Source organism: Mesobacillus sp., assembly GCF_057785455.1.
Genome location: NZ_JBYNSB010000055.1, coordinates 1 through 57,671 on the forward strand (window position 1 = coordinate 1; position 57,671 = coordinate 57,671).

Consider the following 57,671-nt stretch of genomic DNA (forward strand, 5'->3'; position numbering starts at 1 on the left):
CAAAAGCAAGCTAATGAAGATCCGCTCGACTTGCATGTATTAGGCACGCCGCCAGCGTTCGTCCTGAGCCAGGATCAAACTCTCCAAAAAAGAGTATGAGTTTAGCTCATAATTTAAAACGTTGGCTCATGATCTTCTATAAATAGAAGGCATGATAATTTATTGTTTGTTGACGCTTGTTTGTTTAGTTTTCAAAGAGCAATTTAGTTAGCGTGTCGTCCGAAGCGACTTTACTAATATAACATCTTGTGTTTTCCAAGTCAACACTTTTTTAAAAAAATGTTTTTGACTGAAAAATACTTTTAAGTTTTCAACCGTCTGCCGCGAAAGTGTTTTTGCTGTGTTCCGCAGCGACGGTTATTAATATACCAAGTATTTTTTAAAAGGTCAACAGCTTTTTTTGTTTTTTTACGATAGTTTTTCAGAAACCTGATAATAACGATGATAAATACCTTGGCCTTTTGTTTCGATATTCACTACAGAGATGATTTTCTTCTCTATCAAATATTCAACGAGTATGCCGAGATCAACAGAGTACGCGGCAAGCTCGGTATGTGCCATCATCTCATTGAAAGACCAGTATTCTTTCTCCTGAAGGATTTCAAGTAAGTGCTGCGTCCCTACTTTTGTCCTTTTATGGATCAAAAACTCAGAGGCAAGGAATAAAAGCTCCAGCCTTTTCTCAATGTCTTCCTCACTGCATATAAGCTCTTCATATAACTTGTATATCTCAGGCTCTATCTGCTTTACCTGGTGCCAGACTGTCACTTCCGGATGAAATCCATTTTCAATCACTGCAAGCCTCGCTAAATGATGCAAAGAATGGACAACATGGTTATAAGCATCAAGATAATGGAAATGGTCAAAGAACGCTTTTCCATCTATATATCTTCTAATCAGCTTTGCAAATTCAATGCCCATCTTTATTTTTCTGCCAAAGAACGGAAACTCCCTCAATTCATGTTTCAAATTGGCAAGCCGCTCATTTCGGTCAAAGACGATTTTGCCATTGTAAAGCCAGTCGAATATTTTTCGGTTATTGCCAATCAATAGCCAATCGTTAATTTGCTTTTCTGTAACAATGTGCATGGCTGCCTTCTTATCATTGTATGAATAATGTTTAACAAATACAGGGTCGTCGTTCTCTTTGACAATTATGAGTAAAATGGCATCAAATGTATCGGTTGTCGGGAATGCCTTTTCCCTTTTCTCGACCATCACCACTCCAACTGTATTAGGATGGCTTGCGCGTTCTTGATATATAGAACGAAGGATATCCTCCATAATAAAACTCCTCCATTTGTTTGTTAGCATATATGTTCGACAATTATACAAAATCTCCTGCATTTCCTCTAGACAATTTTCGACACGGCCCAATGACTTATTATGATTTATTCTGCCGCAAATGGTATGATATAGTTAGTTTTTAGGGAGGGAAACACATGGCTAAATATTCTAGTAAAATAAATAAAATCAGAACTTTTGCCCTAAGCCTGATTTTCATCGGCTTTGTTGTTATGTATGGAGGGATCTTTTTCAGGAATTCCCCTGTGATCATGACCATTTTTATGCTAATAGGCCTGCTGTTCATCATTGCCAGCACGGTCGTATACTTTTGGATTGGAATGCTGTCGACTAAAACTGTCCAGGTTATCTGTCCTAATTGCGGCAAACAGACTAAGATTCTTGGCCGGGTTGATATTTGTATGTACTGCAACGAACCTTTAACCCTTGACCGGAATCTTGAGGGCAAGGATTTTGATGAAAAATATAATAAGAAAACAGAGAAGCAATAGCTCTCTCTATAAAACAAAGTAAAAAACTCGGCCATAACGCGCCGAGTTTTTTGCTTTAAGAAACAAAAAAACTGATAGCTTTCGCCACCAGCGGTTATGTTTAATGCGCTTCTTTTGCCGAACAATCCGGACAAGTTCCGTAGATTTCCATTCTATGGTTGCCTACCTTAAAGCCTGTAACATGGGAAGCCAAATGTTCAACTTCATCAAGACCTGGATAATGAAAGTCAACAATCTTGCCGCAGTTTTCACAAATAACATGATAATGGTGTGTCGTTACAAAATCAAAACGGCTTGAGGCGTCCCCATAGGTCAGTTCCTTGACTAAGCCAACTTCACGGAATACTCTCAAATTGTTATAAACTGTCGCTACGCTCATATTCGGGAACTTACCTTCAAGCGCCTTATAGATGTCATCTGCTGTAGGGTGCGACATTGAGTTTATTAAAAATTCGAGTATCGCATGACGCTGCGGAGTAATACGGACTCCTGTATCCTTCAAGGTATCCAAGGCTTCTTTTAACTGGCTCTGTACCACCGCCATGCACCTCACTTTTCTAAAAATTATTATTCTTACTTTATAATGTTTATAAATAGTGTACTAAGTAATTTCCACTTTTGTCAATATAACAACCTCACAAACATTTACAGCACAGCTTCAAGATTGCTGATGCAATGTTAGTTCCTTTGAGCCAAGATGCATATTGACATACCTGGCCGCGACAAATAAAAAGTCAGAAAGTCGATTCAAATAGGATAGGACCAGCGGATTTACTTCCCCAATCTCGACTGCCTGGCGTTCAGCTCTTCTTGCTACTGTCCGGGCTACATGAAGGGCCGCGCCTGCCTGATGACCCCCCGGAAGGATGAAGTTGGTCAATTGCGGAAGTGCTGAGTCCCATGAATCAATTATTTTTTCCAATTCAGCTATATCATTTGCATCCAGCGTCCATTTAACCTCTTTGCCTGCTGGCGTTGCCAATTCAGCACCAACATGGAATAACACCGTCTGGATTTTATGAAAAATCTCAAACAATTCTTCTTTTCCTGTAAAATATTCGCCCTGCAAATAACTGAGCGCAAGACCGATCATTGAATTAGTTTCATCACATGTACCATATGCTTCTACCCGTGCGTCATTCTTGCTGACTCTTGTGCCGTAAATTAGTGAAGTTGTTCCTTTGTCGCCTGTCTTTGTATAAATTTTCATTTCTAGTACCCCCTGTCCATGTCGATTAAATTGATATAGTCCGCGCCTTTTTTTATATATGTATGCAGATTATGTTTAAAAATTTCAAAAGATCTCGGCATATAATTCCTTGTCAGGCTGGAGATATGCGGAGTCACTGTCACATTTCCCATGCTCCAGAATGGATGTTCTTTTTCCAGAGGTTCATTGTAAAATACATCTAAATATGCATGAGCAATTGTATTTTCCTTCAGCGCCTGAAGCAGAACATCTTCTTTTACCAGATCCCCGCGGCCAATATTGATAAATACGGCTGTATCCTTCATCAGATCGAAATGTCGTTTCTCCAGTAAATGCTTGGTCTCTTCAGTACTCGGCAGCACAGATACGATGAAATCCGCTTTCGGCAGTGCCTTTTCAAAATCTTTCAAAGTGTAAATTTCATCCGCCCATTGGACATCTTCCCCGCTGCGGTTAACTCCTATCGTCTTCATTTGGAAAGCTTTTGCGAGCCTCGCAACTTCACCGCCAATAGCCCCTATACCTAGAATGAGCAAACACTTGCCGTACAATTCGCCCATAGGAAGTTTACGTTCCCACAGCTCTTCTTTTTCATTTTCCAGCAATGTTCTCATCTGCTTAACATGCTGAAGCATCATGCCAATTGTGAATTCGGCCATAGGCACTTTATGGATTCCCCGGGCGTTTGTAACTAGGATTCCTTTTTGCTTGCATGCTTCGAATGGCATCTTTTCAAGGCCTGCGGACATAACCATGATCCATTTCAGTTTATCCGTTTTTAAAACGAGCTCCTCCTGCAAATCCTCACCGTATGTCACAAAAACTTCTGCATCCAGGAAAAGCTCTTCTTTAATACCTTTATGAAATTGAAAATGTAATTCCGGAAAGATTTCCTTGATTTCATCCTGAAGCTCCTTTGCAGGAAGCAACGAAGAATAAATGTTCACCTGGTCCAACCCCTTGAGTAAAAATTAGTAGTATTTCTTAATTGTATTAATTTTCAATCTTCCTAACAACTTCTAAGGCTTGCTTGGGGAACGTTTTGATAAAAAAAAGGCGGGCTGTTCAGCCCGCTAAAATTGTTTGAGGAGGTATGCCCTAATACAATGATATTCAGTTTGAGGGGAAATGAATGGACAATAGCCTGTATTGAGAAAAATAGGCTATTTTTTTATGATTTGGCTATGTTATACAAAACTGTTGATTTCCGTTCCAGGCGCTTCGCTTCCCTCGGGGCGTGCGGTGAGCCTCCTCATCGCTTCGCTCCTGGGGGGAAAAATGGTCCCTTCTTTTTGGACCATTTTTTCCGGGGTCTCACCTGCCCGCTTCATCCCGAAGGAGTCTGCGCGCCTGGAACGAAGAGCAACAGGGTTTAAGAATCAACTATCAGCTATAACAAAAACCTATAATTTAATTGAATAAACATTCGCAATTTCTTCCCGGTATGAAGCAAGCTGCTCGTGGTCTTTAAAATTGAAGAGCATACCCTGGATTACCGGCAGCCTCGGTGATTCCTTGCTTATTTCCGCCTCAAGAACCTCCAGTGAAACCAATAAATCTTCATTGCGCTCGATATTCTCGATGACCTGCTTCATTTTTTCAAGTATATTCTTTATGCCATTTGAATTGGCAATAAAGAAGGCTTTAGCCTCCCTGAATAGATCCTCAATCTTTTTTTGGTTCGTAATCGGCTCTTCACCAGCCAGTCCCTCGACAATCGTATCCATCCGACGAAGTATATATTGAACCACGTCTTCAATCACAAACCCGTTTGGATTGAACAATAATAACCTCATATAAGAATTAAACAGTCCTTCAAGCATCAATGAGAGATCCCAAAGATGATGGTCTGCTTTTGGGCCATAGATTGCTTTAAGGCTTGCCTGATAAAACATCATCGCCTCATAATGTTTGCGGAACATTAGCTCCTTTACTTCTTCATTCAAGGGAATGGCCTGCTCTCTTGATTGCATGATGATAAATTCTTTATGGTCCACCATTGTCTTATACAATGTACTCAATTGCTTAGCGAATTTTTCTCTCACAGGAAGGTCTTCCTGCTCGATTACCCTTACCTTATTGTCTATATGGTTAAAATAATATTCCAGGATGGCAATCAGCAATGCGTCCTTGGACTTGAAATACAGATAGAACGCCCCTTTTGAGATTCCGCTTTCCGTCACAATTTCCTGAATGGAAGTGGATGAGAATCCTTTGGCGGCATAGAGCTTAATAGCCGCTTCAATGATCGCTTTTTCTTTTTCCTTCACCTAAAAGCCCCCGATAGATTAAAATGTAATGACTGACTGGTCACTGTTTCGTTTTTGACTGATTAGTCATATCGTAATACAGTTTCCCTGCATGGTCAAATCCCGCGAAATACCTTTTTATAATAGGCTCTGTTAAACCAGGCTGTTGATTTTCGTTCCAGGCGCTTCGCTTTCCTCTAAAAAATATGAAAAGCCCAATTGCCGGCTTTTTCAAGAGCAAATTTTTCTTGGGGAGTGCGCTGAGCCTCCTAGTTGCTTTGCTCCTGCGGGGTCTCACCTGCCCGCTTCATCCCGAAGGAGTCTGCGCGCCTTCCTCTACAAGCAACAGTGTTAAAAAATCAACATTCGGCATTAACAGAGCTTTATAATAAAAAGGACAGCCTGCTTATCGGCTGTCCTTAAATGCTAAAGGTTTTCTTTAATGAATTCGAGTGCTTCTTCTACATGACCCTTTACTTTTACTTTGCGCCATTCCTTAGCAAGGTTGCCATCTTTGTCAATGATGAAGGTGGAACGCTCAATGCCCATATATTCCTTGCCAAAATTCTTCTTCAGTGTCCAGACACCGTAATCTTCGGCTGTTTTATGGTCCTCATCCGCTAATAGCAGGAAAGGCAGGCCATACTTATCAATGAACTTTTCATGCTTATTGATTGGGTCCGGACTCACCCCAAGAATAACTGCATTCAGTCCTTCAAAGCTTTCATGGTGATCCCTGAAATCACACGCTTCCGTTGTGCAGCCAGGAGTCATATCCTTCGGGTAAAAGTAGAGCACAACATTTTTCCCTAGAAAATTAGCCAGTTTGACACTTTCTCCATTACTAGCAGGCAATTCAAACTGCGGTGCCGCCTTGCCTATCGCCAATGCCATCATGCATCCCTCCAAAAAGTAGCTTGTATCCATAGCCTATCTAATTTTGTACCGGAATACAAATGGAGAGCATAAGCAGGGCTATGACTTTTTATGGTCGAAAACGGCTCTTGTCACGAAGGCAGCAGGAATTGTGTATCCAATCAGGGCCTCAAGCACGGCAATGATCCTTCCAACCCCAATCGGCGAAATATCGCCGTACCCTACAGAAAAGAGGGTGATTGCACTGAAATACATGCTAGTCGCCATCCGCTCATAAGAAGAAACACTGAGGCGCATGCTGCTGTCTGCCAGCACAAACAATCCTCTTAAATCAAGCAGATAATACAGCAAACCGAACCCTGCCATCACCGTGGCATAAATCAGGGCCAGGGTGATGAAATTTTCCAGCGAGACTTGCTTTCCTATGATTTTATGAGGCGCAAACAATGTTTTTAAACTCATGGTAATTGCTAGTGCGATAATTACAATTGATAAATAAAAATGCATAGCTACAGCCTCTTTTCTTGCATCTCTCATTGAAACTATACGCTTATGGATATAGGAGTATGACTGCAAGTCCTGTAACTGCAAATATAAGAAAAACCGCAGCGATTATGCTGCGGAATAATGTTGACAAACAATCTATAAGTTTATTCTTTTTTTTAGGATTGAACTAAATGGGGCTGTTGATTTTCGTTCAAGGCGCTTCGCTTTCCTCTGAAAAATTATGAAAAAGCCAAATTGCCGGCTTTTTCAAGAGCGAATTTTTCTTGGGGCGGGCGGTGAGCCTCCTCGTCGCTTTGCTCCTGCGGGATAAAATGTCCCCTTCTTCTCAGGCCATTTCTACCTAGGTCTCACCTGTCCGCTAAATCCCGAAGGAGTCTGCGCGCCTTCCACTACAACCATCAGGACTTTTAACAAGGTATCTATACTCTTGTACAACTCTTTCTGTCAGCAAATCGGCCTAGCAATGTCCGTTTTCTTATCAGTTTCCTGCCCCTCTATATCTCTTAACACCTTCATTCCAGATCACGACTGATGAACCGAAGAAAATCAGCCCGATCACAGGGGTGAAGAAGGAATAGCCGTACCACTCAACTTTTTCAAGGAAATAGGCAGCAGGATATACTCCAACAAAGGCGAATGGCAGAATCCAGGTAAGTACAAACCGAATGGCTTTATTGTAGATATCAACCGGGTAGCGGCCATAGTTGCCGATATTGTACATCATTGGCATGATCGAGGTTCTCGCGTCAGCCCAGAAGCTGATGCAGGCGATCATAACAAAAATGCCTGCATAGACGAGCACTCCCCCCAGGACGAGAATGACGAACAGCAGCGGATCGTACCAGTGGAACTCGAGGTTCAGCCTCCCGCCTGCGTAAAACATGACAGCCAGTCCGGTCAGAGCGCCAAACAATGACTCAAGTTCCATCCGTTCGAGAATGACCTGGAACAGGCTATGGATCGGCCTGGTCAGAATGCGGTCCAGTTCTCCTTTTACGATATATCGCTCGTTAAAATCCCAGATATTAAAGAATGACGAAAAAAGTGCATAGGGTACGAGGAAGAAACCATAAATAAAAATGATTTCATCCTGACTCCAGCCGTTCAAGAATTCAGTATGGTCAAATACGACCAGGATGAAAATCAGGTTAACAGCCTGAAACAGCAAATCCGAAAAAATCTCCACAAACAAATCTGCCCTGTATTCAAGCCTTGTTTTCATATACTGGGCGACGTATTGAAAAAACATCCTTACATAAAACACTTGTCACCCTCCTTGTATAATCAGCTGTTTTTTGGCGATGATCCATAGGATTTGCACCGGAACAATCAGGATCAACACCCAGACGGCCTGAAGCATCAGTCCTTCGACTGCCTGGCTCCCAGTAAATCCGTTTGTAAAGATCATACTGGGAACATAGCTGATTCCCTGGAAGGGCAAATACTTCATGATTTCCTGAGACCAGCCGGGAAAAAAACTGATCGGAAGCAGCAATCCGGAAAACAGATCAATCAATACCCGTTTTGCCCGGATCAGGCCTGTATTGTTATATAAGAAGAAAGTGGTGATTCCGGTAAGCAGATTCAGCTGGGTATTAATAAAGAAGCTTAATACTATTGAAAGCGAGAATAGTAACCACGTACTCAAGTTTGCTGAGAATTCCAGCGGGAATATCAGCGCGACGATCAGCATCCCTGGAACCGAGAAAAAGAAAAGCCGGAAAATCCCTTCGCCAAGTCCCTGCATCGTTTTCATCACCAGGTAGCTGTATGGCCTGATCAGTTCAACCGCGACCTTGCCTTCCTTGATTTCTGTCGCCATTTCCCTGTCGATATTGTTAAAATAAAAAGCACGCGCCATCCAGGCGACCGCAACATATGTCGTCATCTGAACAGCGGACAATCCTTCTATCTCGCCTCTGCCGCCATAAATCGCGTTCCATAAAAAGTAATAAGCGCCAATATTGATGCTGTATATCAGGATGCCAGTATAGTAATTGGTCCTGTAAGCCAGCATCATCAAAAATCGGATGCGAATCATCTCAATATACTTATCCATTCTCCGCCATTCCTTTTTCATAAATATTGCGGATGATCTCTTCGGTGGAAGGCTCATTGATCTTAACATCCCTGACCTTATATGCAGCAACCGTCCTTGCAATGATCTGGGAGACCGCCTCTTCATCGTCACCCGTGAATGCCGTGAAAACTTGATCCTTTTCATCAAGCTCCCATTTAGCATCGAGATCGGCTGTCAGTTCCTCCAAATGCTGCATGTCCGCCTTTTCAATGAATTCAAAGCTAATTTCTTTCCCCTCGCCCCACTTTTCCTTCAGGCTTTTCAATGCGCCATCATAAATGATATTCCCTTCGTCAAGCATAATCACCCGTTCGCACAGCGCCTCGATATCGGATAAATCATGGGTAGTCAGCAGGATGGTTGTATTGTATTTTTCATTGATTTCCTTCAAAAACTCCCTGATTCTAAGCTTGACGAGCACATCAAGTCCGATTGTCGGCTCATCAAGAAAGAGCAGCGGCGGATTATGGATCAGCGCAGCAGCAAGTTCACAGCGCATCCTTTGCCCAAGCGACAGCTTCCTGACAGGCTTGTCGAGAAGCGGCGCAATATCAAGAGTCCTGATGACATGGTCCATATGGTCGTTATAATCAGCATCGGAAACTTTATAGACTTTTTTCAGCAGACGGAAAGATTCCTGAACAGCTATATCAAACCAAAGCTGCGATCTCTGTCCAAATACGACTCCGATTGTCTGGACGAATTTTTCCCGTTCCTTGTGGGGATTCATCCCGTTGACGATGATATTTCCGGACGTAGGTGTCAGGATCCCGGTAAGCATTTTAATGGTTGTTGATTTTCCTGCACCATTTTCACCGATATACCCAACCATTTCTCCCTGCCTGACGTTAAAATTAATGTCATTAACCGCCGGTAAAATCTTATAATTGCGTGTAAAAAGGTCGCGGAAAGCCCCGGACAATCCGGATCGGCTTGAATAGGCCTTAAAATCCTTCCGCAGCCCCTTCACTTCAATGGCATTCATGATAATTCCTCCTTTAATCCCTCAAACAGTTTAGCCAATCTGCAGAACTAAAACAAATGCTAAGGCTTATTGCCTGATTCTATTGATTACTTCTTTCTGAGGCGGGTATGTTAACTTCCAAAAGGAGGTATTCCAATGGAAAAAGATCTTTTGGTTCAGAGCCACCGCCCTTTTCCTCTCGAGGACCTGAATTGGATGATGACCCAGGAATGGCATCATACCCTTTTTGCTCATTGGCCTGTACCTGCTTCAATACTGCAAGGCCATGTTCCCCCTGAGCTTGAAATCGACACATTTGATGGAAATGCCTGGATCGGGATCGTTCCTTTCAAAGTAAAAAACATGCGCGGCCGCTTCACTCCACCTATTCCTCTCTTAAGTTCTTATATTGAGCTAAATGTTAGGACTTATGTGAAATATGGCGGCAAGTCAGGTGTTTATTTCTTTTCGCTGGATGCGAACCATCTCCTGGCGGTCATCGGGGCTAAAATAACCTTTGGCCTCGCATACAAGCTGGCAATAATGAAATTCCGGATCAGCAGCAGCATTGAACTTTCTTCTTCCAGAAGTTCAGGTGCAGAATGTTCAGCCAGCTATAAACCATCATCAGGGATATTTTTTGCTGATGAAGGAACACTCGAGCACTGGCTGACAGAAAGATACTGTCTATGGACAAAACGCGGCGGCAAATTGTTCCGCGGAGATATCCATCATACAAAATGGGAGCTCCAAAGGGCAGAGGCTGTGATTTGCCAGAAAGATCTGTTTCCTGTTGTAGATAACAAATTTTCCGATGCAGAACCACTGCTTCACTATAGCAAGTTCAAAAAAGCTTATTTTTGGCCTCCTAAGATCGAACACAGCTGACACCCCAGTTTTTTGACAAGTGAAACAATCTGTAAAAATAATAATTAATGATAAAATAAAGGGGCAGTTACATATAGGAGGTTTTACCATGCAAAGAACCAATTCGGAGAAATTACATAAAGAGGCCCTGGAGCATATCGTCGGCGGCGTCAATAGCCCTTCCCGATCCTTCAAGGCTGTAGGCGGAGGAGCGCCTGTCGTGATGGAACGCGCCCAGGGTGCTTATTTCTGGGATGTTGACGGGAACCAATACATTGATTATTTGGCTGCCTATGGCCCAATCATTACTGGACATGCCCATCCGCATATCACTGAAGCAATTAAAAAGGCAGCCGAAACTGGTGTATTATACGGAACTCCAACTCCACATGAAGTTAAATTCGCTAAAATGCTGAAGGAAGCAATGCCTGCCCTTGATAAGGTCCGTTTTGTGAACTCCGGGACAGAAGCGGTCATGACAACGATTAGAGTTGCCCGCGCTTATACAGGCAGAGATAAAATCATCAAGTTTGCCGGCTGCTACCATGGACATTCAGATCTTGTGCTTGTTGCCGCTGGTTCAGGTCCTTCCACTCTTGGAACTCCTGATTCTGCAGGCGTGCCAAAGAGCATTGCCCAAGAAGTCATCACCGTGCCTTTCAATGATATCGAACCGTTCAAGGAAGCGCTCGAAAAATGGGGAGATCAGATTGCTGCTGTACTGGTGGAGCCGATTGTCGGCAATTTCGGGATCGTCGAACCAATGCCCGGATTTTTGGAGGAAGTAAAAGAGCTTACCCACAAAGCAGGCGCGCTGATTATTTTTGATGAAGTCATTACTGCTTTCCGTTTTATGTACGGCGGTGCCCAGGACCTGCTGGGCATCACACCTGACTTGACCGCCATGGGTAAAATAATTGGCGGCGGGCTCCCTATCGGCGCTTATGGCGGCCGTGCTGAAGTCATGGAAAAAGTAGCTCCGCTCGGACCTGCGTACCAGGCAGGAACAATGGCGGGCAATCCGGCTTCCATCCTTTCAGGAATAGCCTGTCTCGAGGTACTTCAGCAAAATGGCGTGTATGAATATCTGGACCAGCTTGGGGCCATGCTTGAAGAGGGTATAACGGAAGCTGCAGCCAAGCACGGAATACCAATTACGATCAACCGCCTGAAGGGTGCCTTGACGATTTACTTTACCAAGGAAAAAATCGTGAACTATGAGCAGGCAGAGAATACGGATGGTGAAATGTTCGCACGCTTCTTCAATTTGATGCTGGAACAAGGGATCAACCTTGCGCCATCAAAATATGAAGCTTGGTTTGTAACGATTGCACATACCCAGGAAGACATCGAAGCAACACTCCATGCGGTTGACCAAGCATTTTATACAATGGCAAATGAATAAATATACAGAATTTTATACATAACAGGAACCAAGTTGGTTCCTGTTATTTTTTTACTTTTAGGATGAAAACGTTTACATTACAAGTTGTTTTATTACAACTTCTTTACAAACCAAATTACACTCTATCCAAACTTTTGCATAAAAAATTGATTTCTGAAAATTCTTATGATATGATTGTTTCTAACTATTCGTAAAACCGCCATATTTATGGCCGCTTTATCCCTATCTTAAAATCCCATCAATCAAGAGTTACCCTCGAAAACAGCTATCAATCTATAGAATAAATTAATATTTTTTCAGGAGGTGAACCGGCTTTTAAGGATCCCCTTTTACAAGCCGAATATTATGACTTTACAATGGACCCCTTCATTATTTAAGGATTTTTCACGAAATGAACACGATGCCTGCGGAATTGTAGCAAGTATAGAAAAAAAGAAAGTTCCAACACGCGAAAACATTTTCCACTGTATTGATGGCCTGGTGACGATGAATCATCGTGCAGGTTTCATCAATGGAGAAGGAGATGGAGTTGGAATCCATATCGATATTCCACGGACATTGTGGAAGGAAAAGCTTTCTGCCGCCGGTATGAAGCCGGAATTGGCAGATGATGAGAACTTTGTCGTCGGACATGTATTTATTTCCCGTACTGAACAGGCGAAAACAATCCAGCAGGAGCTTGAAGCAAAGCTGGCAGAGCAAAATCTGAATCTGGTATTCTCCTCTGTCGACGTTACAAATTCTGAAGCCCTAGGCCCGATTGCTATTCAGGAGAACCCTGTATTCTGGCAGTTCGCCTTCCTTGCGGACCAAACAGGCGGCGAGCTATCAAGCAGATTGTTCAATATAATTGTAGATTTTGAGAAAAATGAACAAGTACATGTTGCTTCACTGAGCCAATACCATGCTGTGTACAAGGTTATGGGAGCAGGGGATATCCTGCCAAAATACTATTTTGACCTGGCAAGCCCGCTTGTGGAATCCACAATGACTCTTGGACACAACCGCTATTCAACTAATACTCTATCAAGCTTTTTCCGTGTCCAGCCTTTCAGCATCCTCGGCCATAACGGGGAGATCAATACAATTGCCAGACTCCGTGATGAAGCTCGCATGGTCAACGTACCGCTTGTCAAGGATGGCAGTGACTCACAGGATTTGAGCCGTACACTGGAAACGTTTATTTGCCGTGACGGTTATTCATTATTTGAAGCAATGGACATGATGTTCCCGCCGATCATCAATGAAATCAAATCATATCCAGAACACTTGCAGGATTTATATACGTATATTCGCGAGGCATGGGGGCATTTTGCCCAAGGCCCTGCCGGCATTATCTCCCGGTTTGGTGATGAAGCAGTCTTCAGTGTCGATGCACTAGGCCTTCGTCCGTTGTGGATGGTTGATACTGAAAGCTCTTATCTCTTTTCTTCTGAGCCAGGCATCATCCCATCGACCGAATATACCGGCGATCCGAAACCACTGGCTCCAGGGGAAAAGGTAGGCTTGAAGTGGAACGGAGACACGATCGAAGTATTTGAGCATGACCAATTCCAGAATGAGGTTTACAAGCGTTTTTCTCAGCGCCTTGCATTTGAGGAGGCTCGCCAGCGTCTATCTGCGCCAGCGCTGTCAAAAACTGTAACGATGACTTACCCAGATAAAATTCATAATGGCCAGTATAAAGCATTCGGCTGGGAACGTGACCACGTTCAGCTAGTCGAGCAGATGGCAGAAAAAGGCGCGGAACCGATTCGTTCCTTAGGTCATGATGCGCCGCTGGCTGCGATGAATCCAGAGCGAAGAAACATTGCCGATTTCATCAAGGAAAGCGTTGCTGTCGTCACGAACCCGGCAATCGACCGCGACCGCGAAGCCGAACATTTTTCAACAAGGACAGTTCTTGGAAAAAGGCCTTCCCTATTCGGCAAGACAGAAACTGGCAAAGTCGTCGAACTGCTGACTCCCCTTCTTATCGAAGGAAAAGCTGGTTATGATGCTTCGCTGAAAACCGGCCAGCCAAGCATGGATCAGGTAATCCAATGCTATCAAGATGAAAAGCTGGTGGCTTATCTCGAAACAGTTTTCAGGACTGACGAGAATGTCAAGGATGCGATCGAACGGCTCGCTGGAGATGCTGTTGCGGCAGTAAAAGGCGGTAAATCACTTATCGTCCTTGATGATGCAATCGCTCACCAGGAAAATGCCCTCTGGCTAGATCCGCATCTTGTCGTTTCAGCCATCGACCAGGCTTTAGTTAAGGAAGGCGTAAGACGTGACTGCTCGCTCCTGCTCCGTTCAGCCTCCCTCCGCTCACTGCATGATATTGTTGTAGCACTCGGACTTGGAGCGGACGCGATCAGCCCTTACTATATGTTCATGACCGTGCTTGATGAATCCATCACGCCGCTCGTCAACTTATACGGAGCATTGACGAAAGGTCTTGAAAAAGTAATTTCGACTATTGGTATCCATGAGCTGCGCGGATACGGCAGATTGTTCTCAGCGATTGGGCTGAACGATGAAGTAGCTGATTATCTGATGGTTGTGAACTTCTTTGGCTCCAATGAACTTGCCTACAGTTTCTCAGCAATGAAGGAGGATGCGATCGCAAGGGCTGCCGATTTCCAGAATGAAAAAGAACGGATCGGAAAGACGTTCCATCTCTTCCCCCGTATCTGGAAAGCAATCGGCGAGGTCGCTTCTACAGGAGATTACAGCGTCTATCGCGATAAGATTTCCGAACAGGAAGAAGCGAACCCGACAACCATCCGTCATTTAACTGCTTTAAAACAGACTGATTCCACTATTTCACCGGATGAAGTCGAGATTGGCGTTGGCGATCATAGCCTGCCATTCGTCATCGCATCAATGTCCTTCGGATCACAAAACGAAATTGCCTTCCGTGCTTATGCAGAAGGTGCAGACAGACTGAATATGATCAGCATGAACGGTGAAGGCGGAGAAATAAAGGATATGCTTGGCAAGTACCCACGCACACGCGGACAGCAGGTAGCATCGGGGCGCTTTGGGGTAAACGCTGAACTCCTTAACTCATCAAACCTTCTTGAGATTAAAATTGGCCAGGGTGCTAAGCCTGGTGAAGGCGGACATCTCCCTGGCTCAAAGGTTACGGCTAAAATCGCTGAAGCAAGGAATGCGACAATTGGCTCTGATTTGATTTCACCATCAAACAACCATGATATTTATTCAATCGAAGACCTTGCCCAGATGATCCACGAGCTGAAAACTGCTAATGACCAGGCACGTGTAGCCGTCAAGGTGCCGGTCGTTCCAAATATCGGGACAATTGCGGTCGGAATTGCCAAGGCAGGAGCAGACATCATTACACTGAGCGGCTTCGACGGAGGCACAGGCGCGGCCCGTATCCACGCACTTCAATATGTCGGATTGCCGGCAGAAATAGGCATCAAGGCTGCTCATAACGCTCTACTGGAAGCAGGCTTGCGTGACAATGTTGAGCTTTGGGCAGACGGCGGAGTGAAAAGCGCTCAGGATGTTATCAAATATATGCTTCTTGGTGCAAACCGCGTCGGCTTTGGAACATTATCGATGCTTGCCATCGGCTGTACAACTTGCCGCGGCTGCCACCTTGATACTTGCCATGTCGGGATTGCTACGCAAATTGATTCAGAAGCTCAGGCTAAGGAACATGGATTGCGCCGCTTCGTACCTCGACAATTCGATCTTGCTGTCCAGGGCATCATGAATCTGTTTACTGCTTTTGGCAGCGAATTAAAAGCTCTAGCGGCTTCCGCGGGGATAAAAAACCTGCAGGAAGCAGTTGGCCGCTCTGATCTATTGGAGCAGGTCAAGGGCAAGGAACTGCTGGATCTGACCTACCTTCTGAAGCCATTGGAGATTGGTCAATTGGTACAACAGAAGGAAGCCGCTGCTGCGCTTACTGCAGCTAAGCTTCAGGTAGCAGCCGGCGCCGAGTACCTGGATGCCATTGACGAGGAATTGCACCAGTCACGTGAGTTCCAGGCAGTAACAGCAGAACAGAGGGTACTTGCAAGCAGGGTTTCCTGCCACCGTGTCCGCGGACGCCTGGATGGCTCTTATCGCAAGCTGCAGCCAGTATCACTTCGATACAAGGGCTCCATTCTTGGAAACGGACTCGGAGCATACAACACTGAAGGCATTGACATCGAAATTGATGGAGGTAGCCAGGATGGGGTCGGCAAGACATCCTTCGGCGGTTCAATCCTGATTGCGAAGTCTCCTGGCAAGGATGGACGTTTCTACAATGGCTCTGTCGGCAAAGGCTTTGGATACGGAGCCCAAAAAGGCCTTCTAGTTGCCCAGGGCAGTGCGGATGCACGTGCTGGAATCCGTCTGTCAGGTGCTGATATGATCATCGGCGGACTTGTCAAAAAGCCAATCCCTGAAAAGGAACACGGCAACATCGGGGCGAATGCAAACATTAAAGGCTTTGCCTTCGAATATATGACAAATGGCCGCGGACTTGTTCTTGGGGATCCGGGACCATGGATTTGTGCAGGCATGACCGGCGGTGTCGTTTACCTGAGACATCAGCCAGAAATGGGCTTGACTAAGGACGCCATTTCCCGCCGTATCGCCAAAGGCGCTAAGGTATCAATCCAGACTCTCTCCGCCAAAGGTGTCGAGGATGTCAAGGAACTGCTGAGCCAATACGTTAGTATGCTGGAAAGGCATGGACAAAAGGACGAAGCAAAGGAACTCGGACTGCTGCTCAAGCACCCAGAAGACCACTTCGTACAGGTTGTCCCAGTTAAAGAACAGGCAGACCCTGCAGTTTCTACAGAGTGATATAGATTTAATGAAAAAACGGCCATTTGGCCGTTTTTTTGTGTAATAATATCTTATTACCTGCTGTTATGAATTCCATACTCCTTGAATAAGCATGTCAATAATTTAACCAGCTGCCTCCCTTTCTCTTACGTAGCTACTAGGAACCCCCCTTCCTCTCATGCACTCCAAGTCATCAATTATCACAAAATGTTCAATGTAACCACTTACATGAAAAAAAGGCTTGGTTTTCGTAAAATTGCCGCTTGAACTTCTGCTCCATCCATTGTATAGTACATAATTGTTTAGTTTTTAACAAAATGGTTTAAAGTATAAAATGAATATAGGATTTTCTTTTTTAAAGGCTGTTTTCACAAAGATTGTTGCTTACACCTATGTTGAATTAAGATCCTGTTGATTGTCACCGCACGCCCCGAGGAAAGCAAAGCGCCTGGAACGGAAATCAACAGCCTTTTATTGCAAAGCCTTCTTTAAAAAACCATTTAGAAGGAGATTTCAAAAGCATAAATAGAATAGCAACAAAGTATTAGAAAAGAGCCTTATTAAAAGAGCCTAATGAAAGGAATACACTATCGATGAAACTTGGTGCCCGCATTTTAAAAACGGGAATTGCCATCATACTCGCTTTATTTTTAGCACAGATTTTCGAACTCCCGTCACCTGTTTTCGCAGGTATCGCAGCGATATTTGCCCTGCAGCCTACCGTTTATCGTTCTTATCTATCTATCATTGAACACGTGCAAGGCAACCTGATTGGTGCAATGACAGCTGTGGTTTTCGTTATGGCGTTCGGTAACAGCCATTTTATCATTGGCCTGGCAGCAGTTCTGGTCATCACACTTAACCTTAAGCTCAGGCTCGAAAACACAATCTCGCTTGCGCTTGTGACGCTGATCGTCATAATGGAATCGCCTGGCGACGATTTTATCCAGTTTGCCCTGATCCGTTTTTCAACGATCATGCTTGGGGTCGTCTCAGCTTTTATTGTCAATCTTGTTTTCCTGCCGCCTAGATATGAAAGTAAACTTTACTACAAAATTACAACCTTATCAGAAGAAATAACAAAATGGATCAGGCTGAGCACCCGCCATGCCTCCGAGCACCAGCTCCTGAAAGCGGATATTGAAAAAATGCGTGAGGGAATCATCAAGCTTGATCAGCTTTATATGATGTATAAAGAAGAGCGAGATTATTTTAAAAATAACAAACTTGCAAAATCCCGCAAGCTGGTGATTTACAGGCAAATGATCAGTACGACGAAAAAATCGATGGATACGCTTAAGAGGCTCCATCGCTATGAAAATGAATTTAATCAGATGCCTCTGGAGTTTCAGGAAGTCGTTCAGCATCAGCTCGATTGCCTTATAAATCACCATGAACAGGTGATGATGAAGTTCGCCGGAAAAATCAGGCCTGAGGCTTCATACATCGACGGTGAGTATTGTCTTAACAAAAAGCAGCTATTTGAACTGTTTTTAGCGCAAAAAAAAGACCTGGCTGAATCGAACAGCCAGATGTTCTATCATGTCATGCAGCTTGTCTCCATCATCATGGAATACGGGGAGCAAGTCGAGCATCTCGACACACTGATCACAAGCTTCCAGTCCTATCATAAAGATGATAATAATGTGAATATCGATCCTAGTCCGGAAATTTAAAAGCAGCTGGTTTTTCAGCTGCTTTTTCGTTTGCTCTTATTCGTTAATTTTTCATCCGCGGATCGAGTGCATCTCTGAGTCCATCGCCCATCAGGTTAAAGCCCAGAACTGTGAGCATGATGGCCAGGCCAGGGAAAATCATTGTCCATGGAGCCTGGAGCATATAGTTTTTCGCATCAGCCAGCATCTTGCCCCACTCAGGATTCGGTGCTTCTGCACCAAGACCAAGAAATCCAAGTGCTGCCGCTTCGATAATTGCTGTCGCAATCGCAAGTGTCCCCTGAACGATGATCGGCGCCATACTGTTGGGAAGGATATGGTGGAATAAGATCCTGCTGTCCTTCATGCCTACTGCCTTTGCAGCCATGATATATTCCTCTTCTTTTACGCTGAGCACCCGTGAACGGATCAGCCTTCCGAAGGTTGGAATATTGATGATCGCAATCGCAATCAGCGCGTTGCGAAGAGACGGTCCCAATACTGCTACAATCGCAATTGCGAGCAGGATGCTAGGAAAGGCAAGCATGATATCGAAAAACCTTGAGATCAAAGAGTCAACCCATCTTCCATAGTAACCGGCAAGGATACCGAGAAGGCAGCCGACTACAATCGAACCTATTACAGAAAAAGTCCCTACCCATAGAGAAATCCTCGCTCCGAAAACAACACGGGAAAAAATATCGCGGCCAAAGTCGTCTGTGCCAAACCAGTGCTGTGCGGATGGTGCCTGAAGCCGTTCTCCCATTTTTTGCTCATTGATGCCTTCTGGAGCAATAAGCGGAGCTAAAATAGCCAGTAAGATAAACAATAAGACAATAATCGATCCTGCCAGAGCCAACTTGTTCTTCTTAAAGCTATACCATGCTTCTGTCCAGGGAGATGCTACTTTTTCTTCCGCTTTGACGGCGGGCGGCTGCATTTGTTTTTGAGTTGTAATTTCCATCTATATCTCCCCTTTCATCAACGATATTTAATTCTCGGATCAATTGCGGCATACAGCAGGTCAACTACCAGGTTAATCATGACAAAGATGAAGGCAATCAGCAGGATGCCTGACTGAATGACTGGGTAATCACGGTAATTGATCGCTTCATACACATAGCGCCCGATGCCCGGCCAGCTGAAGATCGTTTCAGTCAAGATCGCCCCGCCAAGCAGCAATCCCATCTGCAATCCGATAACAGTAAGTACAGGAATGACCGCATTTTTCAATGAGTGCTTATAGACAACCCAGAACATGCGAAGTCCCTTCGCTCTTGCTGTCCTGATAAAGTCTGAACGCATGACCTCAAGCATTGTGGAACGGGTAATCCTCGCAATGATCGCCATCGGGATTGTCGCCAGGGCAATCGATGGCAGCACCAGGTGCTTGAGTACATCCACAAGTTGGTCTGTACGACCCTGGATCAATGTATCAATGAGATAGAAATTCGTAATCGCATTCACCGGATTACGGACTTCCTCACGGCCTGAAGTTGGAAGCCAGTCCAAATTGATTGCAAATACCCATTGTTCCATCAAGCCAAGCCAGAAAATCGGCATGGAAACACCAATCAAAGCCAATACCATAGCAACATAGTCGAACCATGAATTTTGAAACCATGCACTGATGATTCCAGCATTCACGCCAATCACAATCGCAATCAGCATCGCTGTGAAGGATAATTCCATTGTAGCTGCCAGATACGGCCAGATTTCACTGCTTATTTCTGATTTCGTCCTGAGAGATTGTCCCAAATCTCCGGTCACCAAGCCGCCAAGATACTTAAAATATTGAACATACCATGCCTGGTCGAGGCCAAGCTGTTTCGTCAGATCCGCAATTGCTTCTTTTGTCGCGAGCTGCCCGAGAATGACTTGGGCGGGATCGCCAGGGATTGCCCGGATCATGAAAAATACAATAAGAGAAAGGCCTAATAGTACAGGAACCAATGATAAAATTCGTCTGACTGAATAAGCAAACACCTTCCCACCTCTTTTCCTGTTGCTAAAAATTTTTCAAGTTGATTTCTGCGCGAGGCACCTGCAATCCAAAAGAGTCTAGAACCTTACAGCCCAAATCAACCTGGAGGTAAAATAGCTTTATTTATCAAAAGAAAAGGGAGAAAGCACATGTTCTCCCTTTCCAGCTGCTTTATTTTTTGAATCCTACTTCTGATAACAGATCGGAACCTGTTGGATGCGGCTTGTAGCCTACGATATCAGCCTTGCCTGCGATCGCCGGCTGGGAGTGCACAAGCGGAACCCAAGGAGCATCTTCCTTAATTAGCACTTGAGCTTCTTTATAAAGTTTTTCACGTTCAGCCTGGTCATTTGTAGATTGAGCTTTAATGAACAGGTCGTGTACCTGCTGGTTTTTGTAGTAAGAATAGTTATTGCTTCCGATGTTATCCTGATCTAGAAGAACATACAGGAAGTTGTCAGCATCACCATTGTCACCTGTCCAGCCAAGCAAGAATGCGTCTGCTTCACCATTACGTGCTTTTTCAAGATATGTTGCCCACTCAAAAGATACAATCTTTGACTTCACGCCAATTTTTTCGAAGTTCGCCTGAAGTGCTTCTGCTACCTTCTTACCATCTGGCATGTATGGTCTTGCTACAGGCATAGCCCATAGCTCCATTTCAAATCCATCTTCATATCCAGCTTCCTTCAATAGAGCCTTAGCCTTATCAAGGTCAAACTCGTAGTCTTTTACATCTTCGTTGTAGCCTGCAATCATTTTTGGCATCGGATTGATTGCTGGCTCAGCAGCTCCAGCATAGAAAGCATCAATTAGAGCTTTCTTATCAACAGCATAGTTTAACGCCTGGCGAACCTTCTTATCTTTTAACGGACCGCGAGTGCTGTTCAATCCAAGGTAAGCAACGTTCATGGATGGACGGAAGAATGTCTGAAGATCAGGGTTAGCTTCGATTGACTCAACATCACTGAAGTTAACGCCGTCGATCAAATCAACTTCGCCAGTATTCAATGCATTCAAACGTGCAGAGTTTTCAGGGATGACACGGAAGATGACTCCATCAAGCTTTGGAAGCCCTTCCTGCCAGTAATCTTCGTTCTTGACGATTTCAACCTTGTCGTTGCGCTTCCACTCCTTGAATTTGAATGGACCTGTTCCAACTGGGTTATCAGTGAACTTGTCGCCATGCTTCTTGACAGCTTCTGGGCTGGCAATTCCGAATGGAGACATTGCAAGGTTTTTGTAGAATGGAGCAAGTACACGATTCATCGTGAATTCTACTGTATACTCATCAACAGCTTTAACTTCCTTGATTGTGTCGCCAAATTGAGAGTTGTAGTAATAAAAACGCTCTTTATTTCCGGCTTTCCAGCGATTAAAGTTGAAGACTACAGCCTCTGCGTTAAAGTCAGTTCCATCATGGAACTTCACGCCCTGGCGAAGCTTCAATGTATGCTTTAAGCCGCCATCAGACTCTTCCCAGCTTTCCGCCAGGCCTGGTTCGATTTCTGTATCCTGCTCACCAAAATTGATAAGAGTTTCAAAGATATTTTCTGTTACTTTAAAAGATTCCCCTTCAGTAGTGATTGCAGGGTCAAGTGCTTCTGAGTCACCGCCGCGGCCGAATACAAGTACTCCGCCCTCAGCTGCTTCTCCATCACCATTTTGTTCTGTTTTTGTGTCACTGCCAGATTTACCGCCTGAATCCTTCGTGCCGCCAGACGACTGATTATTGCTGCAGCCGGCAAGGCCTAAGCTCAGGATCAGGATGAAAGCAAAGAACATCAATCCAAAACGCCTTTTCATAATTTTCCCCCTTATTTTTTCGGACCAGTATATGAATCTAGTCCATGATATATATCATCTATGCTGGATTCCCTGCCTTCATTCCTGTTTTAGGAATAGAGGTGGCATGCAGCAAAATGACCAGGTTCAACTTCCTTCAATTCAGGTCTATCTGTTTTGCAAATCTCCATGCACTCCTTACATCTTGTATGGAATGCACACCCCTTAGGCGGGTTGGCCGGGCTCGGAATATCTCCGGTCAGCAATTCCCTGTTCCGTTTTACATCCGGATCAGGAATCGGGACAGCATCCAGCAGTGCCTTTGTATAAGGATGGAGCGGCTTCTCATAAAGCTTATCAGCATCGGTGATTTCTACCAGTCTGCCTAGATACATGACTCCGACTCTATCACTTATATGCTTTACGACACCAAGGTCATGAGCGATGAATATATACGTCAGCTGAAATTCCTTTTGCAGGTCCTCCAGAAGATTCAATACCTGTGACTGGATTGATACATCCAGTGCGGATACTGGTTCATCAGCAATGATCAGCTTTGGCCTTGTCATCAAGGCCCGGGCAATTCCAATCCTCTGGCGCTGCCCTCCGCTGAACTGGTGAGGATACCTTTTCGCATGGTAGCTGCTGAGACCGACAACCTCAAGCATCTCTTTCACCATTTGCTTTCTTTCCTTTTTGCTGCCGATGCCATGGACAATTAATGGCTCCTCAAGGATTTTTTCAACTGTATGCCTTGGATTCAAGGAAGCGAATGGATCCTGGAATACCATCTGCATGTCCTTGCGTGTCTTGCGCATTTCACCATCCGAGAGTGTGACCAGATCCTTCCCTTCGAAAATGACCTGCCCTTCTGTCGGGTCGGTCAGGCGCATCAGCATCCTGCCGGTTGTGGATTTCCCGCACCCGGATTCACCAACAAGTCCAAGCGTCTCCCCTTTGTTGACCCAAAAACTGATATCATCAACAGCTTTTACGCTTCCGGTCTGCTTTCCGAGCATCCCGCCGGTGATAGGAAAATATTTTTTTAGATTATCAACTTTTAACAGTACTTCTGCCAAGGCTTACTCCCTCCTTCTCATGTAAAAGGCAGCGCACAGAATGTCCCGGCCTTTCAGTCTGATAGAGTTCGGGATTCTCGCTCAGGCAACGTTCCATGACAAATTCACATCTGGCCGCAAACCGGCATCCCGTCTTAATGGAACCAGGTTTGGGCACATTTCCTGGAATCGAATACAAACGTTCTTGTTTCTCGCGGATATCAGGAATCGATTTAAGCAGGCCCAATGTGTATGGATGCTTTGGATTCTTGAAAATATCCGCAACATAGCCTTCTTCAACAATTTTCCCGGCATACATGACGACGACACGCTCGCATACTTCTGCTACCACACCAAGGTCATGGGTGATCATGATGATCGCTGTATCCAGCTTTTCATTAAGGTCCTTCATCAAGGATAAAATTTGTGCCTGGATGGTAACATCAAGTGCGGTTGTTGGTTCATCCGCAATCAGGACCCTTGGATGGCAGCTCAGCGCCATGGCGATCATGACCCTCTGTCTCATCCCTCCTGACAGCTGATGCGGATATTCCTTTATGATTTGCTCTGCTCTTGGGAGCCCGACAAGCTTCAGCATTTCTACCGCCTGCTGAGTGGCTTCCTTTTTTCCTAGCTTCTTATGTATTTTCAATGCTTCTGTCAGCTGTTCGCCAATCGTGAACAGAGGATTTAATGATGTCATAGGCTCCTGGAAAATCATTGCGATTTCATTTCCGCGGATTTCCCGCATCCGTTTTTCCGATGCGTGAACGAGATCTTCCCCATTAAGGAGAATTTCACCGCCTGCTATTTTCCCGGGCGGCTGTGGGATCAGCTTCATAATTGATAAAGATGTGACGCTTTTGCCGCAGCCGGATTCGCCGACGATCCCGAGGACTTCTCCCTTGTTTACAGAAAAGCTGACATCATCAACAGCCGGAATCTCGCCATCTGATGTGATAAAAGATGTTCTCAAGTTTTTTACATCCAAAACCGGAGCATGTACCACTTTACTACTCCTTTCTATAACCGAAATATTATTGCTGAATAAAATTCATACCTGTCTGTGTAAAACATTTTATATTAAAAGACTCATATAAGTCTACTTATTTATCAAAATTATTTAAATATAATAACAATTTAGAATAGTATTATGAAAATGGGACTTTTTGGTTTTTTATTTAGACGCAGGTAATTTACGAATAGTTACACAGGCATAAAAAAAGAAGCACTTTATAGTGCTTCCTGCCTAAATATATCAGCTTTCCAGCTGCTGGACCTGGAAGAGCCGGTAATAGCCGCCCTGCTTTGCCATTAGTTCATCATGCCGTCCGATTTCTTTTATTTCTCCATGCTCTATGAGGACAATCCGGTCAGCATGGGTAATCGTTGATAAACGGTGGGCAACGATGAAAGTCGTCCTGTCCTTGGCAAGCTTTTCAATAGCTTCCTGGATCAAATGTTCACTTTCAAGATCGAGTGCGGAGGTAGCTTCATCAAGAATCAGGATCGGTGGATTTTTCAAGAACACTCGGGCAATTGCAACACGCTGTTTTTGTCCTCCTGAAAGCTTGACTCCTCTTTCTCCGACTTTGGTATCATAGCCCTCGGGCAAATTCATAATGAACTCGTGGGCATTCGCAGCCTTTGCTGCCTCGAATACCTCGTCATCTCCAGCTCCCGGTTTACCTAGAAGGATATTTGATTTGACCGATTCGCTGAATAAAATATTATCCTGTGCTACCATCCCGATTTTATCCCGAAGCGAACGGACCTTAAAGCTGCGGATATCCTGGCCATCCAGCAGTATAGCCCCCTCGGTTACGTCAAAAAACCTCGGAATCAAACTGACAAAAGAGGATTTGCCTCCTCCGCTCATTCCTACGAGAGCAATTGTTTCTCCTTTTTGCACATCGATCGTAATGTTTTTGAGGACATTCTCCTCGCCTTCATCATAAGCAAAGCTGACGTCCTTAAAGGATATATCTCCATGAACCTTTTTCAGCTCAACTGCAGCCTCGTCATCCTGGATATCATATTTTTCATCCATGAATTCGAATACCCTGTCCATTGAGGCAATTGACTGTGTCAGGGTGGTAGATGAGTTAACCAGCCTTCTCAGCGGATTATACAGCCTGTCAATATATGCAATGAACGCGGCCATTTCCCCGATACTTAGAGTGCCCTGAAGCACCTGGTAACCGGAAAACCCAATAACAAGAAGCGGAGCGATATCTGTAATCGTATTGACCACTGCGAAGGCTTTCGCATTCCAGCTTGTGTGGTCCAATGCCTTCTTTAAGAAGTTTTTATTCTGGCTGTCAAATTGGGTCTGTTCATAGTCCTCAATTGCGAAGCTTTTAATGACAGATATCCCCGCCACCCGTTCGTGCAGATAGCTTTGCACTTCAGCGAGAGCCTGCGAACGCTTCCGAGTGAGGTTCCGAAGGTTTCCGAAGAAGTATTTTACCGAGAAAGCGTAAAAAGGAAACAGGATCAGCGAAACAAAAGTAAGCTGAACATCCATAGTGAACATGATAGCAGCCGCTATCAGTATGGTAGCAACATCCAGCCAGAGATTCATCAATCCGGTAACAACGAAGGTTTTCGTCTGTTCCACATCATTGATCATCCTGGAGATGACCTCTCCCGCCCTCGTATTCGAATAATATTTAAAGCTGAGGCGCTGCATATGGGTAAACAGCCTGTCCCTTATATCATAGAGAATCTTGCTCGCTGTCCACTGGGCAAAATACTGGCGGTAATATTCAATTGGCGGACGAACCACAACGAAAACAACGATCATGATACCCATCACCCAAAACAGCTTATCCGTTTTCTCAGCTTTGCTTAAAGTATCATTATCGATGACATCATCAAGCACGAACTTTATCAGTAATGGAATTAATAGCGGGATTGCGAACTTGATGATCCCGATTAGGATCGTGCCGATAATCTGAAGCCGGTATGGTTTTACAAATTTTAAATATCTGCGGATGCTTCCCAATTTAGTTCCCCCTTATGAAGCCTGTCTAGCTTAACACGAAACAAAAACCTGTTGATTCGAATCAACAGGCTAACTTTGTTTCATCCTGGAAATTACCGGCGATAAGTTAAATACCGCTCATAATAAATATCGATGAAATCAGGTGCGAAAGGGCCTTTACGCTGCCTGATCCAGCGCTTCAGCTTTTCCACATTGTATTTCAGGATTTTATCGATCACTTCAGGATATTGCATTTCTTTTCGGTGGCGCTCATATTCATCTTCATCAAGCAAGTTAAATGTCATATCTGGAAAAACCTTAATATCGAGATCATAATCAATATATTTCAGCGCTTCTCCGTCAAAAATGAACGGAGAACTAAGATTGCAATAATAGTACACGCCGTCTTCCCGTATCATGCCTATAACGTTGAACCACAATTGAGAGTGGAAGTAACAGATTGCAGGCTCTCTTGTGATCCAGGTTCTTCCGTCTGATTCCGTCACGACTGTCCGGTCATTGCCGCCGATCACAAGATTTTGTGTTCCCTTTAAGACGGTTGTTTCTTCCCAGACTCGATGGATGTGCCCATTGTGCTTATAACTATGGATTTGGACAGTTTCACCTTCGATGGGTACGCCCATGTTCTTCTCCCCTACTTTCCTTTCCCGGAAGCTTTGCAACCTATCAATGTATATTTATCTAGATCAATTGAAAAACGACAAAAGGCAACAAAGAACGATTCCTATTTTTTATTATTATAACGGTTAATGGAAGAATTTAAAACAAAAGAGCCACCGAATTACAGCGATGGCTCCTGAAAATTGATATATTTTTATAAAAATTCACTATTTTAAGGTCATTGTATACGATTTAGCGGAAAGTGACGGCCAGCTGCTGATAGGTACTGATTACCTCTTCGGTCTGTTTTTCAAACATCTGATGAATTTCCTTAAGCTCCATCTTTTTGCGATCAATCTCGCCGCGCAGCTCTTCAAGCTCCGCATTTTGCTTCAGCACATCCAGCTGTTTTTCAATCTCCTGGCACCGTTCCAATTCAGACTGCAGATAAAGAAGCTTTTCCATTGTTTGCATTTGTGTTGAAACCAATTCGTTAAATTTGTCCATGCTTTTCCACCGCCTGTAAAATTTATCTCCCTATTGTATTCGTTCAGGGTGATCCTTTTCCTTTGACTAGTTATGTAAAGTATTTAGAAGATTTGTCGAATGGGTTTTGTGAAGATTTCTTTTCTGATCTGACGAGTTCCTTTTCTGATTCCCTGTCTGATTTCCTGTCTGATTTCCTTGTTGCGGGATTTCGACAAAAATCCGCGGAATCACGTGCAAAGTTGCGGAATAACGGGAGAAATTTGCAGGATTTCTACAAAAAGCCTCGGAATCACCACTGGATCTGCAGAATTAATAGGCAAAGTCGAAGAGTACGCAGGTAAAATGGATGATTACCAAAAGGAAAGTTACCGGACCTCAACTATTTTTGAAAAATACTTTAGGGAAGTTGCAGGATTTCCTTTCAGCTTGCTTTTTAAATGCCAGGATATCTCGTTTTCGCTGCTAAACCATAGAAAAAGGCACTCTTCGGATAAAGAGTGCCTTTTGTGTTAAGTAAAATTAGCTCTGTTGGCCAGAGTTTTGACCTTTGCGAGCTTCTGCTTGCTGGTTTTGCTGACGCACTTCTTGTGCGTTAGTTTCGCTAGCGAATTCAGTGCCGTATTGGCCTTGTTGTCCGCCACGAGCAGCTTGAGCGTTTTGCTTGCGTACTTCTGCAGCGTTTGTTTCGCTAGCAAATTCAGTGCCGTATTGGCCTTGACCAGCAGATTGAGCGTTTTGCTGTCTTACTTCTTGAATGTTAGTTCCAGCTTGAGTTTGGTTAGGTTGTTTTGCCATTGTTATCACCTCCACGAATATTAATTTAACCAGCGTGGGGGTGAGCTATCCGACTTTTTTCTTCCAAAATCAACCATAACTGCTTGATTTATACGAGCAGGGAGATACCGCCATCCACGATGATCGTCTGGCCGCGAATCATGCTTGATTCGTCCTGCAAGAGGAACATAACCGCATTGATCATATCGTTAATTTCAACCATCCTGCCTGCCGGTGTCTTCTCTCTTGCTTCAGCCAGCAGCTCTTCGCGGTTTGGGAAGTGGGTCAGCGCCTCTGTATCGACAGCCCCGCCGGAAACGGCATTTACAACGATATTTTTCCTGGCAAGCTCTACTGCTAGATAGCGCGTCAATGCTTCAAGTGCCGCCTTGGACACCCCGACCGTTGTGTAATTTTCTAAATAACGGATCGAGCCGAGTGAACTGATGCTTACAATTTTTCCGCCGCCATTTCTCTCCATCAGTTTAGCTGCTTCCTGGGCACAGAACAGCAGAGCCTTGCTGTTGATATTCATCGTCCAATCCCAGTGTGACTCCTCCAGTTCCATCGCAGGACGAAGAACACCTGAAGCGGCATTGTTGACGAAAACATCCAGCCTGCCAAATGTTTCATCAATTTGCTCAAACATTGTTTTAATTTTGCTGACATCGCCGACATTTGCTTTGACGATAAGCACCTTTCTGCCGAGGGCTTCAATCTCTTCCGCTGTTTCCTGTGCAGATTTTTTGCTGCGAGCATAGTTGACGACAATGTCATAGCCTTCCTTTGCAAGCCTTATTGCTGCTGCTTTGCCGATACCACGGCTGCTTCCTGTTACCAATGCTACTTTCTGTGTCATATTTAAATTCCTTTCTTATACCTGATATTAGGACAAGGTTCTTGTTTTATTTTAGCCTTTTCCGGGATATATGACAATGAGGCAGAAATCCTTTTGATTGTCTTTGATAAAAACAGTACATGCTGAAAACAATAACAAGTAGGTTAATTAATCTTGAAAGGATGATTTAGATGTATGTGGGCCGTGACATGACCGAATTATCAATGATGTCCAAAACTGATTGGAAAGACAGTGAACTTGCGTTTTTCCATCACTCCCTGCAGCAAATGGTTCCTTACCTGAATGCCGAAGGCCAAACCATCCACCGGGAAATCGTGGAGGAAATCGAGCGCCGAGGCGGTCTCCAGCGCCACGAAGCAGATTATACTCATGGAACGAAGATTAGTTACGACTAATACTAAAGAAAGGCTGACCCTGGATCAGTCAGCCTTTCTAAATTCCAAATACTGTTTAAGCATTTTCTGGTAAGGTACCGGGAAAGCATACTCCTGGATCTCCTGCTCAGAAACCAATTTTAATTGCGGCGATTCCGGAACCTTCCCGTTAAAATTGCCGCTGAAAACCTGGATATTCCATATTAAATGAGAGAATACATGATCGATTTGCCCGAGTGCATCCTGAACATGCGGTTTGAATCCGTATTGCTCTTCAAAATGCTCCTCAAGCTGATCACGATGGCGCTGGAATTCTAGGCCCAGTTCTACAGTCGGAAATTCCCACAGGTTTGCCAGCAATCCTGATTCAGGTCTTTTGCGTATGAGGATTTTTCCTTCTTCATTCGTAAAGATACCGGCTGCAAGCTGAACACTTCTCTGCTTTTTCTTTTTCGTTTTTACAGGCAGCTCATTCTGTACTCCTTCATGAAAGGCCTGGCAGTGATCCCTTACTGGGCATAACAGGCATGATGGCGAGGTAGGGGTACAAATCAGCGCACCCAGCTCCATCAAGGCCTGATTGAAAAACGAAGGATTCTCACGGGAAATGAGCTTTCTAACGGCTTCTTCGAATATTTTTCTCGAAGATGGCTTTGCAATGTCATCCCAGATCAGCAGGATCCTTGACAGCACCCTCATGACATTGCCATCGACCGCTGGCTCTGGCTTTCCATAGGCGATACTTAGAATGGCGCCAGCAGTGTATGGGCCGACTCCTTTTAATGAAGAAATTTTTTCAGGTGAATCTGGAACCTTCCCGCCATAATTTTCATGGACTTCCCGGACAGCTGATTGGAGATTTCGCACCCGGGAATAATAGCCAAGCCCTTCCCAGGCCTTGAGCACCTTCTCTTCATCCGCATTCGCCAGTGCTTCTATTGTTGGAAAGTTTTCCAGGAATGAATTAAAATAAGGGATGACGGTATCTACTCTCGTTTGCTGAAGCATGATTTCAGATACCCACACTTTATAAGGGTCTTGATCCTTTCTCCAGGGCAGTTCACGCTGTTCATCTGCAAACCATCCAATCAAATCATCCTGAAAGGATTTAATATCCATTTTATCTACACTTTTCTTGATGTCAGTTGCCACTTTTGTTCCTCCACGTGTTAAACATTCCGGAAATTTGGGAATATAATATTAACGTTTCTGCTTGATTGCCATAAAACCTATTCTTTCCAGGCCGCCTGGCACAAAGTCCTCAAGCCTGCCGAAAACAGAATGGGTCCTTGACTGGCGCAATTTTTTCAGAGCATGATAATGCGACTCAGTCGGAACATAGAATGATTCAATGAACATATTTCGCTGTTCTGACTGGCTGCAGGAAAACATGTCTGCCTCAAAATCCTGGAGCATGGCTGAAATCCCATCCATGGTCTCGCGGTATTGCTCAAGCAGGTTTTGTTTTACCTCATACTGAATAATCATTTGAATCATGCAATACAGCTCCTTTGTGAAAAATTTCATCATAAAGGGCAAACTGCTGATACAGCCCTTTAAAAGTAAACCATTATCGATGATGTGACAAGAACTTTTACTTAATAAAAATTATTGAAGGAGGCGGTATTATGGATACAGGAACCCATGTAGTCATGGGATTCGCACTGGGCGGTCTGGCTACACTTGATCCAGCTGTCAGCGAAAGCACCGCCACTGCAAGCAGTGTATTGATCGCTACCGTTATCGGATCACAAATACCTGATATAGACACAGTTTTAAAATTACGCAATAATGCTGTGTACATCCGGAACCATCGTGGAATCACCCATTCCATACCGGCAGTTCTTCTTTGGCCTCTGCTCATTACAGGAGCAATTTACGCCTTCCATCCAGAAGCCAATTTACTGCACTTATGGATTTGGACATTCATCGCTGTATTCCTTCATGTTTTCGTCGACATATTCAACGCTTATGGAACCCAGGCGCTGAGGCCTTTTTCGTCGAAATGGGTCGCATTGGGCATCATTAACACGTTTGACCCGATTATTTTCGCGATTCATGTTGTCGGACTGTTCATATGGGCTTTTGGGGCAGATCCAGGATATACCTTCCTGACGATTTACATTATTCTTGTCTTCTATTACATTTATCGCTTCATGAGCAAACGCAAGGTTATAACAGCAGTGAAGCAGATTGTTCCTGACGCAACCGAGATCATTGTTGCTCCAACAATGAAACTGAACCATTGGCGAGTGGCTGTCATGAACAAGCACCAATTTTTTGTCGGCCGTGCCCATAAAAGCCATGTCAGGATTCTTGACCAATTCAACAGGGTACCAGTTCCAGAGACCCCCGTGCTTGAAGCTGCCAAGAAAGACAAGAATCTCTCAGCATTCCTCTCCTTCTCCCCGGTCTATCGGTGGGAATGTGATGAATACGACGATTATTACGAAGTTAGGTTCATTGATTTGCGCTACCGAAGCAATGGCCACTATCCATTCGTCGCGGTCGTTAATCTGGGGAAAGATTTGAATATTTTAAGTTCCTATACCGGCTGGATTTACAGCGAGGAAAAATTGCGTAAAAAGCTTGAGTTTATCCCTGGAGAAGGGTAATGGCCTTGGAGCGGAAACTTTTTGGTTAAAATAGAACCCCCGGCAGACTTGGAGTTTGCCGGGGGTTTTTTGCCCTTTTGCCTTGAGGTTTTGAGAACCTTATTAAGACCTTCTAGTTTGAATTTCTTGAGTTGGATGGTCTTAAGAATCTTTATTAGGACCTTGCAGACCAGATTTCTTTGCGTGGAATGGCCTTGAGAGCCTTTATTAGGACCATCCGCAACAGAATTCTTGGGCTGGATGGCCTTAATAGCCTTTATTAGGACCTTCCATTACAAATTCCTTGGCCTGGATGGTCTTAATAGCCTTTATTAGGACCTTCCATTACAGAATTCTTGGGCTGGATGGCCTTAATAGCCTTTATTAGGACCATCCATTACAGATTTCTTTGCCTGGATGGTCTTAAGAATCTTTATTAGGACCATCCACTACAGATTTCTTTGCCTGGATGGTCTTAATAGCCTTTATTAGGACCATCCATTACAAATTCCTTGGCCTGGATGGCCTTAATAGCCTTTATTAGGACCTTCCATTACAGAATTCTTGGGCTGGATGGCCTTAATAGCCTTTATTAGGACCTTCCATTACAGATTTCTATGCACGGTTGGTCTTAAGAATCATTATTAGGACCATCCACTACAGATTTTTTGACCTAGGTGGTCTTAATAACCTTTAATAAAGACCATTCACACCAGGATTTCCGGCATGGATGGTCTTAAGAAGCTCAGCTCAATGTGGTTTCGACGGGTCATTCTCCTGCTCTAACAAATGCTTATACTTCGGATTCCTGGCGACGAATTCATGAAGCTGGGCTCCGTAATGCTCGATCCATTGGCGGACTACTTTTTCGGTCATTTCGCTGCCCATATAGTCATGGCCTGCTTTTGCGTAGGTAGCCTCGAAGTCACCCCAGAGCAATTCAACCCAGGTCAAGGCTTGTTCATATGTTATATCCTTGTTTTTTTCCAACAGCAGGTTGGCTAGTCGTTCGTGGTATTCATGCATGATTCTCACCCTTTGCCAAATTTTAATATAGGTTATGCCCCGTTTGGATTTATCCAATACTATTACTGCGTAGTGCTTTTTGCATCTACGTAATTATACCCGTCACGGAGGCCACTATGCGAAATAAAGAAACCAACTTCCCGAATCAGAACAACAACAAGCTCGAAGGCGAACCGAGGGCTAAAGCAGAATACGCCTCAAGAAGGGCTGACGGCACGATCAATACTCATCCGCAGGAACGTATGTATGCATCATCCCATCGTGAGGATGACACTTCCGCTGTCCTGAAGGATCATTAATTAGAAAAGCACAAGCACAGCAGCTAGGCATGCAAGGGCAAAATCGGGGTTACTCCTGGTTTTGCTCTTCCAATTTCACCAGCAGCGAAATCGGCAGCGCATCTTCCCTGCCATCGCCGTTTAAGCGTGATCCCCAGGCGAAAACTCCATTCATATAGTCGATTTTGAAATAGGAACCCGGATCCCCCTCTATTTGATAAATCTCGCCAGGCTTGAAATCATCCGGGTTTAGCATGTAGGATTTGGCCATAGCAATTTTTCGTTCATAAACAGCAAGCTCACTGCCCATGCCCATTTGTTCCGCTTTTCGGGCTTTATCGCGCAGCCCGGCGATTTCCTGGTTCAATTCATACTCGGTCATTTCACTGTAACGTTTTTCTCTCATCTTGTTCACTCCTGGATTGTTCTCGCTTTTAACATTTTATCATTTGAGATATAAATAAATTATAGCATGTAATCTTAAGGAGGCTATCATGAAGGCAATCATCGTGACTGGAGCAGGGTCAGGCCTTGGCAAGGAAGTATCGCTGCTTCTTGCAGCTCAGGGCTACCATCTGATTTTAACAGGAAGGAGCGGGGACAAGCTTAAGGAGGTACAGAACCAGATTGAACAGGCTGGCGGCAGTGCTTCCCCACTTGAACTCGACATCCGGAATCTTGAGGATATAAAAGAAAAAGCCATTATTATTAGTAAAAAGTTCAACCTATATGGACTTGTCAATAATGCTGGCTTGGGTCACTTCGGGCCTTTTACAGACATTTCTGACCAGGAAATTGAAGACATGTTTGCGACGAATGTATTTGGGACCATCCATATGACAAAAGCCATCCTTCCATATTTAGAGATGAACAAGGAAGGAATCGTCTTGAATATCGTTTCTACAGCTGGATTAAGAGGCAAGAAAAATGAAGCAGTGTACTGCGCAAGCAAATTCGCGGTAAGAGGCTTCACCGAGAGCCTTCAAAAGGAATATGAAGGTACCGGAATCCGTTTTATTGGTGCGTATATGGGTGGAATGGATACACCTTTCTGGGAAGGCAGCGACCATATTGCAGATACCTCCAGGCTTCGGTCTGCTTCTGAGGTGGCTCAATTGATCGTCAATGGCCTCGATCAGGATGAAATTGTGATAGAATCTAAAAAATCATGACACCCGTCATGATTTTTTCTTTATTCCTCCCTTTCCTTCTCGGCAATGAACTCATCGATTAAATCCATCGGGAAGCCTTTTCGGTAAAGGGCCATTTTCATTTTTTGCCTGTATTCTCTGCCGGACAGCCGCGCATGTTTATTGTGAAGCTTCTCTCCCTGGTAACGAAGGGCATCCATCTCACTATCCTCTTCCTTCTCCACCACTGTCTCTTCCAAAGTTGCCCGGATGATCGCAAAAGAGTAGCCCTTCCTTTGCAGCATCTGTTCGATTTTCTGTTTCAGGATCCGGGATGAATCCTTGTTGTTCTTCTGTGCGTATTTTTTACTGAGTTTGATCGCTTTTTCAAGCTGGTCATCAAAGCTTACTTCCTCAATAGCCCTGGAAATGATATCGGGTGAGATTCCTTTTTCCTTAAGCTCCTTTTTGATGACTTCTGGCCCTTTATCTGTTGTATTCAGCTGGGTGCGGACAAACGCAGCAGAAAATTCTTCGTCATTCAGGAATTTAAATTGTTTTAATTTTAGGATGGCTTCCTGAATAACAGGCTCAGCAATCTCTTTTTTCTTCAGATAATCCCTTACCTCACCCTCTGACCTCATTCGGTGGGCAAGGTAATTAATTGCGGAATTATAGGCCTTGCGGATGTCATCCTGATAAAGCATTTCCGTCACTGACAGGTCATCAAGTTCCATGCCTTTTTTCAGTTGATGTTTAATCAGGACGTCTTCATCAACACTGAACGCATATTCTTCGCCGCTTCCATTGTCGGTAAAAATACTGTACCGGTCCTTATTGTGCTTTTGAACGGATATTTTTGTGATTACTGCCATATGGCTCACCTCGTGGAAACGTCTTTTATTAAAATGTAACACATTCAAAGAAGGTTTATCATGCAAAAAGCAGTACTATAATAGGAAGAAAACTTAATATGGGGGGGATTTTTTTGAAAATCGCGATTGCTGGGGGGACGGGATTTGTCGGTAAAGCCTTAAGCGATGAACTGCTTTCAAACGGTCATGAAGTCCTAATTTTAACGCGCAAAAAAAGAAGCTCGAGCAATAGACTGAAATTTGTTCAGTGGCTAAATAATGGAGACTTGCCTGAGAAGGAGCTTAAAGGGATAGATGCTTTCGTCAACCTTGCTGGAGCCAGTATCAACAGCAGGTGGACCGATGAATATAAACAAAAAATATTAAATAGCCGCCTTTCTGCTGCTACTGAGGTGAACCGCATTCTTGAGCAGCTGGAAAAGAAACCGGAAGTACTTATTAATGCCAGCGCCGTTGGTTTTTATGGAACCTCTCCAGAAAAGGAATTTACAGAAGCATCTGAGGCGGGGAGCGATTTCCTTGCAGATACCGTGACTCGCTGGGAAGCCGCGGCAGCTGGGGCTGGCAAATCCGGGGTGAGAGTTGTCTTATGCCGCTTTGGAGTGATACTTGATCGAAATGAGGGTGCGCTGCCGAGGATGGTTTTGCCCTACAAACTCTATGGAGGAGGCAAAGTAGGTTCCGGGACGCAATGGCTTTCATGGATTCATATCAAGGATGTAGTAGCTGGCATCCTGTTTGCAATCGAGAATGAACAATTGGCCGGGCCAGTTAATTTTACAGCACCCGCACCGGTTAAAATGGACCAGTTTGGACGCACGCTCGCGGATGTGCTGCAAAAACCTCACTGGCTGCCTGTTCCCGTATTTATGTTAAAACTCTTGCTGGGGGAAATGAGCATGCTTGTTCTTGAAGGCCAGCATGCATTGCCGAAAAAGCTCCTTGAAGCTGGCTTTAGGTTCCACTTTCCGAACTTGAAGGAAGCGCTGATGGATATTTTTGGTCCATAATTCGGTTTAATCCTTTTCAAGAAGGAGATACTGCTAAAGTAAACTTTTTGAAAGGGTGGGTTAAATGGACAAGAAGAAACGTGAAAAGACGAAGAGTACACTATCGAGCATGCAGGAAGTAACCTACAGCCGCGAATTCAAAAAGGCTGACCGTGCAGGTGGCTACACGGCTGGAAAGAGATTTTAGGCATTAAAGAGCCCTATCAAGCAGACCATAAAAGTACGGAAATGATTTATTTCCGTACTTTTAAAATGGGAAGGGGTTTTTCCGAATGGGACGTTCCAGAGGACATAAAACACGCGACCGTAACAAAGCATCACTTCCACAGGTTCCACAAAATATGAAATCAGATGGAATCGATGTAGAGTTTAACCGTGAGCTTGCTGATCAGGCTGATCTTGAGGCATTGGCCCGTTCAAGAGCTGCTGATGGACGTGCGAAAAGAAGAAGGAAATAACCCAAAAAGAAAGCAGGATCCTCGGATCCTGCTTTCTTTCTTAAGGGGAAGGGGAAATATGTCATGAGCCAGTTTGCATGTGAATCTTTTCACTAACTCTTGATAACTGTAATATACACCTTGCCAAGCTAGCTATCAATAGACTTCACTAATTGTTCATAAATATAATTCCGCATATTATCCACAACAATGTGGATATTGTGTACTATTTTATTCACGCCCTTAATTCTTCAGGGATTTTGCAAGTAAGCTGATATCACCAATGATTTGTGGATAATGTGGATAAACCTGTGGAGTACTCGTAATTCAAGTAATTTAGCTGTTGATAAAGCTGAGGATAAATTTAACCCTTTAATTTACCCATATTCTCATAATTAAAAACACATATGATTAAATCTTGGCCATATAATAATTCACTTCATAACTACAAATAATAAATCAAAGCTACAAACATGGAGGGATTTTCACATGGCAAGAAGAAACAAAATTCTCGTTCCTGAAGCCAGAAGGGCATTGGACGATTTAAAGGCACAGGTTGCCGGAACAATGAAGGCCGAAGATGCGAAGTTCGAGACAGCTAAAGAAGTTGGTGTCGCTTTAAACAAAGGGTATAACGGCAGCCTGACAACACGCGAGGCTGGGAAAGTAGGCGGCAGGCTTGGCGGAAGTATGGTTCGTGAGCTTGTAAAAATGGCACAGCAAAATTTAACGAAAAAATAGGTACCAATTCTTTGCCAAAAAGATTATTGACAGCCCTTGGAAATTGTATTATAATAAATAAGCTTCGCCAATATTGAAGTAACTTGAAACACACTGACTAACAATATAAACATTTAAATGGCATTCTGCTTATTTTTTTGGTAATAACTTATTCACACTGGATCGGCTTCGGAGCCGTTAGGATGCAAGAGAGGTAGGGCTTGCGTCGTTTAGGTTTAATTGATCAAGTGGAATTTTTTACCGCGGCACAGTTTATAATTGACTAACCATATATATCTTGTGGGGTAGCAAGTTACTCAAAAGCGAACCGGGCCCGGTTCGCTTTTTCTATTGCCGAAAAAACAGAAAACAGCCCGTTTCCTCGGACTGTTTTTACATGATACTTATTTCGTCAACACGAGACGCTGGTTCTGAAAACGAAGGCAGGACAATTGTAACCACTGTCCCCTCGCCTACTTGACTTTTATAGGAGATGACCCCTCCCATCGCTTCAATTATTTTGATGGAAACCGATGTCCCTAGGCCAGTTCCTTTATCTTTTGTTGTGTAAAATAAGGTTCCCAGCCTGGCAACCTGGTCATTATCCATTCCTTTACCATGGTCTGTAATTGTTATGTATGATTTATCACCGATTGTTTCTTGCCGGATCAACACTTCCCCGCCTTCATGAGAGGCTTCAATCGCATTTTTAATGATATTCACCAAGGCCTGCTTAAGCTGGTTCGTGTCTGTCTTTACATACACATCCCACTGCAGCTGTACATTTACCTGGATATTCTCCTTGGAGGCAAAAGCTTCAAGCAGCAAGGATACTTCCGTGATGACCTTGGCAAGTTCAGCATCCTCAAGCTTTTCGAATTGTGGCTTTGCAAAGTTCAAATAATCATTGATGATCGCTTCAGCCCTTCCAAGTTCAGTCAGGACAAGGCTGAGGTAGTAATAATTATCGCCTTTTTCCTGCTTATGCATCATTTGGAGGAAGCCTTTTACAACTGTGAGCGGATTGCGGATTTCATGTGCAATTGAAGCAGCGAGCTCCCCAAGAGTATTCAGCTTTTCAGCCCGGAGGATTTCATTTCTCATTTGTGTTTTTTCGATCAGTGACTCATTCAGGAAGGCAGCAATCCATACAGCGAATATCTGAATCAGCCCGAAGATAGCCACATTGAGCATAACTTTATTCGTTTCAGCTGCTGCAGTTTCACTTGTAAAGATATGAATTACCAGAATAGTGAGCATGGCGAAGGCTGGCCAGAAACCAACCATTACTGCTCTCCTGATTCTTGCTTTAGGCTCCAGCTTCCAAAAGGTTTTCATGAAAATAACTGGCACGATGGCTGCCAGAAATCCGCTTGCATACCCGAGGAGCAATCCTTCACCAATAAATGTCCTGGTCAACAGGTAGGTAACCAATACCATCCCCCCTGCTAAAGGCCCTCCATATAAAAAAGACAGCACCAAGGGAACATAACGCAAATCCCAGAATAAGCCACCTTCTTCATAAGAAAAAACAAGGCAGAGGAATACGGATATACTTTGCAGAACGCCGCACAATAAAGGAGATTTCCCCGTATTTCTATTATCAAAAAAGACGCTATTAATGAATATTGGCGTGAGGATAATCAATACATCCAGAAGCAGTTTCTCGACCAGCATCTTATCTTCTCCATTCGAAGAGTCATTGTTATAGGAATACGACAATTTTTTTACGATTCCTCTATTCCCCGGGAAATTTGTCTAAAAATATCAATACAAAAAGGGCACAATGGCCCTTTAATGGTTTATTAATGCTTTCTTTTCAAGCTGACTCGTATATAAGTCATGGTAAAAACCTTTTTGTTCGAGCAGCTCATTATGGCTTCCCTTTTCGATGATCCTGCCGCTTTCAATGACTATGATTTGGTCAGCGCTTTTGATCGTATTCAATCGGTGGGCAATGATGAAGCTTGTTCTTCCTTTAAGTAAATGGCCCAGTGCGTCCTGGATTTTCAACTCGGTGATAGTATCAATGCTGCTCGTCGCTTCATCGAGAATCAGAATGGCCGGGTCAGCAAGAATAGCCCTGGCTATTGACAGGAGCTGTTTTTGCCCCTGGCTGATTCCTGCGTCATCCTGGCTGAGTACTGTATCATAGCCATCTGGCAATCTTTTAATGAAAGAATGCGCATTAGCCGCCTTAGCTGCTGCTGCCACTTCCTCTTCAGTTGCATCCAATCGACCATACCTGATATTTTCTCTGATTGTGCCCTGAAACAGGAACGAATCCTGAAGGACAAACGCCATTTGCCGGCGAAGGCTTTCTCTTGTTATGTTTGTGCTCTCATGTCCGTCAATCAATATTTTTCCACTGTTTGGTTCATAAAAGCGGGAAATCAAATTGATGATCGTAGACTTTCCTGCCCCAGTCGGCCCTACAAGCGCGACGCTTTCACCCGGATCGGCCTTAAAGGATAGCTCGGCCACCGTGTCGCCTCCTTTTTCATATGAAAAGGAGACCTCTTTGAACTCTACACTGCCATTGATTTTTGCAAGGGGTTCTGCCCCTTTCTCATCAATCGCTTCTTCTTCAGTATCCAGAATATCGAATACCCTGTCTGCTCCGGCTACTGCAGACAGCAGCGTATTGAACTGGTTTGATAAATCATTGAGCGGGCGGGTGAACTGCCGGGAATATTCAGTGAAAATCACGATTGTTCCAATTGTCACTGTTCCTTTCAGGGCAAAATAGCCCCCAACAGCGGCAACGATTGTAAAGCTCAGGTTATTCAGCATGTTCATTAGTTTAGGAATAAATCCAGTGAATGTCTGAGCCCAATACCCTGATTGCTTTAGTTGCTGATTCTTTACCTTAAACTCATCAATTACCTTGTTTTCCTGCGAAAAGGATTTAATGATTTTCTGGCCTGAAATTGTTTCTTCTATATAGCCATTCATCTCCCCGAGCCTGCGTTGCTGCTCTTTATACAGCTTTCCGGTGCGGCTGGTGATCCATTTCATCCCCCAGAACATCAATGGAACGATGAGCATTGTCACGAGTGTGAGCAGCGGACTCAGCCAAATCATCACGGCTAGAGTGCCAATAAGGGTAAGCACGCTCGAGAAGATCTGGATTACCGAGGAGTTCAGCGTTGAACTGACGTTTTCTATATCATTCGTCACCCTGCTCATCAGCTCGCCATGCTGGCGTTTATTGAAGAAATCAATTGGCAGCTTGTGAAAATGGGCGAAAAGCTGTTTCCTCATTGTATATACTGTCTGTTGGGCGATTCCAATCATCCAATAGGCTTGGAGCCAGAGGGACAGCGAGTGGAATATATACACAGCTCCCAGGCCAATCAACAGCCAGATGAAACCTTCAGCACTTTCTTTTGCCAAATATTCATCGATTCCCCAGCCAATCAAAAATGGTCCGAGCAGGCCGAGTCCGGAGCTTGCCAGTACCATCAACAGCACGAGGATCAGCAGGCTCCGATGCTCTGCAAGATAGCTCCAAATTCTTTTCACTGTTGAGCCAATGCCACCTATTTGCTTTGATTTCAAATCTCCTTCAGGTTTTTGTTTTCTTAGCACTCCGCCTTCACCTCCCCGAATTGCGAAGCATAAATTGCCTTGTAAAGCGGGGAATGCTTCAGCAAGTAATCATGGCTGCCAGCTGCTGTTAAAATTCCGTCTTCAAGCAAAAGGATTTTATCTGCTTCTCTTGCTGTACTGATTTTCTGCGTTATGACAAGCGTAGTGCATTTGTATTTAGTAATTGCGTCGAGCAGTTTTGCCTCTGTTTTAAGATCGAGGGCACTTGTACTGTCATCAAGCAGCAGGATTTTCGGGTTTTTGATCAGCGCCCTGGCAATGGAAAGGCGCTGCTTTTGTCCACCCGACAGATTGACCCCCTTCTGGCCCAGCAATGTTTCATATTTTTTTGGCAGCTTTTGGATCGTTTCATGGATTTGTGCATTTCTTGCCGCTTCAATCATCTCTTCTTCGGATGCATCCTCTTTTCCCCATGCGAGGTTCTCCTTAATGCTTCCTGTAAACAGCAAAGCTTCCTGTGGGACATAGCCGATTTGCTCTCTGAGGTTCTTCAGCTTGAGCTCTTTAATATTTTGTCCATCAATCGTGATCTCCCCGCCAGTCACATCATAGAGACGCGGGATGAGCTGGAACATCGCCGTTTTCCCTGCACCTGTTGCTCCCAAAACAGCCACTGTTTCTCCTGCTTCAATTGTGAATGTGAGATTTTGCAGGATTGGTATATTGGTATTCGGGAACTTGAACGAAACATTGCTGAATTCGATTTTGCCATTGGTGATGTTACGTTCAGCAGAGCTGGTCTTTGTATCCTGCAGGTCGATTTCTTCATTCAGGATATCCTCCACACGCTCAGCGGAAGCCTTTGACCGGGAAAAAACCATTATGATCCAGGAGAACATCGAGAATGCATTTGTAATTCGGGAAGCATAGTTCACAATCGCGACAACTTCGCCTACAGATACCGAACCATTTTGAACCTCGATTTTACCGAACCAAAGAACCGCAATGACGCTCATATTCATAAATAACAGCAGAATCGGAATCGTCATCTCTGTCACTCTTAGTGCAAAAACGGTTTTATCCCTGAGATTATTATTAGCTGTTCCAAACCTGGTTCCCTCATAATCCCCTCTATCGAAAGCCTTGATCAGCCTCATGCCAACAAGGTTTTCCCTCATGACACCATTAACCTTATCAAGGCGCTTCTGGACCTTTTTAAATAATCCTGCTGCCTTCGTCATAATCCAGATAAGGAAAATCAGCAGCGGCGGCATGATAACAGCGAATGCCAGCGCAAGTTTCACATTGACCAGCATTGCCAGAACAATGCCCCCGATGACCATGAGCGGAGCCCGCATCGCAATCCGCAGACTCATGAAAAGTGTATTTTGCAGCTGGGTTACGTCATTTGTGATCCTGGTGATCAGGGAAGACGCCGGAAAATTGCCAAAGTTCGTGAACGAAAAGGATTGCACCTTGGAGAACAGCCTTTCCCGCAAATCATAGCCAAAGCCCTGTCCTGCATAGGAAGCGATAAAAGAATTCGTGATTCCGGAGGCAAAGGCCAGCAGGGAAATCCCAAGCATGACCCCTCCCCATTTCAGGACTGTATCCAAATCCTTCTCGACAATACCCTCGTCAATTATTTTAGCCATCAGCAGCGGCTGCCAGAGTTCAACTGCCAGCTCGACAAGCATTAAGCTGAGCGCTGCCGCAATTGGAATCCGATATGGTTTAATAAAAGAAAAAACATTCATGAAGCAAAGCCCTCCAGTTGAAAGCACCATTAATTATTTCGACCTTCGAATTTTATATGTATTATCATACCTTGTTTGGTGAATTTTTTGAATTGAAAGATAAAAAAATCGGCCCTTTTTTATCAGGACCGAATACTTTTAATTTTTTCTAAAGAGTAAATAGGAGTATAGATATGGTGCAATCACGGTCACAGCGATGATCGCAATAAAGATTGCTTCCTCCCAGAATGACGGCAGAAAGATGGTTGCCATCATGATCAAGCCGCCAAAAAAGAAAATCCTCGCTGCAACCCTGTGTGTCTTCCTCCAGACTTCATCATTGCTCAGGGTCCAGGGAGTACGGATGCCTATGAAAAAATTCGAACGGACCTGAGGCATATAATTCCCAAGCACCATGAAGATAATACCGACCACAACTGGACCAATGCTGCCAATTGGCACTTCATAGCCCACAGCATTCAGCAGCATCATGATGTTAATGATGAATAAGACTCCAAGGATCGCGTTCAGCATGATGTTATAGCTTTTTGTAAAATATTTATAATTTGATTTTCTTGGGTCGACTTTTGGCAGGAACATCATAGTGACATAGAGCAGCACCATAATTCCGAGTGTGGAGAGCATGGCATTGAATGGTGTGGCAAATCCATCGGCTTCCCCATTTATATTCCAGTGGATTGGAACCTGGTCTGGCAGCTTTGGAAATGCAATAATCCATGCAATGACCAGCAGGCCAATCAGCGTCAACGGCAAAACATGTTTTTTCATCTTATCTTTCCCCTTCCCCATCCTTCTTTTTGTCTGTGAAACTGAAGGCCCAGCTAATGAGCTCCTGGAAGACTGTAATATTGAGAGAATAAATGATGAACTGGCCCTGTTTTTCATCCTGGATCAGCCCGGCATGCTTCAGCAATTTCAAGTGCTGAGAAATGCTTGGCTTCGACATATCAAACTGTTCGGCTATCTCTCCAGCTGTCATATCCCTCTCCTTCAATAAGTCGAGAATTTTTCTTCGAGTAGGATCCGATAAAGCCTTGAATGCTTCATTCAATTTATGAAGCCTCCTCTTTAAGCATTATATGTGCGAATTAAGTATTTAGTTATTTAACTAAATACTAAACTACACTTACAAAAAATGCAATATGACGAATCACTAAAATTTCAAGATTACCCCCACTTTAACACACTAACGCGCTGGGGGTCTGACCCCCAGCGCGTTAGTGTGTTAAAGCTTTCTATTTCTATTTCTATTTCTATTTCTATTTCTATTTCTATTTCTATTTCTATTTCTATTTCTATTTCTTATGACTTTTGTGCGAGATGTTCTTTTAGTTGGTCCCTGAGCGCCCGCTTGAGGAATTTCCCTACTGAGGTTTTCGGGATTTCAGCCATAAAGACGATATCATCTGGCAGCCACCATTTGGCGAATTGCGGTGCAAGGAAATCTAGCAGCTCCTGTTTATCAACTTTATCTTTATATTGCTCCTTCAGTACAACGCAGGCAATCGGCCGCTCCTGCCATTGCTGGTGCGGAACTGCGATAACGCTCGCTTCGAATACCGCTTCGTGTGCCATCAGAGCATTCTCAAGGTCAACAGAAGATATCCATTCTCCGCCGCTCTTGATCAGGTCCTTTGTCCGGTCGACAAGCTTGATGACACCCTCCTCATCAACAGTGGCAACATCTCCTGTATATAGCCAGCCATCCTTGAAGGCTTCGTTTGAACGCTCATCCTTGTAGTACTCATCGGCAATCCAAGGGCCGCGCAGCAGAAGCTCGCCCATTTCCTGGCCATCCCATTTTACTTCCCCGTTGCCGCCAATGATCTTCATTTCAAGTCCAGGCACCAGAAGTCCCTGCTTTGAGCGGATATCGAGAATCTCCTCTTGATCCAGTCCTTCCTGATAGCTCTTAAGTCGGGATACCGTCGCAAGAGGCGTAGTCTCTGTCATGCCGTAAGCGTGCAGGAACGGAATTTTGTATTTCGTTTCAAAGGCCTTGATCATTCCTCTAGGTGCAGCTGAACCTCCGCAAACAATTGACCTTAGCGAAGACGTGTCATAGCTTCCATTCTCTAGCTCATTGAGCAGGCCAAGCCAAATGGTTGGAACGCCGGCAGTGAAAGTGACCTTTTCCTGCTCAATCAGGTCGGCAAGCAGTTTCGGTGTAAACAGCGGCCCTGGCAAAACTTGAGTAGATCCGAACCAGGTCGCGGCAAACGGAAGTCCCCACGCATTCGCATGGAACATCGGAACAACAGGAAGAACCACATCGGTTTCTGACAGAGCGGCAGTGTCCGCCAATCCGAACGCAAAGCTGTGAAGGACAATTCCTCTATGGGAATAGACTACCCCCTTCGGCTTACCGGTTGTTGCGGAAGTATAGCACATTCCTGCAGGTTCATTCTCGTCGATATCCTTCACGAATTCAAAGTCGGGGCTCGCTTCACGGAGCAAGGCTTCGTAAGAGAAAACTGGCTCAAGCGTTGTTTCCGGAAGCTCATCCTTGTCGGTCATAACGATGTACGCCTCTACCGTTTTAAAATCATCCTTGCATCGTTCAATCAGCGGCAGCAAATCTTCATCTACTAAAAGCACCTTGTCTTCTGCATGATTGATAATATAAGAGACATGCTCCGGTGACAGGCGGATATTGATCGTGTGCAGCACTGCGCCCATCCCGGGTGCAGCGAAATAGACTTCCAGATGCCGGTGGTGGTTCCACGCAAACGTACCGACTCTGTCTCCTTTGCCGATACCCAGCTTCTCAAGGGCACTGGCCAGCCTGCGCGTCCTTTCACCAATCTCCTTATAAGTGAATCGATGGATACCGGACAATGTACGTGAAACAACCTGTTTTTTCGGGAAAAACTTTTCTGCTCTTTCCAATAGTGAACCTACTGTCAATGGAACATTCATCATACGACATTTCCCCTTCCGCTTCTCGTAAAATAGCAATCTTAAATGATACCCTTATTCTGCCACTCTCTGATTTGCTGTTCGCTTGCTCCGAGCAGCTCTCTTAAAACCTCTTCAGTTTGCCCCCCTTTTTCCGGCGGGTGGACATTGCCGCTCCATTTTAAATCAGAATGCATTTTAATCTGTCCCAGTTCTGAAGCAAATTCCTTATCCTTAAAATAAGGAAAAGAAGCCAGCTCGCCTGCCTCGAGTACAGGGGTCAAACAGCAATCCACCCTCATTCCGAAATCAGTCCACTCCGCTAAAGTCTTGCTTTTAAACAGAGTGACCAGCGCATCATAAACCGGATTCTCCTTGCCCGGTCTTGAATAGTGGGCATGCTGCCAATCCTCCCGGCCAATTCCATGGCAAAAATTCAGCCAAAACTTCGGTTCGAGTGCCGCCAGGCTAACGTAGCGGCTGTCCTTCGTCTCATATAAAGAATATGAAACCACTGTACCATTCAGGACAGACACGCCGTTTGGATAACCGGTTTCTTTTTCAATCAGTACGTGGTTTGCCATCAGTGAGGCCATCGAGTCGGCTATGGAAATGCAATGATAGCTGCCCTCACCGGTTTTTCCACGCGCGACAAGTCCTGCAAGAATCCGTTCACTGGATGCCATTCCGCCAATATAGTCCGCAAAGGTATTCGTTGGATGGATCGGCCTTCCGCTTCCATCCTTCAGCTGGGCAAGTGCCCCGCTTAAGCTCATATAATTCAAATCGTGGCTTCCCAGCGCGGCCATCGACCCTTCTGACCCGTATCCGGATACCGAACAGTAGACGATTCCCCGATTGATGCTTCGTACCGCCTCATAACCGAGGCCCAGCTTATCCATCACCCCAGGCCTAAAGCTTTCGATAGCCGCATCTGCTTGTGCAAGCAGAGCGAGCGCGATTTGCCGCCCCTCATCCTGCTTCAGGTTCAGGGCTATGCTCTTCTTCCCGCGGTTATGGGCTGTGAAGACAAATCCTTCTCCAGTATTCCTTGCAGGATCTCCTTCAGGGGCTTCTACCTTGATCACTTCTGCACCAAGGTCGGCCAGCCGCATAGTGGCAAATGGACCCGGTATATAATTGGTGAAGTCGATGATTTTAATGCCGTTCAGCATGCTAAAAAGTCCTTTCCGTCATTCAATTCGAAAACAGCTCTTCCATTTGCTTGCGAAGCATGAACTTCTGAATCTTTCCGCTCGCATTCCTAGGCAGTGCCTCTATGAAAATATATTTACGAGGCCGCTTGTAATTGGCGAGGCTGTCACTGTCCTTGCACCATTGATCCAGATCTTCTTCAGTGACCTGCGGATCTTTTTTTACAACAAAGGCAGTGACGCTCTCTCCCCAGCGGTCGTCCGGCTGCCCGATCACTGCCACATCCAAAACCCCTTCATGGGCATGCAGCACATCTTCGACCTCACGAGGGTAAATATTCTCGCCGCCGCTGATGATCATGTCGTCGACCCGGTCCTTCACCCACAGGTAGCCATCTTCATCCAGGTAGCCGATATCTCCTGAATGATACCAGCCCTTGTACATGGCTTTTTCCGAAGTTTCTTCCCGGTTAAAATAACCCAGCATCATGCATGGGCCCTGGACAATGATTTCACCGCTTTCACCTGGCGGCAGGATATCATCAGGATCTGATGGACCATCTTCATTCGGCCTGACAATCCTGATTTCATGGTTCAAGCATGCCTGGCCGGCTGCACCAGCCTTTGTCAGCTGATCATCCTCAGAAAGGAAGGTAATCGCAGGTCCCATCTCAGTCATTCCATAAGCCTGGACCAGCTGGATGCCCAGCTTGTCATGGCACGCATGGACGAGCGACGGAGCCATAGGCGCAGCACCATAAAGTCCCAGCTTCAGGCTTTCAATATTATAGTCCTCAAGCTTTTCCTGTAAAATCATATTCCACATTGTAGGGGCCGCAAAGAACTTGGACACTTTTTCCGAATCAATCAGCTCAAGCACCTTTTTTGGAGCAAATTGATGAAGGATGACATTGCTCCCGCCAACATGCACTCTAGGGAGGAAGGCACAATGGAGCTCGGCACAGTGGAACATTGGCGCGGTTACCAAACCGACATCCTTCGAATTCAATTTTGTCGCCCCGATCACGAGCAGGCTTTGTTCCGCCATGTTCCGGTGCTTATGCATCACACCCTTTGGCCTGCCCGTCGTACCGCTTGTGTACATGATTGCGTATAGATCATCTTCACGCACATCAATTTTCACAGCGTTCGCCTCTGCAGACTGTACTTTCTCATGATAGTTCGCTGCATATTCAGGCGTATCTTCATCAATGAACCAGAAAGCAATCTGGGGGAAACGGTTTTCAATCGAGGCAATGACTGGCTCAACTGCTTTTTCAAAAAGAACGACCTTCGGGGCTGCATCGCTCAGGATAAAAGCAACCTCCTCACCCTGCAGCCTGAAATTGATCGGGTTAAAAACAGCACCAATTTTGGCACACGCGAAAAATGCCGTGCCAAGCTCCTCTGTATTGAAAAGGAAGGTTGAGACTCGGTCCCCCTTCTTAACACCTTCATTTAAAAGAGCGTTGGCAAGACGATTCACCTCATCATTCCATTCACTATAAGTAAAGCGGACATTTTTGCGGACATCATAGATGGCTTCCTTGTTTGGGAATTTCATTACCGTCAGATCAAAAATTTTGCCGATAGTCGTACTCATTTCCATTCCTCCTGGTAAAATGCCGTTTTTTGCTTTACTGTGCCTTAGCATGCTGTGTGATGCCGGTTCGTTGCTTGAAGACTTTGAAACTGTTAATCGAGCCTTTCAATAATGGTGGCGTTCGCCATTCCATGGCCTTCACACATGGTCTGAAGCCCATAGCGGCCGCCCGTTCTTTCCAGCTCATGCATCATTGAAACCATCAGGCGCGCACCGCTTGCACCAAGAGGATGGCCAAGGGCTATTGCTCCTCCATTCGGATTCAGCTTTGCCGGATCCGCACCCGTTTCCTTCAGCCAGGCCATTGGAACAGGAGCAAATGCTTCATTCACCTCGAACACATCAATATCCTCAAGCTTTAGGCCAGCTTTCTTCAGTACTTTTTCTGTTGCCGGAATCGGACCAGTCAGCATCAAGGTCGGATCTGAACCGACAACCACTCTTGTATGTACCTTGAAGCGAGGTTTCAGCCCTAGCTCTTCCGCTTTTTCCCGGCTCATGAGCAGCAATGCCGCGGCACCGTCACTGATCTGGCTGGAGTTTCCTGCATGGATAGCCCCATCCTCTTTAAAAACGGTCTTCAAGCCGCCAAGGACTTCAGCTGTCGTCCCATCACGCGGACCGGAGTCCTCAGTCATCAGGGTTTTTTCGCCATTCTCCAAAGTAACCTCGAGCGGCATGATTTCTCTTTTAAAATAACCCTCTGCCTGGGCCTTCAAGGCGCGGCGATGGCTTTCAGCCGAAAATTCATCAAGGTCTGTCCTTGTGAAACCATATTTCTCAGCAATCCTCTCAGCAGACAGACCCTGGTGGATGATCTCGTATCGCTCCTTCAGCTTGGGGCTGAATGGAACAGCCTGCTGATAGTTGGAGCCCATCGGCACACGGGACATATTCTCAACACCGCCGGCAATGACAACATCCATATCACCCGCCAGGATGGCCTGTGCCGCAAAGTGGACAGCCTGCTGGCTCGAACCGCACTGCCGGTCAATTGTTGTACCAGGCACTTCAATCGGGAATCCCGCAATCAAGGCAGCAACCCTGGCAATGTCGCCCGCCTGCTCGCCGGACTGGGTCACGCAGCCGAGGATCACATCCTCCACCAGGCCAGCATCGATGCCAGCCCTTTTGGTGAGCTCCTTCAAAACCTCTCCAGCCAGGTCATCCGGGCGAATATCCTTCAATAACCCTTTTCTTCTGCCGACCGGTGTTCTCACACCTTCAATTATGACTACTTCACGCATTTTGAATCTTCCTTTCTGTTAGAGACATCTGTTTTGTTTTTTTCGAGGAATAGATTTATAGCTTGATAATCTTATTTTCATTTACTGCTTCCTGAAGTATTGTTAGGACCATTCAATCGAATTCTTTTGGCAGTGGATGGTCTTTATAAAACTTATAAGAGACACTCGCACTGAGTTTTCTCTCTTGGATGGTCCTAAGAAGCCCTATAAGAGCCATCCGCACTGAGTTTCTTCTCGTCGATGGCCCTTTATAGCTCACTAATAGATACTCACCACGATTTTTCCATCTTGAATGGTCCTTATAAATTAACTAAAACTCTACAGCCCCATATTCTTGGCAATAATCGTTTTCATGATTTCATTTGTTCCGGCGTAGATGCTTGCTACTGGGATATCGCGAAACCTCCTGGCAATCTCGTATTCTTCCATATAGCCGTAGCCGCCGTGGAGCTGCATGCATTCGGCGGCGATTCTTCGCGCGCTGTCGGTCAGCTTCCATTTGGCCATCGATACCTTGGTGACGACATCCTTTCCTTCAATATGCTCGGCAATCAGCTGGTCAAGGAATGAGCGGCCCATCTCGATTTCAGTCGCCATCTCTACAATCTTGAACTGGGTATTCTGGAATTTGCTCACAGGCTTGCCGAAGGCTTCACGGCTTTTGACATAGTCAATCGTCTGCTTCAGCATGACCTCAGACGCTGTCTGCGCAGCGATTGCGACAAGCAGGCGCTCCTGCTGCAGCTTTTCCATTAAATAAAGGAAGCCTTTTCCTTCTTCACCGAGGAGGTTTTCCTTTGGCACCCGGCAGTCTTCGAAAATGAGTTCTGCTGTGTCCTGGCAATGCAGCCCGACCTTATTGAGTTTTCTTCCCCGGGAAAACCCTGGAGCATCACGCTCGACGACCAGCAGGCTGACTCCTTTGTGTTTTGGAGTAGCTTTTGGGTCTGTTTTACAGGCGACGACAATCAAATCTGACTGGATTCCATTAGTAATGAAGGTTTTCTGCCCATTTAAGATGTAGTGGTCACCGTCCAGGATGGCGGTGGTCTGGATATTGGCCAAATCTGAACCGGTTCCAGGCTCTGTCATCGCGATTGCTGTAATGATCTCGCCTGTTGCGCATTTTGGGAGCCACCGCTGTTTTTGCTCCTCGCTGCCGTATGCTGTGATATATGGGACGACGATATCATTATGAAGCCCGACACCAACAAGGCCGGAGCCTACCCGCTCAAGCTCTTCGTTGATGACAACCTCGAATCCCCAATCAACTCCGCTGCCGCCGTATTCCTCATCGATATCCGGGCACAGATAGCCCTGCTCACCCATCTTCGTCCAGAACGACCTGGGAATCATCCGGTCCTCCTCCCATTTCTCGTAAAAAGGATAAGCCTCCTTTTCTAAAAATTTTCTTAATGACCTGCGAAAAATTTCATGGTCATCACTTAAATAAGGATGCTTCATCTTTAGCTCTCCCCCTTCTTAGATTTGGAGTCTTTTATTGCCTAACTCCGTTCAGCCTCTGGCGCAGCTGATATTTCAGTATTTTTCCGGACGCATTTCTCGGAAGTGCTTTTTCAATAAAAATCCTTCTCGGAACCTTGTATCCTGCTAATTTCTGACGGCAGAAGTTTTTCAGTTCCTGCTCATCAACCACTGCATCCTGCTTCGGTACAATGACCGCGCAGACTGCTTCTCCCCAAACTTCATCCGGCAGGCCTATAATGGCTGCCTCCAAAACCGATGGATGCTCATACAGCACTTCTTCGACCTCAATCGAGTACACATTTTCCCCGCCGGAAATGATCATGTCCTTTTTACGGTCAACCAGGGTGATATAGCCTTCCTCGTCGATCGTCGCCAGATCGCCTGTGTACAGCCAGCCGTCCTTTATCGTTTTCACAGTTTCTTCAGGCTTTTTGTAGTATTCCTTCATGATCGATTCGCCCTTGATCACAAACTCTCCTACTGCACCAGGCTTTACATCCTCTCCCTCTTCGTTGACCACTCTTGCTTCAGTCAGGAAGGCAGCCTTCCCGCCTTTTCCGAGATGGTTCTTATGCCCTTCCGGATCCAGCAAAATCCCTCCAGGTCCTGCTTCAGTCAAGCCGCACAAATTATAGAACTGGTCTGTGCGAAACAGCTCGATGCTCTTCCGGACGAGCTCAGGAGCCATCGGTGCAGCACCATAACCGCATCTTTTGATCGAAGAAAGGTCGTAGTCTGCAGCGTTAGGTACCTGAAGCATGAAATTGAACATCGCCGGTACGCCAAAGAAATGAGTGACTTTATGCTCTTCGATGGCTTCGAGCGTCTTGACTGGATGGAACTCACGGTGGATGATATGGGTTGCACCAAGGACCACGCCGGAAATCAGGAACAAGTTCAGCTGTGCCGAGTGGAACAGCGGAGCAACATGAAGGATGGTTTCTTCCTGGTTAATGCCCATGCTGATCATCATCGTCAAGCCGACATTGAAGATGCGTTTATGGTCAAATAAAGCTCCTTTTGGCCGTCCGGTTGTGCCTGATGTATATAATATTTCAAGGTCGTCTGTCTCGCTGACCTCAATTGGCGGATTGTCGGTGCAGTCTGCCAAAACACTTTCGTACGAATGGCAGCCAAGCGTGTTCGGGGTACCGGTCGTGATGACATGGACAACGCGAGTTTTCTCCAGAGCAAGCGTAACGGTATCCTCAAGATCTTCATCACAAATCACAAGCACTGCTTCTGACTGGCCGAGAATATAATGCACCTCGGAAGCTGTGAGGCGGAAATTCACCGGTACGACCACCGCTCCGATTTTTGTGCCAGCGAACAATGAAAAAACAAATTTATCAGAGTTCTTCATCATCAAAGCAATCTTATCGCCTTTGCTTATTCCAAGGCCCAGCAAGCCATGGGCCAGCTTGTTCACCTCTTCATTGAACTGCTTGTACGTATATGTTCTTCCCTCGCATTTGATTGCAAGCTTATCTGGTGTCTTTCTCGCATTCTGTGCTAAATATGATCCGATATCCATCCAAACTTCCCCCTTTAAAAATACCAATATGAAAACGCATACAGTTTACTACATGCAATAATTATGCCAATTTTCTAAAAATAATGCAGTCAGGCATTTCAGAGGGTGGATAAGATTTAATTTTTCGGAGGTGTCCAGAAAATGAACACCTCGTATTGGACGATTTAAATCACTTTTTCTTTAACAAAGGCTCGTAAATAAATTCTGTTGATTTCCGTTCCAGGCGTTTCGCTTTCCGAGGGGCTGGCGCTGAGCCCGCAGGACTCTGAAAAGCTTCCTTGAATGGGCCCACGCACGATGGAAATGCGTTAGCATTTTCGGAGGAGTCTACGCGCCGGGAACGAAGATCAACAGGTTTGCAATTCAACATTGGCTATAACAGATTGTTTTCCCGAATCCCTGAAATCCGAAAAGCCAAACACGTTATATCCTATGGTGAAAGCTCGTATTTCTTTAATTTTTCGTAAAGGCCCGACCTGCTGATCCCTAGCAATTTTGCAGCCTGTGCCTTATTTCCGCTAGTCTGGTACAAAGCCTTCTTGATTGCCCCAAGCTCAGCGTCCTCGGCAAGGCTGATTTTCTTTGTTGCAGGGTTCGCTATTTGGGAGGTTAAATAATCTGGCAAATCTTCAAGCTGAATTTTTCCATATTCAGCAAAAGTCATCGCCCGCTCCAGTACGTTGCGCAGCTCACGTACATTTCCAGGCCAGGCATATTGAAGCAGCGCATTTTTCGCCTGCGGTGAAATCCCCGTGATGCTTGTACCCAGCATCGCATTCAATTCCTTCATTAAATTATCAGTAAGGTGCTCAACATCATGGAGCCGCTCCCTCAGCGGCGGAATATTCAAGGAGATGACGTTCAGCCGGTAATATAGATCCTCACGGAAGTCGCCGGATTTTACCATTTCCTCGAGGTTTCGGTTTGTAGCGGCAATGATCCGGACATCCACTTTAATGCGATTATTGCCGCCGACCCGGTAAAACTCGCGCTCCTGGAGGACTCTAAGCAACTTAGCCTGGAGAGCGAGCGACATATCGCCAATTTCGTCTAAAAAAAGCGTTCCACCATTGGCTAGATCAAACTTCCCGATTTTTCCGCGCTGCTTTGCTCCTGTAAAAGCACCTTCCTCATATCCAAAGAACTCCGATTCTAGCAAATCCTCTGGTATTGCCGCGCAGTTAACGACCACGAACCTGCCGTCGCTTCTGGCGCTGCTATTATGGATGGCGTGCGCGAATAGTTCTTTGCCTGTCCCGCTTTCGCCCCTGACCAGCACGGTCGACCTGCCCTTAGCTGCTTTAGCGGCGCTTTTCTTCAATTTTTCCATATAAGGATCTTCACTGAAAATATGGTCCCAGGTGAATCTGGCCGCTTCCGATTTTTTCAGTTCCTGATGGTAAAAGCTCGCTTTGCTTTCCGCCTTTTGCAGCCGTTTGAACAGCTCGCTTACCTCATTCAGCTGACGGAACATCACCTTCCCGATTGCCCCGATGACCCTGCCGTCCTTCTTGATCGGAATCCGGTGGACAATATACTTGATTCCCTTCCTTTCAAGGAAATCACTGACTTCGGCAGACTCTGATTTAAACACATTCCCGAGCTTCAGCTGCGGCAGCACCTTATCGACAGGCTGATTCAGCACTTCGTTTTTTTCCAGGCCGAAAAGCTCCAGCATCGGCGGGCTGACCATCGTGATGATTTTGCGCTCATCGGTCATGAGAATGCCATCATAGGCATGCTCCAGGGTTGTTTCGATTGTCAGCTTCAGCTTCTTGACTGTCTGGAGCTCCTCTGCCATTTTTTCTATTTCAGACAAGTCCTGCAGCAGAACGATGGTGCCATGACGGTGATTGACCATTTCGTAGGTTGAGATATGCAGGATTGATTGATATTTTTCAAAATGCTGATGGGTGCTGTTTTCAAATTCCAATCCCGGAAATATAGCTTCAAGCTTCTCGCCGATAACCAGTTCCGGAGTACGCCCGCTTATTTTTGCAAAAGCTTCATTGGCATAGATGATTTCCAGATTTTCATCCGTCATCAGAACTCCCATATTGGAATTGCTAAGAATCGTCTCCAGCTGATCCTTCAATGTGTTGGCTGACTTAAGTAAGGCCTGGACCATTTCGGTCTTTGTCAGCAACCCCATCACCTTATGATCCTCGTCAAGGACAACTCCTGTCCCTACCTTGCTGGTTTTTACAATGTATTCGATTTGTTTGTAGGGAGTATCGACCATGATCGACTTTGCATCTTTGATTATGTATCGTTTGATCGGTGCATCAAGGGGATTCCCATCAAGGACCATCTGATATAAGCCGCTGCGGGTAAAAACACCCCGAAGATCCCGATTCAAATCCGTTACAGGCAACAGATTCCACTTTTTCACCTTGATGATCTCAATCGCTTCCTTCAGGGTTGTATCTTCCGTTATCACACTATCGACAGGAGTAACAATATCCTTGAATTGAATCATCTTCTTCCCCCTTTAAAACAGGCTGCCTGTCTAAATTTCTGAAAATTCAATTTGTTATTCTCATTATATAGGTTTCTGTTTTAAAGGTACACTTTCTTGTTGGCAAAAATGAAGAAGACCCTGATATCCAGGGTCTTCCGCCAATTTTTTGGAGTGCATTCTGAGATGGATCCAATCCTGTGTACTCCTTCATTTATTTAGGCTGCATGCGGATGGCACCATCCAGCCGAATCGTCTCTCCATTTAGCATCGGATTTGTGATGATGCTCTCGGCCAGCTGTGCGTATTCCTCCGGATATCCGAGCCGCTGCGGGAACGGCACCATTTTTCCAAGTGAATCACGCGCTTCCGCTGGCAGCGAGTCAAACATTGGCGTGTGGAATAACCCTGGTGCGATTGTCATTACCCTGATGCCATAAGAAGCAAGCTCCCTCGCAATCGGCAGTGTCATCCCGACGACACCACCTTTTGACGCGCTGTAGGCAGCCTGCCCAATTTGCCCCTCGAATGCTGCTACTGAAGCAGTGTTGATGATGACTCCTCTTTCACCCTTTTCATTCTGTTCGTTATTGATCATTTGCTCAGAAGCAAGCCGAATGACGTTGAAGGTACCAATCAGGTTGATGGAGATCACCTTTGAAAACATGTCCAGTGAATGTACTCCTTTGCGGGACAGCAGCTTGCCGGCAATGCCAATTCCGGCACAGTTGACGACCGTATTGATGGAACCGAATACCTCAATTGCCTTGCTGACCGCGTTGGACACATCCACCTCGCTGGTTACATCTGTTTTTACAAAAATCGTGTTCTCCCCGAGCTCTTCAACAAGCTTTTGCCCTCTTTCTTCTGATAAATCGAGAATTGCTGCCCTGCCGCCCTGCTTGATGATTCTTCTTACAGTCGCTTCCCCAAGGCCGGATACTCCGCCAGTAACAATTGCTCTTGTTTCGCCCATTTTCATCTTCCATAACCTCCGCTTTTGATTTATGTACTATTTTTATAGAAAGCAAGAATCATGCCAAAGATGATTTGCTTGAGAACTGGGGATGGAATATGCTAAGTGTCCAGATTCAGGACAGTTTTTTGGAAAAATGGACATATTTGCATCTGGAGCTGGGGAAAAATTCATTTGATTTATATGATTTTTAACCTTTTTTATTTGTTGGTGGAGTTTTTGACTAGCAGGAAGTGTTTTTTGATTAGTAGGATTGATTTTTTGACTAGTAGTGAGAGTTATTTGACTAGTAGGATTGATATTTTGACTAGTAGCATGTTTTTTACATGTTGGATCGCTTTTTTTCATTAAAAAAAGCTGCCTGTTAAATGCCTTATTTCCGTTATCACCAGTTGCGGCACTTTTATTACTGGTAACTCGGATTTTATCTACATTTGTTGCACTTTTATTACTGGTAACTCGCGTTTTATCTACATGTGCAGCAATTTCATCACCGGTTGGCTCTATTCAATGTTTTTTTCATCATTCTGATGCCATATCAGCGAAGGTATACCTCCATAGAAAAAATGCAGGGGACTCTCCCCTGCATTTTCTCCTATCAATCTATTAGGCTGCGTTCCGTTTGGCCCGGTTTCTGAGCATGATTTCTTCGAGTGCACCTGATCCGAAAATGACTCCTGAGACGATGAAAACAAGCCCAAGCAAGTGGGATGAGGTGATTTTTTCGCCAAGGAAAATAGCGGCGAATAATATCGATAAAAAGGTATTCAGGTTAAGGAAAATCGACGCTTCTGCAGGTCCGGTCTGGCCGATTGCGTAGTTGTACAGCATGTGGCCGACGGCTGTTGCAAAAATGGCGGAGGCGAAGAACACGCTCCATACACCTATGCTGCCGCTGCCTATATGGGATAGACCGTCTGGTTCCTTCCAGAGACCGATGAAAAAGAGCAGAATCGAGCCAAAGATGAGCATATATCCAGTCAGCAGGCGCGGGTCAAGTGTTTTGGCCGCCTTGGAAATAATGATGAAGCTGATTGCCTGTGATAGGATGGACAAAAATACATAAAAGTCTCCAATGGACATTCCTGATAATCCTGTACCGCCGGCAAGGACGGTCAGGGACACACCGATTCCGCCAAAGATGAAGCCAATCACCCTTACATGGGTCAGCCTGTTGCCTAGCAGCAAGATGGCCATCAATGCCGTCAAGAGCGGGCCAAGTCCTAAAATCAATCCTCCGTTAACGGCAGAGGTTGCTTTCAGCCCAAGTCCAAGGAACAGATGATGGCCAGTCACGTTCAAGAGGCTGCCGCCGAGGATATAGCCCCATTCTTTTTTGGAAGGCAGCCTTACTTTTTTTATGGAAAAGAGAATAATAAAAACGGTGACTCCTGCAGTAAAGACACGCAGAGAGGTAATGGTGATGGGCGGGAAATTGCTTACGATCACCTTAAGGGCAGTTACGTTCATGCCCCATAAAAACATGACTCCAATAAGAATCAAATAGATTCGCAGGTTTTTCAAGATGCATCCTTCTTTCATTTAAACGACTAAAGCATAACAACCATTTTACTACTTTTTTACAAAAGAGCAAGAGA

53 protein-coding genes and 1 rRNA gene are annotated in these 57,671 nt (G+C 45.0%); 13 read left to right on the plus strand and 41 right to left on the minus strand.

Annotated features, from left to right (window positions below):
- A 16S ribosomal RNA gene (locus tag AC3EBE_RS19940) occupies positions 1-90 on the minus strand; the annotation flags it as partial.
- Between the two features lie 318 nt (positions 91-408).
- Positions 409-1,284 (minus strand): nucleotidyltransferase-like protein, encoded by an 876-nt coding sequence (locus AC3EBE_RS19945; protein WP_488596768.1) that lies wholly within the window; start codon positions 1,282-1,284, stop codon positions 409-411.
- A 158-nt stretch (positions 1,285-1,442) separates the two neighbouring features.
- Here AC3EBE_RS19945 and AC3EBE_RS19950 point away from each other — a divergent pair, with 158 nt between their 5' ends.
- On the plus strand, positions 1,443-1,796 hold the full coding sequence (locus AC3EBE_RS19950; RefSeq protein WP_488596769.1) for a YgzB family protein: 354 nt from the start codon (positions 1,443-1,445) through the stop codon (positions 1,794-1,796).
- 100 nt (positions 1,797-1,896) lie between these two features.
- Here the strand turns inward: AC3EBE_RS19950 and perR are convergent, their stop codons facing one another.
- From perR to AC3EBE_RS19995, 9 genes are all read right to left on the minus strand, one after another.
- On the minus strand, positions 1,897-2,340 hold the full coding sequence (perR, locus tag AC3EBE_RS19955) for a peroxide-responsive transcriptional repressor PerR (RefSeq protein ID WP_488596770.1): 444 nt from the start codon (positions 2,338-2,340) through the stop codon (positions 1,897-1,899).
- A 114-nt stretch (positions 2,341-2,454) separates the two neighbouring features.
- Positions 2,455-3,006, minus strand: coding sequence for a cob(I)yrinic acid a,c-diamide adenosyltransferase (locus AC3EBE_RS19960; protein WP_488596771.1), 552 nt, complete (start codon positions 3,004-3,006; stop codon positions 2,455-2,457).
- 2 nt (positions 3,007-3,008) lie between these two features.
- Positions 3,009-3,953, minus strand: coding sequence for a D-2-hydroxyacid dehydrogenase (locus tag AC3EBE_RS19965; protein ID WP_488596772.1), 945 nt, complete (start codon positions 3,951-3,953; stop codon positions 3,009-3,011).
- Positions 3,954-4,409: 456 nt separating this feature from the next.
- A complete protein-coding gene (locus tag AC3EBE_RS19970) occupies positions 4,410-5,276 on the minus strand; it encodes a TetR/AcrR family transcriptional regulator (RefSeq protein ID WP_488596773.1) in 867 nt (288 codons plus the stop codon).
- Between the two features lie 405 nt (positions 5,277-5,681).
- Positions 5,682-6,149, minus strand: a complete 468-nt coding sequence (gene bcp / locus AC3EBE_RS19975) for a thioredoxin-dependent thiol peroxidase (RefSeq protein WP_488596910.1) — start codon at positions 6,147-6,149, stop codon at positions 5,682-5,684.
- A gap of 81 nt (positions 6,150-6,230) precedes the next feature.
- Positions 6,231-6,638, minus strand: coding sequence for an ion channel (locus tag AC3EBE_RS19980; RefSeq protein WP_488596774.1), 408 nt, complete (start codon positions 6,636-6,638; stop codon positions 6,231-6,233).
- A gap of 478 nt (positions 6,639-7,116) precedes the next feature.
- On the minus strand, positions 7,117-7,902 hold the full coding sequence (locus AC3EBE_RS19985; RefSeq protein ID WP_488596775.1) for an ABC transporter permease: 786 nt from the start codon (positions 7,900-7,902) through the stop codon (positions 7,117-7,119).
- Between the two features lie 3 nt (positions 7,903-7,905).
- Entirely contained in the window at positions 7,906-8,697 is a 792-nt protein-coding gene (locus AC3EBE_RS19990; protein WP_488596776.1) for an ABC transporter permease, read from the minus strand.
- Positions 8,690-9,703, minus strand: a complete 1,014-nt coding sequence (locus AC3EBE_RS19995) for an ABC transporter ATP-binding protein (protein WP_488596777.1) — start codon at positions 9,701-9,703, stop codon at positions 8,690-8,692. The genes AC3EBE_RS19990 and AC3EBE_RS19995 overlap by 8 nt, the downstream gene beginning before the upstream one ends.
- Before the next feature lie 135 nt (positions 9,704-9,838).
- Between AC3EBE_RS19995 and AC3EBE_RS20000 the strand changes: the two genes are divergently transcribed.
- The 4 genes from AC3EBE_RS20000 to AC3EBE_RS20015 all read left to right on the plus strand — a co-directional run bounded on the left by AC3EBE_RS20000 (position 9,839) and on the right by AC3EBE_RS20015 (position 18,427).
- Entirely contained in the window at positions 9,839-10,570 is a 732-nt protein-coding gene (locus AC3EBE_RS20000; protein ID WP_488596778.1) for a YqjF family protein, read from the plus strand.
- 88 nt (positions 10,571-10,658) lie between these two features.
- Entirely contained in the window at positions 10,659-11,954 is a 1,296-nt protein-coding gene (locus AC3EBE_RS20005) for a glutamate-1-semialdehyde 2,1-aminomutase (protein WP_488596779.1), read from the plus strand.
- Positions 11,955-12,299: 345 nt separating this feature from the next.
- The gene (locus AC3EBE_RS20010) at positions 12,300-16,769 is read left to right on the plus strand and encodes a glutamate synthase-related protein (protein WP_488596780.1); all 4,470 of its coding nucleotides are present in this window, start codon (positions 12,300-12,302) and stop codon (positions 16,767-16,769) included.
- Positions 16,770-17,344: 575 nt separating this feature from the next.
- On the plus strand, positions 17,345-18,427 hold the full coding sequence (locus AC3EBE_RS20015; RefSeq protein ID WP_488596781.1) for an aromatic acid exporter family protein: 1,083 nt from the start codon (positions 17,345-17,347) through the stop codon (positions 18,425-18,427).
- 43 nt (positions 18,428-18,470) lie between these two features.
- On the opposite strand, the gene AC3EBE_RS20020 is transcribed toward AC3EBE_RS20015, so the two are convergent.
- From AC3EBE_RS20020 to fabL, 10 genes are all read right to left on the minus strand, one after another.
- On the minus strand, positions 18,471-19,370 hold the full coding sequence (locus AC3EBE_RS20020; protein ID WP_488596783.1) for an ABC transporter permease: 900 nt from the start codon (positions 19,368-19,370) through the stop codon (positions 18,471-18,473).
- A 17-nt stretch (positions 19,371-19,387) separates the two neighbouring features.
- A complete protein-coding gene (locus AC3EBE_RS20025; RefSeq protein ID WP_488596784.1) occupies positions 19,388-20,392 on the minus strand; it encodes an ABC transporter permease in 1,005 nt (334 codons plus the stop codon).
- A gap of 169 nt (positions 20,393-20,561) precedes the next feature.
- A complete protein-coding gene (locus AC3EBE_RS20030; protein WP_488596785.1) occupies positions 20,562-22,196 on the minus strand; it encodes an ABC transporter substrate-binding protein in 1,635 nt (544 codons plus the stop codon).
- A gap of 89 nt (positions 22,197-22,285) precedes the next feature.
- Positions 22,286-23,254 carry an ABC transporter ATP-binding protein gene (locus tag AC3EBE_RS20035; protein ID WP_488596786.1) on the minus strand — a complete coding sequence of 323 codons (969 nt, stop codon included), beginning with the start codon at positions 23,252-23,254 and terminating at the stop codon, positions 22,286-22,288.
- Positions 23,229-24,242 carry an ABC transporter ATP-binding protein gene (locus tag AC3EBE_RS20040; RefSeq protein ID WP_488596787.1) on the minus strand — a complete coding sequence of 338 codons (1,014 nt, stop codon included), beginning with the start codon at positions 24,240-24,242 and terminating at the stop codon, positions 23,229-23,231. The genes AC3EBE_RS20035 and AC3EBE_RS20040 overlap by 26 nt, the downstream gene beginning before the upstream one ends.
- A gap of 249 nt (positions 24,243-24,491) precedes the next feature.
- Positions 24,492-26,240, minus strand: coding sequence for an ABC transporter ATP-binding protein (locus AC3EBE_RS20045; RefSeq protein WP_488596788.1), 1,749 nt, complete (start codon positions 26,238-26,240; stop codon positions 24,492-24,494).
- Positions 26,241-26,332: 92 nt separating this feature from the next.
- Positions 26,333-26,863, minus strand: coding sequence for a nucleoside tri-diphosphate phosphatase (gene ntdP / locus AC3EBE_RS20050; protein ID WP_488596789.1), 531 nt, complete (start codon positions 26,861-26,863; stop codon positions 26,333-26,335).
- Positions 26,864-27,092: 229 nt separating this feature from the next.
- Positions 27,093-27,347: a YgaB family protein gene (locus AC3EBE_RS20055; RefSeq protein ID WP_488596790.1), complete on the minus strand. Its 255-nt coding sequence runs from the start codon at positions 27,345-27,347 to the stop codon at positions 27,093-27,095.
- 501 nt (positions 27,348-27,848) lie between these two features.
- A complete protein-coding gene (locus AC3EBE_RS20060; RefSeq protein ID WP_488596791.1) occupies positions 27,849-28,124 on the minus strand; it encodes a gamma-type small acid-soluble spore protein in 276 nt (91 codons plus the stop codon).
- 88 nt (positions 28,125-28,212) lie between these two features.
- Positions 28,213-28,962 (minus strand): enoyl-[acyl-carrier-protein] reductase FabL, encoded by a 750-nt coding sequence (fabL, locus tag AC3EBE_RS20065; RefSeq protein WP_488596792.1) that lies wholly within the window; start codon positions 28,960-28,962, stop codon positions 28,213-28,215.
- Between the two features lie 170 nt (positions 28,963-29,132).
- On the opposite strand from fabL, the gene AC3EBE_RS20070 reads away from it, so the two are divergent.
- On the plus strand, positions 29,133-29,357 hold the full coding sequence (locus AC3EBE_RS20070; RefSeq protein WP_488596793.1) for a hypothetical protein: 225 nt from the start codon (positions 29,133-29,135) through the stop codon (positions 29,355-29,357).
- Positions 29,358-29,381: 24 nt separating this feature from the next.
- On the opposite strand, the gene mutY is transcribed toward AC3EBE_RS20070, so the two are convergent.
- Both mutY and AC3EBE_RS20080 read right to left on the minus strand, forming a co-directional pair.
- Complete coding sequence (gene mutY / locus AC3EBE_RS20075; protein ID WP_488596911.1) at positions 29,382-30,455, minus strand: A/G-specific adenine glycosylase; 1,074 nt, start codon at positions 30,453-30,455, stop codon at positions 29,382-29,384.
- 81 nt (positions 30,456-30,536) lie between these two features.
- The gene (locus tag AC3EBE_RS20080) at positions 30,537-30,833 is read right to left on the minus strand and encodes a hypothetical protein (RefSeq protein ID WP_488596794.1); all 297 of its coding nucleotides are present in this window, start codon (positions 30,831-30,833) and stop codon (positions 30,537-30,539) included.
- A 131-nt stretch (positions 30,834-30,964) separates the two neighbouring features.
- Between AC3EBE_RS20080 and AC3EBE_RS20085 the strand changes: the two genes are divergently transcribed.
- Positions 30,965-31,951, plus strand: a complete 987-nt coding sequence (locus AC3EBE_RS20085; protein WP_488596795.1) for a metal-dependent hydrolase — start codon at positions 30,965-30,967, stop codon at positions 31,949-31,951.
- Positions 31,952-32,680: 729 nt separating this feature from the next.
- On the opposite strand, the gene AC3EBE_RS20090 is transcribed toward AC3EBE_RS20085, so the two are convergent.
- The gene (locus AC3EBE_RS20090; RefSeq protein ID WP_488596796.1) at positions 32,681-32,956 is read right to left on the minus strand and encodes a YfhJ family protein; all 276 of its coding nucleotides are present in this window, start codon (positions 32,954-32,956) and stop codon (positions 32,681-32,683) included.
- Positions 32,957-33,072: 116 nt separating this feature from the next.
- Between AC3EBE_RS20090 and AC3EBE_RS20095 the strand changes: the two genes are divergently transcribed.
- Positions 33,073-33,255: a small, acid-soluble spore protein K gene (locus AC3EBE_RS20095; RefSeq protein ID WP_488596797.1), complete on the plus strand. Its 183-nt coding sequence runs from the start codon at positions 33,073-33,075 to the stop codon at positions 33,253-33,255.
- A 49-nt stretch (positions 33,256-33,304) separates the two neighbouring features.
- Here AC3EBE_RS20095 and AC3EBE_RS20100 read toward each other — a convergent pair whose 3' ends face one another.
- Entirely contained in the window at positions 33,305-33,640 is a 336-nt protein-coding gene (locus AC3EBE_RS20100) for a YfhH family protein (protein ID WP_488596798.1), read from the minus strand.
- A gap of 88 nt (positions 33,641-33,728) precedes the next feature.
- Here AC3EBE_RS20100 and AC3EBE_RS20105 point away from each other — a divergent pair, with 88 nt between their 5' ends.
- A complete protein-coding gene (locus AC3EBE_RS20105) occupies positions 33,729-34,406 on the plus strand; it encodes an SDR family NAD(P)-dependent oxidoreductase (RefSeq protein WP_488596799.1) in 678 nt (225 codons plus the stop codon).
- A gap of 20 nt (positions 34,407-34,426) precedes the next feature.
- Here AC3EBE_RS20105 and recX read toward each other — a convergent pair whose 3' ends face one another.
- A complete protein-coding gene (gene recX / locus AC3EBE_RS20110) occupies positions 34,427-35,239 on the minus strand; it encodes a recombination regulator RecX (protein WP_488596800.1) in 813 nt (270 codons plus the stop codon).
- A 113-nt stretch (positions 35,240-35,352) separates the two neighbouring features.
- Between recX and AC3EBE_RS20115 the strand changes: the two genes are divergently transcribed.
- From AC3EBE_RS20115 to AC3EBE_RS20130, 4 genes are all read left to right on the plus strand, one after another.
- Complete coding sequence (locus AC3EBE_RS20115; protein WP_488596801.1) at positions 35,353-36,249, plus strand: TIGR01777 family oxidoreductase; 897 nt, start codon at positions 35,353-35,355, stop codon at positions 36,247-36,249.
- Between the two features lie 64 nt (positions 36,250-36,313).
- Complete coding sequence (locus tag AC3EBE_RS20120) at positions 36,314-36,436, plus strand: YfhE family protein (RefSeq protein ID WP_488596802.1); 123 nt, start codon at positions 36,314-36,316, stop codon at positions 36,434-36,436.
- An 85-nt stretch (positions 36,437-36,521) separates the two neighbouring features.
- Positions 36,522-36,707 (plus strand): YfhD family protein, encoded by a 186-nt coding sequence (locus tag AC3EBE_RS20125; RefSeq protein WP_488596803.1) that lies wholly within the window; start codon positions 36,522-36,524, stop codon positions 36,705-36,707.
- A gap of 468 nt (positions 36,708-37,175) precedes the next feature.
- Positions 37,176-37,427, plus strand: coding sequence for an alpha/beta-type small acid-soluble spore protein (locus AC3EBE_RS20130; protein WP_488596804.1), 252 nt, complete (start codon positions 37,176-37,178; stop codon positions 37,425-37,427).
- 372 nt (positions 37,428-37,799) lie between these two features.
- On the opposite strand, the gene AC3EBE_RS20135 is transcribed toward AC3EBE_RS20130, so the two are convergent.
- The 15 genes from AC3EBE_RS20135 to AC3EBE_RS20205 form a co-directional block, all read right to left on the minus strand.
- Positions 37,800-39,083, minus strand: coding sequence for an ATP-binding protein (locus AC3EBE_RS20135; protein ID WP_488596805.1), 1,284 nt, complete (start codon positions 39,081-39,083; stop codon positions 37,800-37,802).
- 117 nt (positions 39,084-39,200) lie between these two features.
- Positions 39,201-40,997 (minus strand): ABC transporter ATP-binding protein, encoded by a 1,797-nt coding sequence (locus AC3EBE_RS20140; RefSeq protein WP_488596806.1) that lies wholly within the window; start codon positions 40,995-40,997, stop codon positions 39,201-39,203.
- A complete protein-coding gene (locus AC3EBE_RS20145) occupies positions 40,991-42,715 on the minus strand; it encodes an ABC transporter ATP-binding protein (RefSeq protein WP_488596807.1) in 1,725 nt (574 codons plus the stop codon). The genes AC3EBE_RS20140 and AC3EBE_RS20145 overlap by 7 nt, the downstream gene beginning before the upstream one ends.
- A gap of 138 nt (positions 42,716-42,853) precedes the next feature.
- Positions 42,854-43,483, minus strand: a complete 630-nt coding sequence (locus tag AC3EBE_RS20150) for an SdpI family protein (protein ID WP_488596808.1) — start codon at positions 43,481-43,483, stop codon at positions 42,854-42,856.
- A gap of 1 nt (position 43,484) precedes the next feature.
- The gene (locus tag AC3EBE_RS20155; protein WP_488596809.1) at positions 43,485-43,766 is read right to left on the minus strand and encodes an autorepressor SdpR family transcription factor; all 282 of its coding nucleotides are present in this window, start codon (positions 43,764-43,766) and stop codon (positions 43,485-43,487) included.
- 251 nt (positions 43,767-44,017) lie between these two features.
- On the minus strand, positions 44,018-45,637 hold the full coding sequence (locus tag AC3EBE_RS20160; RefSeq protein ID WP_488596810.1) for a long-chain fatty acid--CoA ligase: 1,620 nt from the start codon (positions 45,635-45,637) through the stop codon (positions 44,018-44,020).
- Positions 45,638-45,675: 38 nt separating this feature from the next.
- Positions 45,676-46,788: a CaiB/BaiF CoA transferase family protein gene (locus AC3EBE_RS20165; RefSeq protein WP_488596811.1), complete on the minus strand. Its 1,113-nt coding sequence runs from the start codon at positions 46,786-46,788 to the stop codon at positions 45,676-45,678.
- Between the two features lie 22 nt (positions 46,789-46,810).
- Positions 46,811-48,370, minus strand: a complete 1,560-nt coding sequence (locus AC3EBE_RS20170; RefSeq protein WP_488596812.1) for a fatty acid--CoA ligase — start codon at positions 48,368-48,370, stop codon at positions 46,811-46,813.
- A gap of 92 nt (positions 48,371-48,462) precedes the next feature.
- A complete protein-coding gene (locus AC3EBE_RS20175; RefSeq protein WP_488596813.1) occupies positions 48,463-49,617 on the minus strand; it encodes a thiolase family protein in 1,155 nt (384 codons plus the stop codon).
- Positions 49,618-49,935: 318 nt separating this feature from the next.
- Complete coding sequence (locus tag AC3EBE_RS20180) at positions 49,936-51,081, minus strand: acyl-CoA dehydrogenase family protein (RefSeq protein WP_488596814.1); 1,146 nt, start codon at positions 51,079-51,081, stop codon at positions 49,936-49,938.
- Positions 51,082-51,115: 34 nt separating this feature from the next.
- Positions 51,116-52,639, minus strand: a complete 1,524-nt coding sequence (locus tag AC3EBE_RS20185; protein ID WP_488596815.1) for a class I adenylate-forming enzyme family protein — start codon at positions 52,637-52,639, stop codon at positions 51,116-51,118.
- 430 nt (positions 52,640-53,069) lie between these two features.
- Positions 53,070-55,118, minus strand: coding sequence for a sigma 54-interacting transcriptional regulator (locus tag AC3EBE_RS20190; protein WP_488596816.1), 2,049 nt, complete (start codon positions 55,116-55,118; stop codon positions 53,070-53,072).
- A 193-nt stretch (positions 55,119-55,311) separates the two neighbouring features.
- Positions 55,312-56,079 carry a 3-hydroxyacyl-CoA dehydrogenase gene (locus tag AC3EBE_RS20195; RefSeq protein WP_488596817.1) on the minus strand — a complete coding sequence of 256 codons (768 nt, stop codon included), beginning with the start codon at positions 56,077-56,079 and terminating at the stop codon, positions 55,312-55,314.
- Between the two features lie 36 nt (positions 56,080-56,115).
- A complete protein-coding gene (locus tag AC3EBE_RS20200) occupies positions 56,116-56,421 on the minus strand; it encodes a hypothetical protein (RefSeq protein ID WP_488596818.1) in 306 nt (101 codons plus the stop codon).
- A 258-nt stretch (positions 56,422-56,679) separates the two neighbouring features.
- Complete coding sequence (locus AC3EBE_RS20205; RefSeq protein ID WP_488596819.1) at positions 56,680-57,597, minus strand: DMT family transporter; 918 nt, start codon at positions 57,595-57,597, stop codon at positions 56,680-56,682.
- Between the last annotated feature and the right edge of the window lie 74 nt (positions 57,598-57,671).

Coding starts and splice junctions, on each gene's coding strand:
- AC3EBE_RS19945 (WP_488596768.1), bottom strand. CDS start 1,284: ATGGAGGATATCCTTCGTTCTATATATCAAGAACGCGCAAGCCATCCT.
- AC3EBE_RS19950 (WP_488596769.1), top strand. CDS start 1,443: ATGGCTAAATATTCTAGTAAAATAAATAAAATCAGAACTTTTGCCCTA.
- perR (WP_488596770.1), bottom strand. CDS start 2,340: ATGGCGGTGGTACAGAGCCAGTTAAAAGAAGCCTTGGATACCTTGAAG.
- AC3EBE_RS19960 (WP_488596771.1), bottom strand. CDS start 3,006: ATGAAAATTTATACAAAGACAGGCGACAAAGGAACAACTTCACTAATT.
- bcp (WP_488596910.1), bottom strand. CDS start 6,149: ATGGCATTGGCGATAGGCAAGGCGGCACCGCAGTTTGAATTGCCTGCT.
- AC3EBE_RS19980 (WP_488596774.1), bottom strand. CDS start 6,638: ATGCATTTTTATTTATCAATTGTAATTATCGCACTAGCAATTACCATG.
- AC3EBE_RS19990 (WP_488596776.1), bottom strand. CDS start 8,697: ATGGATAAGTATATTGAGATGATTCGCATCCGATTTTTGATGATGCTG.
- AC3EBE_RS19995 (WP_488596777.1), bottom strand. CDS start 9,703: ATGAATGCCATTGAAGTGAAGGGGCTGCGGAAGGATTTTAAGGCCTAT.
- AC3EBE_RS20000 (WP_488596778.1), top strand. CDS start 9,839: ATGGAAAAAGATCTTTTGGTTCAGAGCCACCGCCCTTTTCCTCTCGAG.
- AC3EBE_RS20005 (WP_488596779.1), top strand. CDS start 10,659: ATGCAAAGAACCAATTCGGAGAAATTACATAAAGAGGCCCTGGAGCAT.
- AC3EBE_RS20010 (WP_488596780.1), top strand. CDS start 12,300: ATGACTTTACAATGGACCCCTTCATTATTTAAGGATTTTTCACGAAAT.
- AC3EBE_RS20015 (WP_488596781.1), top strand. CDS start 17,345: ATGAAACTTGGTGCCCGCATTTTAAAAACGGGAATTGCCATCATACTC.
- AC3EBE_RS20020 (WP_488596783.1), bottom strand. CDS start 19,370: ATGGAAATTACAACTCAAAAACAAATGCAGCCGCCCGCCGTCAAAGCG.
- AC3EBE_RS20030 (WP_488596785.1), bottom strand. CDS start 22,196: ATGAAAAGGCGTTTTGGATTGATGTTCTTTGCTTTCATCCTGATCCTG.
- ntdP (WP_488596789.1), bottom strand. CDS start 26,863: ATGGGCGTACCCATCGAAGGTGAAACTGTCCAAATCCATAGTTATAAG.
- AC3EBE_RS20055 (WP_488596790.1), bottom strand. CDS start 27,347: ATGGACAAATTTAACGAATTGGTTTCAACACAAATGCAAACAATGGAA.
- AC3EBE_RS20060 (WP_488596791.1), bottom strand. CDS start 28,124: ATGGCAAAACAACCTAACCAAACTCAAGCTGGAACTAACATTCAAGAA.
- fabL (WP_488596792.1), bottom strand. CDS start 28,962: ATGACACAGAAAGTAGCATTGGTAACAGGAAGCAGCCGTGGTATCGGC.
- AC3EBE_RS20070 (WP_488596793.1), top strand. CDS start 29,133: ATGTATGTGGGCCGTGACATGACCGAATTATCAATGATGTCCAAAACT.
- mutY (WP_488596911.1), bottom strand. CDS start 30,455: ATGGATATTAAATCCTTTCAGGATGATTTGATTGGATGGTTTGCAGAT.
- AC3EBE_RS20080 (WP_488596794.1), bottom strand. CDS start 30,833: ATGATTCAAATGATTATTCAGTATGAGGTAAAACAAAACCTGCTTGAG.
- AC3EBE_RS20085 (WP_488596795.1), top strand. CDS start 30,965: ATGGATACAGGAACCCATGTAGTCATGGGATTCGCACTGGGCGGTCTG.
- AC3EBE_RS20090 (WP_488596796.1), bottom strand. CDS start 32,956: ATGCATGAATACCACGAACGACTAGCCAACCTGCTGTTGGAAAAAAAC.
- AC3EBE_RS20095 (WP_488596797.1), top strand. CDS start 33,073: ATGCGAAATAAAGAAACCAACTTCCCGAATCAGAACAACAACAAGCTC.
- AC3EBE_RS20100 (WP_488596798.1), bottom strand. CDS start 33,640: ATGAGAGAAAAACGTTACAGTGAAATGACCGAGTATGAATTGAACCAG.
- AC3EBE_RS20105 (WP_488596799.1), top strand. CDS start 33,729: ATGAAGGCAATCATCGTGACTGGAGCAGGGTCAGGCCTTGGCAAGGAA.
- recX (WP_488596800.1), bottom strand. CDS start 35,239: ATGGCAGTAATCACAAAAATATCCGTTCAAAAGCACAATAAGGACCGG.
- AC3EBE_RS20120 (WP_488596802.1), top strand. CDS start 36,314: ATGGACAAGAAGAAACGTGAAAAGACGAAGAGTACACTATCGAGCATG.
- AC3EBE_RS20125 (WP_488596803.1), top strand. CDS start 36,522: ATGGGACGTTCCAGAGGACATAAAACACGCGACCGTAACAAAGCATCA.
- AC3EBE_RS20130 (WP_488596804.1), top strand. CDS start 37,176: ATGGCAAGAAGAAACAAAATTCTCGTTCCTGAAGCCAGAAGGGCATTG.
- AC3EBE_RS20135 (WP_488596805.1), bottom strand. CDS start 39,083: ATGCTGGTCGAGAAACTGCTTCTGGATGTATTGATTATCCTCACGCCA.
- AC3EBE_RS20145 (WP_488596807.1), bottom strand. CDS start 42,715: ATGAATGTTTTTTCTTTTATTAAACCATATCGGATTCCAATTGCGGCA.
- AC3EBE_RS20150 (WP_488596808.1), bottom strand. CDS start 43,483: ATGAAAAAACATGTTTTGCCGTTGACGCTGATTGGCCTGCTGGTCATT.
- AC3EBE_RS20160 (WP_488596810.1), bottom strand. CDS start 45,637: ATGATGAATGTTCCATTGACAGTAGGTTCACTATTGGAAAGAGCAGAA.
- AC3EBE_RS20165 (WP_488596811.1), bottom strand. CDS start 46,788: ATGCTGAACGGCATTAAAATCATCGACTTCACCAATTATATACCGGGT.
- AC3EBE_RS20170 (WP_488596812.1), bottom strand. CDS start 48,370: ATGAGTACGACTATCGGCAAAATTTTTGATCTGACGGTAATGAAATTC.
- AC3EBE_RS20175 (WP_488596813.1), bottom strand. CDS start 49,617: ATGCGTGAAGTAGTCATAATTGAAGGTGTGAGAACACCGGTCGGCAGA.
- AC3EBE_RS20180 (WP_488596814.1), bottom strand. CDS start 51,081: ATGAAGCATCCTTATTTAAGTGATGACCATGAAATTTTTCGCAGGTCA.
- AC3EBE_RS20185 (WP_488596815.1), bottom strand. CDS start 52,639: ATGGATATCGGATCATATTTAGCACAGAATGCGAGAAAGACACCAGAT.
- AC3EBE_RS20190 (WP_488596816.1), bottom strand. CDS start 55,118: ATGATTCAATTCAAGGATATTGTTACTCCTGTCGATAGTGTGATAACG.
- AC3EBE_RS20195 (WP_488596817.1), bottom strand. CDS start 56,079: ATGAAAATGGGCGAAACAAGAGCAATTGTTACTGGCGGAGTATCCGGC.
- AC3EBE_RS20200 (WP_488596818.1), bottom strand. CDS start 56,421: ATGAAAAAAAGCGATCCAACATGTAAAAAACATGCTACTAGTCAAAAT.